The 57671-nt window shown below is 69.8% G+C and carries 46 protein-coding genes and 3 pseudogenes (1 of these 49 running past the window's edge); 31 read left to right on the plus strand and 18 right to left on the minus strand.

Translation table 11 applies throughout. The annotated features are described in order from the left end of the window. The 6 genes and pseudogenes from ACTWQR_RS41315 to ACTWQR_RS41340 form a co-directional block, all read left to right on the plus strand. Positions 1 to 692, plus strand: a 692-nt coding sequence (locus ACTWQR_RS41315; protein WP_443232407.1) for a 3-hydroxyacyl-CoA dehydrogenase family protein, incomplete at its 5' end; no start/stop codon positions are given. Next, positions 683 to 1528, plus strand: a complete 846-nt coding sequence (locus ACTWQR_RS41320; protein WP_443232408.1) for an enoyl-CoA hydratase/isomerase family protein — start codon at positions 683 to 685, stop codon at positions 1526 to 1528. The genes ACTWQR_RS41315 and ACTWQR_RS41320, both read left to right, overlap by 10 nt. A 117-nt stretch (positions 1529 to 1645) precedes the next feature. Beyond that, entirely contained in the window at positions 1646 to 2635 is a 990-nt protein-coding gene (paaA, locus tag ACTWQR_RS41325; protein ID WP_443232409.1) for a 1,2-phenylacetyl-CoA epoxidase subunit PaaA, read from the plus strand. After that, entirely contained in the window at positions 2632 to 2958 is a 327-nt protein-coding gene (paaB, locus tag ACTWQR_RS41330) for a 1,2-phenylacetyl-CoA epoxidase subunit PaaB (RefSeq protein ID WP_443232410.1), read from the plus strand. The genes paaA and paaB overlap by 4 nt, the downstream gene beginning before the upstream one ends. A gap of 9 nt (positions 2959 to 2967) precedes the next feature. Continuing rightward, positions 2968 to 3834: a 1,2-phenylacetyl-CoA epoxidase subunit PaaC gene (gene paaC / locus ACTWQR_RS41335; RefSeq protein ID WP_443232411.1), complete on the plus strand. Its 867-nt coding sequence runs from the start codon at positions 2968 to 2970 to the stop codon at positions 3832 to 3834. Further along, positions 3828 to 4178, plus strand: a pseudogene (locus ACTWQR_RS41340) (1,2-phenylacetyl-CoA epoxidase subunit PaaD); the annotation flags it as partial. The gene paaC and the pseudogene ACTWQR_RS41340, both read left to right, overlap by 7 nt. 40 nt (positions 4179 to 4218) lie before the next feature. Here the strand turns inward: ACTWQR_RS41340 and ACTWQR_RS41345 are convergent. Continuing rightward, a complete protein-coding gene (locus ACTWQR_RS41345; protein WP_443232412.1) occupies positions 4219 to 5118 on the minus strand; it encodes a LysR family transcriptional regulator in 900 nt (299 codons plus the stop codon). Between the two features lie 103 nt (positions 5119 to 5221). On the opposite strand from ACTWQR_RS41345, the gene ACTWQR_RS41350 reads away from it, so the two are divergent. Beyond that, positions 5222 to 6100 carry a PhzF family phenazine biosynthesis isomerase gene (locus tag ACTWQR_RS41350; protein ID WP_443232413.1) on the plus strand — a complete coding sequence of 293 codons (879 nt, stop codon included), beginning with the start codon at positions 5222 to 5224 and terminating at the stop codon, positions 6098 to 6100. Positions 6101 to 6217: 117 nt separating this feature from the next. Here the strand turns inward: ACTWQR_RS41350 and ACTWQR_RS41355 are convergent, their stop codons facing one another. Both ACTWQR_RS41355 and ACTWQR_RS41360 read right to left on the minus strand, forming a co-directional pair. After that, a complete protein-coding gene (locus tag ACTWQR_RS41355) occupies positions 6218 to 7654 on the minus strand; it encodes an NAD(P)/FAD-dependent oxidoreductase (RefSeq protein ID WP_443232414.1) in 1437 nt (478 codons plus the stop codon). Between the two features lie 2 nt (positions 7655 to 7656). Continuing rightward, a complete protein-coding gene (locus ACTWQR_RS41360; protein ID WP_443232415.1) occupies positions 7657 to 8400 on the minus strand; it encodes a hypothetical protein in 744 nt (247 codons plus the stop codon). 611 nt (positions 8401 to 9011) lie between these two features. On the opposite strand from ACTWQR_RS41360, the gene pqqA reads away from it, so the two are divergent. From pqqA to ACTWQR_RS41400, 8 genes are all read left to right on the plus strand, one after another. Continuing rightward, a complete protein-coding gene (gene pqqA / locus ACTWQR_RS41365; protein WP_443232457.1) occupies positions 9012 to 9143 on the plus strand; it encodes a pyrroloquinoline quinone precursor peptide PqqA in 132 nt (43 codons plus the stop codon). Between the two features lie 10 nt (positions 9144 to 9153). Next, positions 9154 to 10044 (plus strand): pyrroloquinoline quinone biosynthesis protein PqqB, encoded by an 891-nt coding sequence (gene pqqB / locus ACTWQR_RS41370; RefSeq protein ID WP_443232416.1) that lies wholly within the window; start codon positions 9154 to 9156, stop codon positions 10042 to 10044. Next, positions 10041 to 10769 (plus strand): pyrroloquinoline-quinone synthase PqqC, encoded by a 729-nt coding sequence (gene pqqC / locus ACTWQR_RS41375; RefSeq protein WP_443232417.1) that lies wholly within the window; start codon positions 10041 to 10043, stop codon positions 10767 to 10769. The genes pqqB and pqqC overlap by 4 nt, the downstream gene beginning before the upstream one ends. Further along, complete coding sequence (gene pqqD / locus ACTWQR_RS41380; protein WP_443232418.1) at positions 10766 to 11098, plus strand: pyrroloquinoline quinone biosynthesis peptide chaperone PqqD; 333 nt, start codon at positions 10766 to 10768, stop codon at positions 11096 to 11098. The genes pqqC and pqqD overlap by 4 nt, the downstream gene beginning before the upstream one ends. Further along, the gene (pqqE, locus tag ACTWQR_RS41385; protein WP_443232419.1) at positions 11095 to 12243 is read left to right on the plus strand and encodes a pyrroloquinoline quinone biosynthesis protein PqqE; all 1149 of its coding nucleotides are present in this window, start codon (positions 11095 to 11097) and stop codon (positions 12241 to 12243) included. Before pqqD ends, pqqE begins: the two co-directional genes overlap by 4 nt. After that, positions 12234 to 13364 carry a PQQ-dependent sugar dehydrogenase gene (locus ACTWQR_RS41390; RefSeq protein ID WP_443232420.1) on the plus strand — a complete coding sequence of 377 codons (1131 nt, stop codon included), beginning with the start codon at positions 12234 to 12236 and terminating at the stop codon, positions 13362 to 13364. The genes pqqE and ACTWQR_RS41390 overlap by 10 nt, the downstream gene beginning before the upstream one ends. 122 nt (positions 13365 to 13486) lie before the next feature. Further along, positions 13487 to 14710, plus strand: a complete 1224-nt coding sequence (locus ACTWQR_RS41395; protein WP_443232421.1) for a 4-hydroxybenzoate 3-monooxygenase — start codon at positions 13487 to 13489, stop codon at positions 14708 to 14710. Between the two features lie 234 nt (positions 14711 to 14944). Continuing rightward, entirely contained in the window at positions 14945 to 17323 is a 2379-nt protein-coding gene (locus ACTWQR_RS41400) for a SpoIIE family protein phosphatase (RefSeq protein ID WP_443232422.1), read from the plus strand. A 35-nt stretch (positions 17324 to 17358) separates the two neighbouring features. Here ACTWQR_RS41400 and ACTWQR_RS41405 read toward each other — a convergent pair whose 3' ends face one another. Continuing rightward, entirely contained in the window at positions 17359 to 18369 is a 1011-nt protein-coding gene (locus ACTWQR_RS41405) for an RNA polymerase sigma factor (RefSeq protein WP_443232423.1), read from the minus strand. 216 nt (positions 18370 to 18585) lie between these two features. Here ACTWQR_RS41405 and ACTWQR_RS41410 point away from each other — a divergent pair, with 216 nt between their 5' ends. The 5 genes from ACTWQR_RS41410 (at position 18586) to ACTWQR_RS41430 (ending at position 24326) form a co-directional block, all read left to right on the plus strand. Further along, positions 18586 to 18984, plus strand: a complete 399-nt coding sequence (locus ACTWQR_RS41410; RefSeq protein ID WP_443232424.1) for a hypothetical protein — start codon at positions 18586 to 18588, stop codon at positions 18982 to 18984. Positions 18985 to 19478: 494 nt separating this feature from the next. Continuing rightward, entirely contained in the window at positions 19479 to 20756 is a 1278-nt protein-coding gene (locus ACTWQR_RS41415) for an ABC transporter substrate-binding protein (protein WP_443232425.1), read from the plus strand. A 4-nt stretch (positions 20757 to 20760) separates the two neighbouring features. Beyond that, the gene (locus ACTWQR_RS41420; protein WP_443232426.1) at positions 20761 to 21744 is read left to right on the plus strand and encodes a carbohydrate ABC transporter permease; all 984 of its coding nucleotides are present in this window, start codon (positions 20761 to 20763) and stop codon (positions 21742 to 21744) included. 7 nt (positions 21745 to 21751) lie between these two features. Then, on the plus strand, positions 21752 to 22654 hold the full coding sequence (locus ACTWQR_RS41425) for a carbohydrate ABC transporter permease (protein WP_443232427.1): 903 nt from the start codon (positions 21752 to 21754) through the stop codon (positions 22652 to 22654). Positions 22655 to 22724: 70 nt separating this feature from the next. Continuing rightward, positions 22725 to 24326: a glycoside hydrolase family 43 protein gene (locus ACTWQR_RS41430; RefSeq protein WP_443232428.1), complete on the plus strand. Its 1602-nt coding sequence runs from the start codon at positions 22725 to 22727 to the stop codon at positions 24324 to 24326. A gap of 298 nt (positions 24327 to 24624) precedes the next feature. Here the strand turns inward: ACTWQR_RS41430 and ACTWQR_RS41435 are convergent, their stop codons facing one another. After that, positions 24625 to 25842 (minus strand): ROK family protein, encoded by a 1218-nt coding sequence (locus ACTWQR_RS41435; protein WP_443232429.1) that lies wholly within the window; start codon positions 25840 to 25842, stop codon positions 24625 to 24627. A gap of 174 nt (positions 25843 to 26016) precedes the next feature. On the opposite strand from ACTWQR_RS41435, the gene ACTWQR_RS41440 reads away from it, so the two are divergent. The 6 genes from ACTWQR_RS41440 to ACTWQR_RS41465 are packed head-to-tail and all read left to right on the plus strand — an operon-like array spanning position 26017 to position 35383. Continuing rightward, positions 26017 to 27366, plus strand: a complete 1350-nt coding sequence (locus ACTWQR_RS41440) for an extracellular solute-binding protein (protein ID WP_443232430.1) — start codon at positions 26017 to 26019, stop codon at positions 27364 to 27366. Next, positions 27363 to 28361, plus strand: coding sequence for a carbohydrate ABC transporter permease (locus ACTWQR_RS41445; protein ID WP_443232431.1), 999 nt, complete (start codon positions 27363 to 27365; stop codon positions 28359 to 28361). The genes ACTWQR_RS41440 and ACTWQR_RS41445 overlap by 4 nt, the downstream gene beginning before the upstream one ends. After that, positions 28358 to 29230, plus strand: coding sequence for a carbohydrate ABC transporter permease (locus ACTWQR_RS41450; protein WP_443232432.1), 873 nt, complete (start codon positions 28358 to 28360; stop codon positions 29228 to 29230). The genes ACTWQR_RS41445 and ACTWQR_RS41450 overlap by 4 nt, the downstream gene beginning before the upstream one ends. Positions 29231 to 29264: 34 nt before the next feature. Further along, entirely contained in the window at positions 29265 to 30797 is a 1533-nt protein-coding gene (locus tag ACTWQR_RS41455; RefSeq protein ID WP_443232433.1) for a glycosyl hydrolase family 28 protein, read from the plus strand. Further along, positions 30794 to 34126: an alginate lyase family protein gene (locus ACTWQR_RS41460; RefSeq protein ID WP_443232434.1), complete on the plus strand. Its 3333-nt coding sequence runs from the start codon at positions 30794 to 30796 to the stop codon at positions 34124 to 34126. Before ACTWQR_RS41455 ends, ACTWQR_RS41460 begins: the two co-directional genes overlap by 4 nt. Before the next feature lie 27 nt (positions 34127 to 34153). After that, complete coding sequence (locus ACTWQR_RS41465) at positions 34154 to 35383, plus strand: alginate lyase family protein (protein ID WP_443232435.1); 1230 nt, start codon at positions 34154 to 34156, stop codon at positions 35381 to 35383. Positions 35384 to 35464: 81 nt separating this feature from the next. On the opposite strand, the gene ACTWQR_RS41470 is transcribed toward ACTWQR_RS41465, so the two are convergent. From ACTWQR_RS41470 to ACTWQR_RS41505, 8 genes are all read right to left on the minus strand, one after another. Continuing rightward, positions 35465 to 37333, minus strand: coding sequence for a glycoside hydrolase family 127 protein (locus ACTWQR_RS41470; RefSeq protein ID WP_443232436.1), 1869 nt, complete (start codon positions 37331 to 37333; stop codon positions 35465 to 35467). Positions 37334 to 37442: 109 nt separating this feature from the next. Further along, positions 37443 to 38492, minus strand: coding sequence for a LacI family DNA-binding transcriptional regulator (locus tag ACTWQR_RS41475; protein WP_443232437.1), 1050 nt, complete (start codon positions 38490 to 38492; stop codon positions 37443 to 37445). A gap of 119 nt (positions 38493 to 38611) precedes the next feature. Continuing rightward, positions 38612 to 39538: a carbohydrate ABC transporter permease gene (locus tag ACTWQR_RS41480; protein ID WP_443232438.1), complete on the minus strand. Its 927-nt coding sequence runs from the start codon at positions 39536 to 39538 to the stop codon at positions 38612 to 38614. Then, positions 39538 to 40422, minus strand: coding sequence for a carbohydrate ABC transporter permease (locus tag ACTWQR_RS41485; RefSeq protein ID WP_443232439.1), 885 nt, complete (start codon positions 40420 to 40422; stop codon positions 39538 to 39540). Before ACTWQR_RS41485 ends, ACTWQR_RS41480 begins: the two co-directional genes overlap by 1 nt. 10 nt (positions 40423 to 40432) lie before the next feature. After that, positions 40433 to 41776: an ABC transporter substrate-binding protein gene (locus ACTWQR_RS41490; protein ID WP_443232440.1), complete on the minus strand. Its 1344-nt coding sequence runs from the start codon at positions 41774 to 41776 to the stop codon at positions 40433 to 40435. Between the two features lie 509 nt (positions 41777 to 42285). Further along, positions 42286 to 43371, minus strand: coding sequence for a LacI family DNA-binding transcriptional regulator (locus ACTWQR_RS41495; RefSeq protein ID WP_443232441.1), 1086 nt, complete (start codon positions 43369 to 43371; stop codon positions 42286 to 42288). 119 nt (positions 43372 to 43490) lie between these two features. After that, positions 43491 to 44504: a hydroxyacid dehydrogenase gene (locus tag ACTWQR_RS41500; RefSeq protein ID WP_443232442.1), complete on the minus strand. Its 1014-nt coding sequence runs from the start codon at positions 44502 to 44504 to the stop codon at positions 43491 to 43493. 895 nt (positions 44505 to 45399) lie between these two features. Next, complete coding sequence (locus tag ACTWQR_RS41505; protein WP_443232443.1) at positions 45400 to 46470, minus strand: LacI family DNA-binding transcriptional regulator; 1071 nt, start codon at positions 46468 to 46470, stop codon at positions 45400 to 45402. A 245-nt stretch (positions 46471 to 46715) separates the two neighbouring features. Here ACTWQR_RS41505 and ACTWQR_RS41510 point away from each other — a divergent pair, with 245 nt between their 5' ends. Together ACTWQR_RS41510 and ACTWQR_RS41515 are read left to right on the plus strand one after the other, a co-directional pair. Next, complete coding sequence (locus ACTWQR_RS41510) at positions 46716 to 49676, plus strand: twin-arginine translocation signal domain-containing protein (RefSeq protein ID WP_443232444.1); 2961 nt, start codon at positions 46716 to 46718, stop codon at positions 49674 to 49676. A 77-nt stretch (positions 49677 to 49753) separates the two neighbouring features. Then, positions 49754 to 50287: a MarR family winged helix-turn-helix transcriptional regulator gene (locus tag ACTWQR_RS41515; protein WP_443232445.1), complete on the plus strand. Its 534-nt coding sequence runs from the start codon at positions 49754 to 49756 to the stop codon at positions 50285 to 50287. 152 nt (positions 50288 to 50439) lie between these two features. Here ACTWQR_RS41515 and ACTWQR_RS41520 read toward each other — a convergent pair whose 3' ends face one another. From ACTWQR_RS41520 to ACTWQR_RS41540, 5 genes and pseudogenes are all read right to left on the minus strand, one after another. Then, positions 50440 to 51192 (minus strand): DUF4142 domain-containing protein, encoded by a 753-nt coding sequence (locus tag ACTWQR_RS41520; protein WP_443232446.1) that lies wholly within the window; start codon positions 51190 to 51192, stop codon positions 50440 to 50442. Between the two features lie 102 nt (positions 51193 to 51294). After that, on the minus strand, positions 51295 to 51945 hold the full coding sequence (locus ACTWQR_RS41525) for a sulfotransferase (RefSeq protein WP_443232447.1): 651 nt from the start codon (positions 51943 to 51945) through the stop codon (positions 51295 to 51297). 360 nt (positions 51946 to 52305) lie between these two features. Next, on the minus strand, positions 52306 to 52569 hold the full coding sequence (locus tag ACTWQR_RS41530) for a GlsB/YeaQ/YmgE family stress response membrane protein (RefSeq protein WP_443232448.1): 264 nt from the start codon (positions 52567 to 52569) through the stop codon (positions 52306 to 52308). A 145-nt stretch (positions 52570 to 52714) separates the two neighbouring features. Continuing rightward, positions 52715 to 52975: pseudogene (locus tag ACTWQR_RS41535) on the minus strand (hypothetical protein); the annotation flags it as partial. Beyond that, positions 52960 to 53885: pseudogene (locus tag ACTWQR_RS41540) on the minus strand (polysaccharide pyruvyl transferase family protein). The pseudogenes ACTWQR_RS41535 and ACTWQR_RS41540, both read right to left, overlap by 16 nt. Before the next feature lie 140 nt (positions 53886 to 54025). On the opposite strand from ACTWQR_RS41540, the gene ACTWQR_RS41545 reads away from it, so the two are divergent. From ACTWQR_RS41545 to ACTWQR_RS41555, 3 genes are all read left to right on the plus strand, one after another. Then, entirely contained in the window at positions 54026 to 54991 is a 966-nt protein-coding gene (locus ACTWQR_RS41545) for a UDP-glucuronic acid decarboxylase family protein (protein ID WP_443232449.1), read from the plus strand. A 136-nt stretch (positions 54992 to 55127) separates the two neighbouring features. Then, positions 55128 to 56765, plus strand: a complete 1638-nt coding sequence (locus ACTWQR_RS41550; RefSeq protein ID WP_443232450.1) for a carbamoyltransferase family protein — start codon at positions 55128 to 55130, stop codon at positions 56763 to 56765. Next, a protein-coding gene (locus ACTWQR_RS41555) for a glycosyltransferase family 2 protein (RefSeq protein WP_443232451.1) crosses the window boundary here: on the plus strand, positions 56762 to 57671 show its 5' portion. Its footprint extends 116 nt past the window's final position; only the first 910 of its 1026 coding nucleotides appear in the window; the start codon lies at positions 56762 to 56764; its stop codon lies off the right edge, out of view. Before ACTWQR_RS41550 ends, ACTWQR_RS41555 begins: the two co-directional genes overlap by 4 nt.

Below are 57671 nucleotides of genomic sequence, written 5' to 3' on the forward strand. Positions count from 1 at the left end.
AGCGCGGGGGGCCCGGCGGCACGCCGCAGCCCGGTGGCGTACCGGATCGGGTCACCACCGTGACCTCGATCGCCGAACTGCCCCACGACGCCGATCTGGTCGTCGAGGCGGTACCGGAGAACGTCGCGCTCAAGGCCCGGCTGCTCGCCGCCGCCGAACAGGCCGTGGGGGAGCGGTGCGTGCTCGCCACCAACACCAGCTCCCTGCCGGTCACCGAACTCGCGGCGGCCCTGAAACACCCCGGACGCTTCCTGGGCATGCACTTCTTCAACCCCGTGCCGGTCTCCGCGCTTGTCGAACTGGTCCTCGCTCCCGACACCACCGGGCAGACCCTCACAGCGGCGGTCGGCTGGACGCACGCCCTCGGCAAACAGGAGGTCGTGGTCCAGGACTCGCCAGGGTTCGCCAGCAGCCGCCTCGGCCTCGCCCTCGGCCTGGAGGCGATCCGCATGGTCGAGGAGGGCGTCGCCGACCCGGAGGCCATCGACACCGCCATGCGTCTGGGCTACCGGCACCCGATGGGACCGCTGCGCCTCACCGACGTGGTGGGTCTCGACGTGCGGCTGGCCATCGCCGAACACCTGCACGCGACGCTCGGGGAGCGGTTCGCGCCGCCCGACCTGCTGAGGGAGAAGGTCGCCCGCGGCGAGCTGGGCCGCAAGACCGGTCAGGGGTTCTTTCCGTGGCAGTGACCGACGGGGTGACCACCGAGACCGAGGCAGGCCGGTACGCCGCCCCGTACGGAGTGGCGTACGACGTCACCGACGCCGTGGCCGTCATCGAACTGCGCGGACCCGCGAGCGGCAACACCCTCGACACGCACATGCGCAGCGCACTCCTCATGGCGGCACGGCGCCTGACCACCGACACCGCACGCGGGGTGCGAGCGGCCCTGATCACCGCCCGCGGCAAGCACTTCTGCGTCGGCCAGGACCTCAGGGAGCACGCCCGGTTGCTGAAGACCGCGCCCGACACGGCCTTCGTGAACATCCCCAACGACTACAACCCGCTGGTCAAGGAGCTGCACGCGCTGCCGGTCCCGCTCGTCGTGGCCGTAGAGGGGGCCTGCGTCGGGGCCGGACTCGGCATCGCCCTCTGCGCCGACGTACGGGTCGCCGCCGCGGGCGCTCGCTTCGCGACCGCCTTCACCGGCATCGGCCTGACCTCCGATTCCGGCGTCGCCCGCGCCCTCGCCCGCCAGCTCGGCCCCTCACGGACCGCGGGACTCATGCTCCTGGGCGACCAGTTCTCCGCGCGGGACGCCGAGCACTGGGGCCTGGTCCACCGCGTCGTACCGGACGGCTCGGCCACGGCCGAAGGACTCACCCTCGCCCGCTCTCTGGCCGACGGACCCACCGCCGCCTACCGGGAGACCAAGGCACTGCTGCGGTCCGCGGCCATCACGCCCCTGCCGGCGGCGCTGGAGCGCGAGGCCGTGATCCAGCGGCGGCTCGGCGCCACCGGCGACCACCACGAGGCCGTCGCGGCCTTCCTCGAACGCCGTAGCCCCACCTTCCGCGGCCACTGACGCACTCATCCACCGACGCACTCATCCACCGACGCACTCATCCACCCACGCACTCATCCACCCACCCACTCATCCACCCACCCACTCATCCACCGAATACGACGGGACACGGACACCATGAACACACCCGCCGCCACGGCCGGAACCGGCGCACCCCCGGAGCCCGCGAGCCCCGAGTCCGCCTTCGAGGACACCATTGCCCGCGACCAGCGGGTCGAGCCCCGGGACTGGATGCCGGACGGCTACCGCAGGACGCTCATCCGGCAGATCGCCCAGCACGCGCACTCGGAGATCATCGGCATGCAGCCGGAAGGCGAGTGGATCACACGTGCGCCGTCGCTGCGCCGGAAGGCGATCCTCTTCGCGAAGGTGCAGGACGAGGCCGGGCACGGGCTGTATCTGTACTCGGCGGCCGAGACGCTGGGCGCGGACCGCTCGGACATGACCGAGCGGTTGATCGACGGCCGGCAGAAGTACTCGTCGATCTTCAACTACCCGACCCGTACCTTCGCCGACGTCGGGGTGATCGGCTGGTTCGTCGACGGGGCCGCGATCTGCAACCAGGTGCCGCTGTGCAGGAGTTCGTACGGGCCGTACGGACGCGCCATGGTGCGCGTCTGCAAGGAGGAGTCCTTCCACCAGCGGCAGGGATACGAACTGCTGCTGACCATGATGCGTGGCACCGACGAACAGCGGGCCATGGTGCAGGACGCCGTGAACCGCTGGTGGTGGCCGTCGCTGATGATGTTCGGCCCGCCCGACGACGACTCGCCCAACTCGGCCCGGTCCATGGCCTGGAAGATCAAGCGGCACACCAACGACGAGCTGCGGCAGCGGTTCGTGGACATGACCGTTCCGCAGGCCGAGAAGCTGGGTGTCACCCTGCCCGACACGGAGCTGCGCTGGAACGAGGAGCGTGGGCACCACGATTTCGGCACCCCCGACTGGGAGGAGCTGAAACGGGTGATCTCCGGCAACGGGCCGTGCAACGCCGAACGCATCGCGCGACGCCGGGCCGCGCACGAGGAGGGCGCCTGGGTACGCGAGGCGGCCACCGCGCACGCCGCCAAGCAGGCGGCCCGCGTGCGGGAAGGGGCGGCGGCATGAGCGGCACCGGCGGAGTTCCCGCGGAAATCGAGGGCCGTACGCAGGCGACGTGGCCCCTGTACGAGGTGTTCGTCCGCAGCAAGCGCGGCCTCAACCACGTCCACGTCGGCTCCCTGCGCGCGGCCGACGACCACATGGCACTCACCCACGCCCGGGACCTGTACACCCGGCGCAACGAGGGCGTCAGCATCTGGGCCGTGCGCTCCGACAGCATCGCCGCCTCCACTCCCGACGAGAAGGACCCCTTCTTCGCGCCCAGCGCCGACAAGGTCTACCGCCACCCCACCTTCTACGACATCCCCGACGACGTCCCCCACATCTAGGAGCAGCGCATGAGCGACGAGGACCTGTACGTCGACCACGACAACGCGCGGTGGGCGTTCGGCACCGGGTTCACCGACCCGCTGCACGGCGTGGACCAGGAGGTACCGGACGGCATCGACGTCGGCGGTCTGGCCGCCTGCTGTCTGGCGCTGGGCGACGACGCCATGGTGTCCGCCCAGCGGCTGGCCGAATGGTGCACCCGCGCGCCCGAGCTGGAGGAGGAGCTGGCGCTGGCCAACATCGGCCTGGACCTGCTCGGACAGGCGCGTCTGCTGTACGCCAGGACCGGCCGGGCCGACGGCACGGGGCGCGGCGAGGACGCGTACGCCTACTTCCGCGGCCCGGTGGACTTCCGCAACGTACGGCTCGCCGAACTGCCGGGCGGCGACTTCGCGTTCACCATCGCCCGGCTGCTGGTGCTGTCCACCTGGCGGCTCGCCCTGTTCGAGGAACTGACCGCCGCGCCCGACCCCGTGCTGGCCGGCATCGCCGCGAAGAGCGTCAAGGAGCTGGCCTATCACCGCCATTACGCCGCCGGGTGGACCGTACGCCTCGGCGACGGGACCGAGGAGTCCCGCGCCCGCCTGGAATCCGCCCTGCGCGGCATCGCCCCGTGGCTGAACGAGCTGCTGGCCGACCGGGCCGCGGAACACCTCGGCGCGGCCCCCGCCGCTGTCGCCGACCGGACCCTGCTGTGGCTCACCGACGTGTTCGTGACGGCGGGACTCGTCCCGGCCGAGGTCCTGCCGCTCGGTCCCGCGTCCATGTCCTCCGTCCCGGGCTCCGGCCGGGGCGGAGACCACACCGAGCACTTGGCGCCCCTCCTCGCCGAACTGCAGAGCGTTGCCCGCGCACACCCGGACGCGGCATGGTGACCGGGGCGAACCCCGCCGAGCGGCACAGGGAACAGGCAGAACGTGCCCGGCACATCGCCTCCCGGGTCCCCGGCCCCGGACCGCCGATGCTGACGCTCTCCGACGTCGGAGTGCTCAGCGGCATCGAGGTGGAACCGGACGGAACCCTGATCGCGCGGCTCACCCCGACCTGCTCGGGCTGCCCCGCCATGGCGGAGATGCGGGCCGAGGTCGCCACCCGGCTGCGCGCCGCCGGCTTTCCAGCCGTCCGGGTCGTCACGGTGCTGGACCCGCCCTGGACCACGGACCGGATCACCGGGACTTCGCCCGATGGCGGCGTGTCACTGGCGCACCGTCCGGCGCCAGTGGTCACCGGATCTTCCTGCACGCGGAAGCATCCGCACCTCAGGCAGCGGCGAAGTGCTGCTTGAGTTCCTCGGTGACGGCGCGTACGGCCGGCGAAAGCCAGCGCCTGCTCAGACGCACCAGATGAACCGGCACATCCGGGATGCGGGGCCCAGCCACCTCTGCCAGGCGCCCTTCGCGTAGAGCGCTCTTGACGGTGACACGCGGCATCACGGTCAGGCCCAGTCCGGCCGCCACACAGGAGCGGGCGGCCTCGATGCTGCCGAACCTGGTCAGCCGTGGCCGTACACCGGGCACTGCGAGCAGCTCCCGGGCGAGGTGGTCGCTGTAGGAGCAGCCCTGTTCGTGCAGGAAGAAGTGCTCCTGGGCCAGTTCCTTCCAGCCGGCCGGAGCACTGTCCTGTCCGGTCAGCGGGTGGTCGTGGGCGGCGACGAGGACCAGGGGTTCGGCGGCGATGCGTTCGGCGGTGAGGTCGGTGTAGTCGGCATGCTCCTCCAGCAGCAGCACGAGATCCAGTCGCCCGGAGCGCAGCCCGTCGACGGCCTCGGCGGTGCCCGTGGGATGGAGGTGGATGTCGATCCCGGGGTGGGAGCGGAGCAGCGCGGCGACAACTCCGGGCAGCCGGGCCGAGCAGAGCGTCTCGCCGGCACCGACCACCACCCGTCCGGAGACCGGCCCGCCCCCGCTTCCGGCGGCGGTGGCGCGCAGCCGCGCCTCCGCGTCCAGTACGGCTTCCGCGTCGGTGATCAGATGCCGCCCGGCGTCGGTGAGCTTCGCGCCGCGAGGGAGCCGGTCGAAGAGCCGTGCTCCCAGGTCCTTCTCCAGCGTCCGGATGTGCACGGTGACGGTGGACTGCGCGAGATGCAGTTCGGCGGCGGTGGCGGTGAAGTTCCCGGTGCGGGCGAGCGTGGTGAAGGTACGCAGCAGCCGGGTGTCCATGGCCCGACCCTATCCGGCCGCAGGCTGAGCAATCGGGAATCCCGATGGCGTTCTTCCGAAATCATCAATTCTCCGCATGGGTGCCACGTGAGAGCGTAGGCGCATGAGCCTTGGAAGCAGCCTGGACGTTCTGCGTTACTCCGCTTTCACCCCGGAAACCCCCTCCCCGGAAGGCGGCAACCCGGCCGGCATCGTCCTGGACGCTGCCGCGCTCGACGACGCGGGGATGCTCGCCGTCGCCGCCGACGTCGGATACTCCGAGACGGCGTTCGTCACCGTCCGCGACGATGCCCGGGGCCGGTTCCGGGTGCGCTACTTCAGCCCGCTCGCCGAGGTCCCGTTCTGCGGGCACGCCACCGTGGCCACCGCGGTGGCGCTCGCCGAGCGGATCGGGCCCGGTGCCTTCGTCTTCGACACACCCGCGGGGGAGATCCCGGTGGCGACGTCCGCCGATGCCGACGGGACGGTGCGGGCCACGCTCACCAGCGTGCCCACGCGCACCCGCCCGGCCACCCCGGACGAGCTGGACGCGGCGCTCGCCGCACTGGGTTGGGGGAGGGGCGACCTGGACCCGCAACTGCCGCCGCACGTCGCCTTCGGCGGTGTGGAGCACCTCGTCCTGGCCGCCGCCGCACGTGGCCGGTTGGCGGATCTCGCCTACGACTTCGACGCTCTCGCCGAGGTGATGCGGCGGCATGGCTGGACGACGCTTCAATTGGTGTGGCGCGAGGCCGCCGACCGGTTCCACGTCCGGGACCCGTTCCCGGTCGGCGGTGTGGTGGAGGACCCGGCAACAGGCGCGGCCGCGGCGGCCTTCGGCGGCTACCTGCGGGCCCTGGGCCTGGTGCGGGAGCCGACGAAGGTCATACTGCGGCAGGGCGAGGACATGGGCCGCCCCAGCGAGCTGGTGGTCGACATCGACCCGGCGGATGCCCGGGTACAGGTCACCGGGCGGGCGCGGGCCATGAGCGGTCAGCGATGAGGGGTGGCGGGCCGGGCCGGCGGTGATGTGGCCGGGGAGGTGGCGCAGGGGCGGGGACCGTGCGGCGGGCTGCCGGTGACCGGTCCGCCCCGGTGAGGGCGCGGGGACGCGGGGACATCACCGCACATGGGGCCACCCAGGCCGGCTACGGCGGTGGTGGTACCCGGGAGCCTTCTCGGCGTCCGCTCGGTCCGGCCGCGCGGAGCCGGTGGCCAGCGGCGGCCGGGGTACCGGGGCGGGCAGGCCGAGGAGGCGTCCCCGGGCGGCGGCGGCGAGCAGCGCCGGGTGGAACAGGTCTGCCGGCGAGCCGACGAGGTGGTAGACCCGGTCCAGGGCGCGCTGGGCCCGCACGTTGCCGTGTGCGGCGAGCCGGTCCACCTCTCCCGACCAGCGGCCGAACAGGGCGTCGACGCCGGGTGCCGGGTCGTCGCCGATGTGGCGCAGGTCCTCGCCGGTCGCGATGGCCCAGGGGAGGTCCGCGGCCCGGTGCAGGCGGCGCATCAGCCGCCGCTCCCATCCGGGCCGGACGCCCGCCGCCAGCGTCTGCCGCAGGAGCAGTGCCTGGGTCGCGGCGACGGTGATGCCCTGGCCGTAGACCGGGTTGAAGGCACACAGTGCGTCACCCACGACGAGGAGTCCGTCCGGCCAGTGCGCCGGACGGTCGTAGCTGCGACGCACGTTGTGGGTGCGGCGGTGGACGGTGATGTCGCCGAGTGGGCGTGCGCCGCGGGTGAAGTCGGCCAGCGCCGGGTCCCGCAGCCCGGCCAGGAAGGCGTCGAAACCGGCCGGGTCGCCCGGCGGCCGATGGTCTCCGGCGCCCACGGCCGCCACCAGCCAGCGCCCGCCCTCGACGGGCAGTGCTACTCCGCCGGCCGGTGCACCCGGAACCGGCAGCATGACGATGCCCGCCACCCGGCCGAGGTGATCGGGGGGCGCGGCGTAGACCCGTCCCGCGTAGCCGAATCCGGCGTCGACGGTGGTGGTGGGCGGCTCCTCGACTCCCAACTGCGCCAGCCAGCCAGGCAGTCGGGAGCTGCGCCCGGAGGCGTCGACCACCAGACCGGCACTGACGGGCGGGGCGTCGAAGCATTCGACGAGCCAGCCGCCGCCGGTCGCGATGCCGGCACGGCTCAGACCGCGCACCCGCGCGCCGCCGCGCAGCTTCACCCCGGGCAACTGCGCCACCCTGCGTCGGACCACGTGCTCGACCAACGGACGGGTGGCGGAGACCAGTTCGAACGCGGGTGTGCCGAACGGCGCCCATCCGCGTTCGCCCAGCCACGCCAGGTCGCCGGTGTCCAGCGGCACCCCGCCGGCGGCGATCAACTGCCCGCGCAGCCCGGGAAGAAGCTCTTCGATCGCGCACAGCCCACGGTGCAGCAGCACATGCGGCTGACGTCCCTGCGGGACACCGCCTCGTGGCTCGGGCGTCCCCCGGCTCTGTTCCTGGTCCTGTTCGAGGACGGTGACCGGGCGGCCGTTCGCCCCGATCACCGCTGCCGTCAGCAGCCCGGCCATGCCCGCTCCGATGACGACGGTGTGCTCGCTGCTCATCGCTACACCAGCCGGAAAAGGAGTCGTCGCACTTGCTTCAGCCACGGCAGCGGTACAAAACGCCACAGCGGGGCACCGGCGGACAACGGTATGTGCCCGCGGAGTACGGCCCCGTAATCGAGTGACGCGGCGTGCGGAAAATATCCTGGCTTGCAGGAGACGATATCCTTGAATCCCTTGCCGTGGTAATAGCGCAGCTGTGGGTCCCGCGGGAGACCGTGGCGTTTTTCATGCATGTACACGTCTGTCGGCGTGTCCGGGTTGGCGCGTTTCCAAGTCCGCAGACCGGGCATCGGGGACCCGAGATAGATATCACGCCAACCGTGCTTGAGAGCGTGCGGCCAGAAGAACTCGAATATGGCGGTCACCGCGTCCGCGTCGACACTGCTCAGACTGATTCCGAAAAGGGAACGGGTGACTGCCGAAGCAGGCGACTCCACCCGGGCGCAGGCGGCCCAGGTGGCCGCCGAACGCAACTGTGCGGCCGTGATCGGTTTCATGAACAACGAGGCCAGAGCCGCTCCGCCCGCCGCCTCGAACGCCCCGATGCTCAGCCGTGGATACGCCTGGATGCGGGCGGCCAGCTCCGCGCGGCCGGCTGCCTGGTCGTGCTCCCACTTCGCCCGCTCCAGGGTGATGAGCGCCTCGACGTCGCCCGGCCGCAGAAAGCGGACCTCGACGGGACCTGTGACGGAATCCGATTCCTCTCCGACACGGCTCTGCGCCATTCGGTGCGGACTGGACATGGGTATCCTCTGTTCTCCTCGGAAACCGGCTCGACGTGCACCGGAATACTCCCGACCGACCGTCCGTTCGGGCAAGTCATCTGGTGTTCTCGATGGAAAGTGAACATCGGGTGTTCATCTCGGGTTCGTATTTGAAATCTCGTATTCATTCGAGGTGGGGTGGGCATGTGATCTCGGTTACCTTCTCCGGCCGCGCGGGAGTATTCGGGTATTCTGCCGAAAGCGTTCATGCCGACCCGGATCAGATATCCGCGGGGCCCCTCACCACCCGCGCAAAAGCGAGACGGAATTCCGCGAGCTTGTGCTGCTGCACCGCGCCGGCCGGCGCCCTCATGACGACCCGCCCCGGACCGCTGCCGCCGACTCGCCGGCGGACTCGGCACTACGAACGGGGCTGCCCCGCCAGGGCGCAGCCTCCTCGTCGTCTCCTGGCCTGATTTCGGTTCGCGTGATTGACCCGCGTTCGGTCAGCTGGGGATCCTGAAGCAGAAGACTGAACACGGAGCGCTCTTGCGAACGTCGTGTCCAGTCCGTCCAAGCGAACCAGTAATGATCTGTTCGATCCTGAACCCCCACGCAGGAAGGCAGGAACAGACGTGCAGGAGATGGAGATTCGGGAGATCCAGGAGACGCCCGACCAGTCGGTGGTCACCGTCACCGGGGACACGAGCTGGCAGTCACCCGAGTACGAGGTCGTCGAGACCGCGCTCGAAGTGACGGCGTACGCGCTGGCCACGCGGTAACCCCGCAGCCGTGCTGCTGCAGGTGCTCGGCACCGCGGCCGGCGGCGGACTGCCCCAGTGGAACTGCGCGTGTCCCGGCTGTGCCGGGGCACGCGTCCATCCGGAGCGGCGCCGCCGCCACGCGTCCCTCGCCGTACGGGCGGACGCCGGCCGCTGGTACATCGTCAACGCCACCCCCGACATCGGCGACCAGATCGAGGACACCCCCACGCTGCACCCCGGCCCCGGCGCCCGGCAGACCCCACTCGCGGGTGTCGTCCTCACCGACGCCGAACTCGACCACACCCTCGGCGTGGCCCGGCTGCGCGAGGCGGACGCCCTGGAGCTGGTCGCCACCGCCCCGGTGCGCGAGGCGCTGCTCACCGGCCCGCGCCTCGGAGCCGTACTGGGGCCGTACACGGAGCTGTGCTGGCGGGAACTGGACACGGCCCCGCTGCCGCTCGGGCCGGAACTCGAAGCCGTCGCCATGCCCATCGCCGCCAAACGCCCCCGATACGCGGCGGGAACGGGCGACGACGATCCGCGCTGGGTGGTCGCCCTGGTGCTCCGCGAACCGGCCACGGGAAGGTCCGTCCTCTACGGCCCCGCCCTCGCCGCCTGGCCGGACGCCCTGCACGACGCCGCCGAGGCCGCCGACTGCGTCATCGTCGACGGCACCTTCTGGGACGAGGACGAGCCCGTGCGCACCGGGATCTCCATCAGGACGGCCAGCGGCATGGGACATCTGCCGATCGACGGGCCCGCCGGCACCGCGCGCCGCCTGACCGGGCTGCGCGCCCGCTGCCTGTACACGCATCTCAACAACACCAACCCCCTGACCGACCCGGACGACGACCGGCACAAGCAGCTGGCCGACCTGGGACTCGAGGTCGCCGCCGACGGAATGGTCATCGAGCTGTGACGACGACAACCCCCGTGCTGGGCAACCCCATTGACGATCCGTGGAGCCCAGCCGAATTCGAGGAGCGGCTGCGCGCCGTCGCCGCCACCCGCTACCACGACCGCCACCCCTTCAACGTACGGATGCATGAAGGCGACCTGTCCCCGGCCGAACTGCGTCGCTGGATCACCAACCGCTTCCACTACCAGCGGCACATCCCCGTCAAGGACGCCCTGATCCTCGCCAAGTTCGAGGACCCCGCACTGCGCCGCATGTGGCTGCGCAGGATCGTCGACCACGACGGCGTACAGGAGGGGGAGGGCGGCATCGAGCGCTGGCTGCGGCTCGGCGAGGCGGCCGGACTCGACCGGAAGCTGCTGTGGTCGGCCGAGGACGTGCTGCCCGGGGTGCGGCTCGCGGTCGACGGCTACGTCAACTTCTGCCGGCTCAGGTCCCCGCTGGAGGCAGTCGCCGCGTCCCTCACCGAGTTGTCCGCTCCGGGGCTGATGCGCACTCGTATCGCCGCCTTCGAGCACCACTACCCGTGGATCGAGGCCGAGGGGCTCGTCTACTTCCGTACCCGCGTCGGACAGGGCGGCCGGGACAGCGCCGAGGCACTGGACCTGGTCAAGCGGTGGACGCGCAGCCGCGAGGAGCAGGAACGGGCCGTCGCCGCGCTCACCTTCAAGTGCGAGGTGCTGTGGTCGCTGCTCGATGCCGTGGACGGAGCGGGGGAGCGGCCATGAAACCCATGAGGGAGGCGCCCCCCGGCGGCCGCGCCTTGACCGCGAACGACGGCGAGGGGACCGTGACCGACGCCGGGGACTGGAACCCGGTGTTGAGCCGTTCCGTCATGCTCCGCCACGACCGGGTGCGCGACACCGACCTGCTGGTCATGCCGGAACGCGTGGTCGTGCTGCACGGCAGCGCGGGCGCTGTCCTGAGGCTCTGCGACGGCGAACACGCGGTCGGGGTGATCGTCGCGGAGCTGGCCGAGCGCTTTCCCTGCGCGCCCGTCGCCACCGAGGTGCCGGAGTTCCTGGGGCGGTTGCGTCAGAAGGGCTGGGTTCGATGACCGCGGCGCGTCCCGCCGAGAGCGCCGCGCCCGCCGGGCCCGTCGCCCCTCCCTGGGCACTGCTCGCGGAACTCACCCACGGCTGCCCGTTGCACTGCGCCTACTGCTCCAATCCCGTGGAACTGGTCCGCAGATCCGCCGAGCTCCGCACCGACGAGTGGGCCGACGTCATGCGCCAGGCGGGGGAGCTGGGCGTCGTCCAGACCCACATCTCCGGCGGTGAACCGCTGCTGAGGCGCGACCTGCCCGAGATCGTCGACGCCGCCGACTCGGCGGGCATCCACACCCAGCTCGTCACGAGCGGGGTGGGCCTGACCCGGGAGCGGCTGACCGCCCTCACCGACCGTGGGCTGCGCAGCGTACAACTGTCCGTGCAGCACGCCGAATCCGCCGCTTCCGACCGGATCGCCGGGCACCGCTCCTTCGCCGCCAAACGGAAGGCGGCGGCCCTGGTCCGGGAGGCGGGACTGCCGTTCGGCCTGAACGTCGTACTCCACCGGGAGAATCTGGACGCGCTCGCCGCCCTCATCGACCTGGGTCTGGAGTGGGGAGCCGAGCGGATCGAGCTGGCGAACACCCAGTTCTACGGCTGGGCGCTGGTCAACCGGGACCGGCTGCTGCCCGGCCGGGAACAGATCGACCGCGCGCGTGCCGTCGTAGAGGCCCGGCGGGAGCGGCTGGCCGGGCGCATGGACGTGGTGTGGGTGGTGCCCGACTACGTCGACGGGACCGCCAAGCCCTGCATGGGCGGCTGGGGCGCCGTCTCGCTGACCGTGGCCCCCGACGGCACGGTGCTGCCCTGCCCGGCCGCCGCCACACTGCCGGGGCTCGACGCCCCGAACATCAGGGACCGCTCCCTGGAGTGGGCCTGGCACCACTCGCCCGCGTTCCACCGTTACCGGGGCACCGACTGGATGGCCGACCCCTGCCGCTCCTGCCCCCAGCGGGAGACCGATCTCGGCGGCTGCCGCTGCCAGGCGTACGCGCTCACCGGTGACGCCGCCCGCACCGATCCCGTGTGCCGACTGGCCCCCGACCACGGTCTGGTACGGGCGCTCGTCGATGCCCCCGCTCCACGCCCCGGACTCCCGACGACCCCCCGTTCATTTCCCCCAACCCCCCACTTGGAGGACCGATGCGACTGACCAGCAAGCGCAGGACCCGTAGAACGCTGACGGCGGGCACGGCCCTGTCCACGGCCGGGCTGCTGCTCGCCGGCCTCACGGGACCCGGGTCCGCCCAGGCCGACACCGCGGCCCCTGCCGCGATCCCCGCCGCGGCCGACGGCGTACCGACATCCGTCACCACCCGCACCACCGGGCTGACCATCCCGTGGGGCGTCGACTGGCTGCCCGACGGCTCTCACACCCTGGTCACCGAGCGCGACGACTTCCGAGTCTGGAAGGTCGCCCCCGACGGCGCCAAGACCCAGGTGGGGACCGTCCCCGACAGCCAGACCACCAACGGCGAGGGCGGACTCATGGGCGTCGCCGTCGACCCCAAGTGGGCCACCAACCACTACGTGTACTTCATGCACACCGCCGCCGAAGGCAACCGGATCGCCCGCATGACGTACGACGGCACCTCGCTCAGCGGCTACAAGGTGATCCTCCAGGGCATCAGCAAGGCCCGGTACCACAACGGCGGACGGCTCGCCTTCGGCCCCGACGGCTATCTGTACGCCACGACCGGCGACGCCCAGAACACCGCCCTCGCCCAGGACCGGGACTCCCTCAACGGCAAGATCCTGCGCCTGACCACCTCCGGGGAGCCGGCCCCCGGCAACCCCTTCGGCAACCACGTCTACAGCCTCGGCCACCGCAATCCGCAGGGGTTGGCCTTCGACCGCAACGGGCGGCTGTGGGAGGCCGAGTTCGGCAACACCCGGTTCGACGAACTGAACCTGATCAAGCCCGGTGCCAACTACGGTTGGCCCACGTGCGAGGGCACCTGTTCGGTCGCCGGGATGACCAACCCGAAGAAGACCTGGACCACCGGCGAGGCCTCGCCCAGCGCCATCGCCATCGCCGACAACGTCGTCTACATGGCCGCGCTGCGCGGCGAGCGCCTCTGGCGCATCCCCATCGAGGGCGACACGGAGAACGTGGGCACGGCGGCGGCGTACTACGTCGGTACGTACGGACGGCTCCGTACGGTGGTCACAGTGCCCGGCCGCGAGCAGCTGTGGCTGACGACCACCAACGCCGACGCCAACGGAGGCCAGCCGGACGGTGCGGACCGCGTCCTCGAGGTAACCCTCGGCTAGCGGTGTTCTGTCACTCTTTCCAGGGTCGAGCGGACGAGATCACTCCCGCGTCCGCTCGACTCGCTTCAGCCCAACTGGGCTGAAGAGGAACCTTTTTGACGGATCGTCGCCATAATATTCGGATGACTGCCGCCTCCTCCCTTTCCTCCAGTGCGCCGGTGCGGCACGCCCGCGTCGTCATCGTGGGTGCGGGACCCGCCGGTCTCACCCTCGCCAACATCCTGCGCGCCGCTTCCGTCGACTGCGTGGTCCTGGAGACGGAGAGCAGAGAGTTCATCGAGCAGCGGCCGCGCGCGGGCTTCCTGGAGGAGTGGGCGGTACGCGCTCTGGAACGGCACGGGCTGGCCGACCGGCTGCTGGAAAATGCCGAGGTGCACGGTGAGTGCGAATTCCGATTCGCCGGTCAGCGCCGCAGGTTCCGGTACGGCGAAGTGTCGGGGCACCATCACTTCGCCTATCCGCAGCAGCTGTTGGTGACCGATCTCCTGCGCACGTACGCGGACCACAGGAGTGGCGACGTCCGCTTCGGCGTACGCGGCGTGGAACTCCACGCCATCGACACCGACCGGCCCGCGGTGTCCTATACGGATCCGGATACGGGCGAGCGCGTACGTATCGACTGCGAGATCATCGCGGGCTGCGACGGCGGGCGCGGCGTGACACGCGACTACCTACCGCCGGAACACGCCACCCTCGCCCGCCACGACTACGGCATCGGCTGGCTGGCGCTGCTCGCCGAGGCACCGCCGTCCTCCGACTGCGTCTTCTTCGGCCTCCATCCGCGCGGGTTCGCCGGCCACATGGCCCGGGGCCCGCGGGTCACCCGGTACTACCTCGAATGCCCGCCCGGCGACGACCCGGAGAACTGGCCGTACGAGCGCGTGTGGGCCGAGCTCCGCGCACGGCTGGCGGCGGACGGGGCCCGGCCGCTCAACGAGGGGCGGCTGATCGAGAAACGCGTGCTGGACATGCACAGCTACATCGTGGAGCCGATGGCGTACGGGCGGCTGTATCTGGCGGGCGATGCCGCCCACCTCGCCTCACCGATCGCCGCGAAGGGCATGAACCTCGCGATCCACGACGCCCTGCTGCTCGCCGACGCGCTTGTCGCGTACAGCGGCAAGGGCGACGACAGCGGTCTGCGCGGCTACTCGGCGGCCTGCCTGCGACGGGTGTGGCAGTACCAGGAGTTCTCGCAGTGGTTCTCGGAGCTGTTGCACGGGCCGTCGTCGGGCGACCCCTTCCAGGCGGGCGCCGCCGCTGCCCGGCTGCGGCGGATCCTCGGCTCACCCACCGCCGCGGCGGCCTTCGTCGAGTTGTACCTGGGTGTGAACGCCGATCACTGAGTGCTCGATCAAGGATCGGCGAGTGCGCCTCACTCGCCGTGAGACAGCGCGGTTGAGACAGCGCGGCGACGAAGGACCCCGGGTCGCGGACCCCGGGACGTGGTGCGGCTGCGAGGGCAACAATTCAGGAGCAACAGAGCGCACCGGTCACGTGGGTGTCTCTCGGCTGCCCGCGGATCGCTCGGGCCATCACTTGGCTTGTTACGGGTGTCCAATGGGACCATTCTTGTACGCATGGTGACATTGCCGCGCGATGAAGGGCGAGCGGCCACGGCCGGTGACGCCATGGCGGTGGTCGATGCGCAGGGCATTGTCACGGGCTGGAGCGAGGGAGCGCGACTGCTGACCGGGTACGCCGCGGAGGAGGTCACCGGACGGCCGGCGGCGGAGCTGGTGGACGGCGATCCGGCCGGGCCCTGGCAGGACCTGCGGGCGGGCCGCGACGTGGTCGTGGCCGTACGCCATCGCGACGGGCACCGCACGGCGCTGGCCCTCCGGGCGTGCCCGATGCAGGGGAAGCAGCCGTCGTACGTGATCACCGCGGGGCCGGACGAGCGGGAGCGGATGCTGGGTGACCTGGCGTTCCAGCAGGCATCCATGTCGATGTCCATCTTCGACACCGGGCAGCGCTATCTGCGGATGAACGAGGTGGGGTGCCAGGTCATGGGGCAGCCCTGGGAGGTGTTCCGGCACCGGTATTTCCCGGACACCGTGGAGGACGCCGAGCACAGCCGCGGTTTCCTCCGCCATCTGGAGATCGTGGTGGAGACCGGGAAGCCGGTCCGTTACGAGAGCTGGACCCGCTCGCCGTCCGGTCGGCGTATGCACGCCTGGAACATCGAGATGTGGCCGGTGCGGGACGACTCCGGAGAGCTGCTCGGCACCGCCCTCGCCGCGTTCGACAGCAGTGAGCAGCACTGGGCTCGTCAGCGCCTGGCCATGCTGAACGAGGCCGCCGGGACCATCGGCACGAAGCTGGACGTCGTGCACACCGCCCAGCAACTGGCCGAGCTGGTCGTTCCCCGGCTCGCGGATTTCGCCAGCGTGGACCTGCTGGACCGGGTGCTCGCGGGCGAGGAGCCCGTCGAGGGCATGGCGGACGCCGATCTGGAGCTGCGCCGGGTCGCGCACCACTCCCTCACCCCCGGAGTGCCGGAGGCCGCGATCGGCCTGGGCACGGTGGACGTGTATCCGCTGTCCTCGCCGCCCGCCCGTGCGCTGGCCTCGGGCGGCGTGGTGCTCAGCCGGACCGGCTCGCCGGACCTCGACGCATGGTTCTCGCACCACGACGCCCGGTCCGCCAAGCTGCGCGACGCGGAGGACCACAACCTCTCGCTGATGGCCGTGCCACTGGTCGCGCGCGGTACGACGCTGGGCGTGGCGGTCTTCGTACGGCTGCTGACCCCCGAGTCCCCCGACCCCTTCGACAGCGACGACGTGTCGCTGGCGCAGGAGCTGGCCAGCCGCGCGGCCGTCTGTGTGGACAACGCCCACCGCTACACCCGGGAGCGCACGACCGCGCTGGCCCTGGAGCGCAGCCTGCTGCCCCAGGTGATGGCGGGGCAGGCGGCGGTCGAATTCGCCTCCCGCTACCTTCCCGCGCTGTCGCAGGCGGGAGTGGGCGGCGACTGGTTCGACGTGATCCCGCTGTCCGGGACGAGGGTGGCGCTGGTCGTCGGGGACGTCGTCGGACACGGCATCCATGCCTCCGTCACCATGGGACGGCTCCGTACGGCCGTATGGACCCTGGCCGATGTCGACCTGCCGCCGGACGAGCTGCTCACCCACCTGGACGACCTGGTCGGACACCTGGGGGCCGACGAGAGCGCGACCGGGGAGATCGGCGCCACCTGCCTGTACGCGGTGTACGACCCGGTGTCCCGGCACTGCACCATCGCCTCGGCCGGACACCCGCCGCCCGTGGTCCTGTACCCGGACGGAACCGTCGAGGTCGTCGAGGTGTCCGCGGGACCGATGCTCGGTGTCGGCGGGCTTCCGTTCGAGGCCACCGAGCTGGACGTGCCCGAAGGCGCCGTGCTGGCCCTCTACACGGACGGCCTCGTGGAGGCCCGCGATCTCGACGTGGACGCGGGCACCGCGGCGCTGTGCACCGCCCTGGCGGCCCCGGCCGGGACCCTGGAAGACTCCTGCGACAACCTGCTCAAGGCCCTGCTCCCGGAGCGCCCCGCCGACGACGTGGCCCTGCTGCTGGCCCGTACCCGCGCCCTGGACACCGAGCAGGTGGCCGTCTGGGACCTGCCCGCCGATCCCGCGATGGTCGCCTCCGCCCGGCAGCACGCCACCGAGCAGCTGACCCGCTGGGGGCTCGACGAGGCCGCCTTCGTCACCGAACTCGTGGTGAGCGAACTGGTCACCAACGCCATTCGCTACGGCGGCTCCCCGATCCAGCTCAGGCTCATCCGCGACCGCGCGCTCATCTGCGAGGTCTCCGACGCCAGCAGCACCTCGCCCCATATGCGGCGGGCCCGCACCTTCGACGAGGGCGGCCGCGGCCTCCTGCTCGTCGCCCAGCTCACGGACCGCTGGGGCACCCGGCCGAGCGGCACCGGAAAGACCATCTGGGCCGAGCAGACACTGCCGCTGGTCCAGTGACGGGGCTGGGGACGGGGGACTGGGGCGAGCCCCGTTCAGTCGAGGCCGACGTAGTCGCGCAGTGCCTCTGAGCGGGACGGGTGGCGCAGCTTCGACATCGTCTTGGACTCGATCTGGCGGATGCGCTCGCGCGTGACTCCGTACACCTGGCCGATCTCCTCAAGCGTCTTCGCCTGGCCGTCGTGGAGCCCGTACCGCAGGGCGATGATGCCGGCCTCGCGCGCGGTCATGGTGGAGAGGACCGACTGGATGGTCTCCTTGAGCAGGCGGAACGTCACCATGTCGAAGGGGGAGACGGTCTCGCTGTCCTCGATCACGTCGCCGAGCTCGGTGCCGCCGTCCTCGCCCAGGGGCATGTGCAGCGAGACGGGCTCCTTGATGTACCCGTCGAGCTCGATGATCTTGGCGACGGGCAGTTCCATCTTCTCCGCCACCTCCTCCAGCGTGGGCTCGACGCCCAGTTCGTGGAGCAGTTCCCGACGCAGCCTGGCCACTCTGTTGATGATCTCGACCGCGTGGACCGGAATACGGATCGTCCGGCCCTGGTCGGCCAGGGCCCGGGTCACCGCCTGCCGGATCCACCAGGTGGCGTAGGTCGAGAACTTGAATCCCTTGACGTAGTCGAACTTCTCGACGGCCCGCATCAGGCCCGTGTTGCCCTCCTGGATCAGATCCAGAAAGGTGAGTCCCCGTCGCGTATAGCGCTTGGCGATGGAGACGACCAGGCGGAGGTTCGCCTCTATGAGATGGGATTTCGCCCGGTGCCCGTCCTCGGCGAGGATTTCCAGCTCACGCCGGAACAGCGAATCCAGCGCCGGTTCCTCCTTGAGCTTCTGCTCGGCGAACAGACCGGCCTCGATCCGCTTCGCGAGGTCCACCTCCTGCTCGGCGCTGAGGAGCCGGACGCGGCCGATCACCTTCAGGTAGTCCCGCACCGGATCGGCCGTGGCGCCGTCGGAGGTGAGCCGGGGTTCGGGGGCGTCGGTCTCGTCCTCCGGAGACAGCAGAAGCAACTCCTGCCCCGGCACTTGGATGTCCGTGTCCATCGTGCTCAACTTCTCTTCCCGTGCCTCTGCTCAGGAATGCCGAATTCTCGTAGTCCCCCCAAGGATTGCTCAATTACCGTACACCCGACGGGCCCTTGATCGGCCGCAACGTATTGCCGTAAATTTCAGGTGAGATGAATCACGCGCCATGCGCTGTTGATTTTCTCGGCGGATTATGAACCCATCTTCAATGGCGTTTTGTGGGCGACGGCATAAGTGACAGCAGCAAGGTCGATTCCCGTCGACGTCCCCGACGAGTTCAGCGCGTCGTACCGTGCCGACAACGCGTCCGGCCGCTCCTGGATCGCCGGACTGCCCGAACTGGCCGCGAGTTTCCTGGATCGCTGGGCCCTTCGGCCGGACGGGCCGACGGGGCACGGTGTGGCCTCACTCGGTCCGCCGGTGACCCGCGTGGACGGTACGCCCGCGCCGGAAGGCCTGCGGCGGCCGGCGGACATCGCCGCGGCGATGCTCGGCCAGGCACTCCACGCCCTACCGTGCCACCAGCCTCCGCTTTCGGCCTGGACGGCCTTGTCCTCAATCGCCGGACGGGCTGAAGACGCCGGCCCGGGCGGCGAAAATTTCAGCCCCTCTGGGGGCACCTCCCAGCGGTAGCTGGGGGAGTTTGAGGAGCGGGGGTCTGGGGGGCTGGCCCCCTGGCGGGGTCTGGGGGGCCGGCCCCCTGGCGGGGTCTGGGGCGGAGCCCCAGGGATGGGACGGGTAGGGGCGGCGGGGGCGACTTACTGACCCAGTACCCACCGAGACGCTCGGCCCGGACCGACAGCGGGCCGTCGGCTGTACACATGGCCGCAACTCCGTTGGCACCGCAGCGGCTTGACGCGTCGACGAACTCCATGGACACGCCCCCCGAACAGCCGTTCCGACGCGACAGCAGCCCACCCACCCCTCACCCGAGACCCAGCGAAAGTTTCGAATAGCGCTGCTCACGTGACGGAAACATTGACCCCGTAGCAACCGGTTCCTACATTGAGCGCGCTTCAACAAGGCGCGAAGGAGCAGGGATTTCTCCAGTTTCTCCGCGTCGAAAATTATCGAAATACCGAACATGCAGGACGACGCGCCGGACGCGTAAACAGAGGGGTGACGGCATGAAATACCACGCCAGCCAAGGGATTCGGGTGGCCGCCGGCGCCGCGGTCATCGCCCTCACGGCGTCGGCCTGCGGCGGAGGTTCCTCCGACAGTGCCGACGGCACGGTCACGCTGACCGTCACGACCCAGGTCGACTACGGCTACCGGGACCTCTACAAGGAGTACGAGAAGAGCCACCCCGGCGTAAAGATCAAGGAAGTCCTCATCGAGGACCTGCCGAAGAAGCTCGTCACCCAGCTCGCCGCGAACCGCGGAGCGAGCGACGTGGTGGGCCTCGGTGACGACACCATCGGCAAGTTCAAGCCCAGCCACCAGCGCTTTCTCAACCTCGCCGACCACGGCGTCAACAACACCGACGACCCGTGGGTGAAGTGGGCGTACGACTACGGCACGGTCGAGAACGGCAAGTACGTCATGGGGATGCGCACCGACATCGGCGGTCTCGGCATCTGCTACCGCACCGACCTGTTCAAGGAGGCCGGACTGCCCACCGACCCCGAGCAGGTCGGCAAGCTCTGGCCCACCTGGGACGAGTTCACCGAGACCGGTGAGAAGTTCCGGTCCAAGGTGAAGAACGCCTCCTTCACGGCCAATACCGGTGATGTCTGGGTGGGCATGGGCAACCAGCACAAGGAGACCTTCTTCGCCGAGTCCGACGACTCCTTCATCGCGGACGAGAACACCACGCTCAAGCAGGACTTCCTGACCGCCGCGAACATGTCCGTGGAGAAAGTCAGCGGCGGATACCCGCCCTTCACGCCGGAAATGGCGAACGCCCTGAAGACCGGCAAGGCGGCAACCGCTGTCTGCCCCGCCTGGAAGCTCGACCGCACCAAGGAGGCCTCAGGACCGGACAACACCGGCAAGTGGTCCGTGGCCGCGGCCCCGCAGGGCGGCAACTGGGGCGGCTCCTACCTCCTGGTGCCCAAGCAGTCCAAGCACCCGAAGGAAGCCGTCGAGCTGGCCCGCTGGCTGACCTCCTCCGAGGTCCAGAAGAAGCTGTTCCTCTCCAAGGGCTACCTCTCCAGCCACCCCGCGGTCTACAACGACCCCGAGGTACAGGCGAAGAAGGACCCGTACTTCTCCGACGCCCCCACCGGCAAGATCTTCGCCGAGGCCGTCGACAAGATGGAACCCATCTACCGCGGCACCAAGGACAGCGATGTCGCGTCCTCCTTCATGAACGCGCTGCTCCGCGTCGAACAGGGCAAGCAGAAGCCGGAGGCCGCCTGGGACCAGGCGATCGACGATGCCGAGAAGGTCGCGGGGGAATGACCCGATGACGGTCACCGAGACCCGCCCCGGGACGGAGGCTCCCATCGCCTCCGGCCCGGGGCGGCACCACCGCCGCCGGGCCTGGCGCTCCCGCCTCACCCGCTTCGACCTGCGCTGCACGCCGTACCTGTTCATCCTGCCGTTCTTCGTGATCTTCGGTGTCTTCGCGCTCTGGCCGCTGCTCTACACGGGCTGGATGTCGTTCCACGACTGGGCGATCATCGAAGGCGACCAGGGCTGGGCGGGCCTCGGCAACTACCAGGACCTGTTCGCCGACGAGTACTTCTGGAACGCCCTGCTCAACACCGGGCTCCTGCTGGTGCTCGGCACCGGCGGCGAACTGGCGGTGGCACTGTGGCTGGCGGCCCTCCTCAACCGGAAGCTCAGCGGCAGCGCGATCTGGCGGGCGGGCGTCGTGCTCCCGCACATCGTCTCCGTGGTCGCCGTCAGCCTCGTCTTCGCCCAGCTCTTCGGCTTCCAGACCGGCATCTTCAACGATGTGCTGGGTCTGGTGGGCATCGACCGGATCAACTGGCAGGCGAACCGCTGGTCCGCCATCATCGCCGTCTCGACGATCATCATCTGGCGCTGGGCCGGCTACTTCGGGCTGATCTTCCTCGCCGCGATGCAGGGTGTCCCGCGCGAGCTCCACGAGGCCGCGATGATCGACGGAGCCTCGCAGCGGCGCGTCTTCTGGTCGATCACCGTGCCCTCGATCCGCCCCACGATCATCTTCAGCGTCGTCATGTCGACCATCATCGGCATGCAGACCTTCGCCGAACCCCAACTCTTCGACGTCCAGGGCACGGAGGGGACGGGCGGCAGCGACCGGCAGTTCCAGACGCTGATGATGTACCTCTACGAGAAGGGCTTCCGCGAGTTCAACGCGGGCTACGCCGCCACGCTCGCGTGGGTGATGTTCCTGCTCATCGCCATCGTCTCCGGCATCAACTACGCGCTGTCGCGGCGCATCGCATCGAAGGACTGATGCCGTCATGGCCCTCGCCCTGCGCACCGCACCCAAATCCGGCGCATCCAAATCCGGCGCACCCAAGTTCCGCCCGGGCCCCGACCAGACGGGCCGCCGGCCCGGCTACCTCATCTACGCCGCCCTGGTCGGCGCCCTGGCCGCCTCGCTCTTCCCCCTCTACTACTCCTTCATCCTGCCCACCCGCGACAACTCGGCGATCGGCGACTCGCTGCTCACCCTCACGCCGGGCGGCAACCTGTTCCACAACATCCAGCGGGTCTACGACACCGTCGACTTCTGGCTGGCGCTGCGCAACTCGATGATCATCTCGACGACGGTCACGGTGTGCTGCGTACTGCTCGCCTCGCTCGCCGGATTCGCCTTCGCCAAGCTGCCGTTCCGCGGCCGCAACGCGCTGTTCGTGGCGGTCGTGATCACCGCGATGCTGCCGACCCAGCTCGGCATGATCCCGCTGTACATGCTGATGGGTGACCTGGGCTGGATCGCCACGCTCCAGGCCGTCATCGTCCCGGCACTCGTCAACGCCTTCGCCGTCTTCTGGATGCGGCAGGCCTGCGACGAGTCCGTGCCGTACGAACTCGTCGAGGCCGCACGCGTCGACGGCTGCTCCACGCTCGGCATCTTCTGGCACGTGGCGCTGCCCGCGATCCGCCCGCAGGCCGCAGTGCTGGCCATGTTCACCTTCATGGCCAGCTGGAACGACTTCATGTGGCCGCTGATCGTGCTCGACCCGTCGGTGACGCCGACCGTGCAGACCGCGCTGTCCTCACTGGCCAGCGGCTACGCCCTCGACTACACGCTGATCCTCTCCGGCGCCGCCATCGGCGTGCTGCCGCTGCTCGTCGTCTTCCTCCTGCTCTCCCGGCAGATCGTCGCCGGTGTGATGCAGGGCGCCGTCAAGGGCTGACCCCACGACACCCCAGGGCCGTCGAGGTCCGTCCCCGCTACCCCCACCTACCCTGTGTGAAAGGACCTGCATGACCGCGGGCCACATCCGCAACCCCGTGCTGCCCGGATTCCACCCGGATCCCAGCATCGTGCGCGTCGGCGCGGAGTACTTCCTCGCCACCTCCACCTTCGAATGGTTTCCGGGCGTGCCCGTGCACCGCTCGACGGATCTCGCCAACTGGGAGCCGGCCGGCCACATCCTGGACCGCCCCGACCTCCTCGACCTGCGCGGAGTCGCCGACTCGGCAGGCGTGTGGGCGCCCTCACTCTCGTACCACGAGGGGCAGTTCTGGCTGGTCTACAGCATCGTGCGGACCATCGGGCAGCCGTACAAGGATCTCGACAACTACCTGATCACGTCCCCGTCGATCGACGGCCCGTGGTCGGAGCCGGTGTTCCTGAACTCCTCGGGCTTCGACCCGTCCTTCTTCCACGACGAGGACGGCCGCAGCTGGCTGCTCAACATCCAGTGGGACCCGCGCGAGGGTAAGCCCTCCTTCGCCGGGATCGTGCTCCAGGAGTACGACGCCGACAAGCGGGCCCTGATCGGGCAGCCGCGCACGATCCTCACGAACGAGGAGCTGATCGAGGGGCCCAACGTCTACCGGCGGGGCGGCTGGTACTACCTGATGCTCGCCGAGGGCGGCACCGGCTGGAACCACGGCATCCTGATGGCCCGCTCGCGCGAACTGACCGGGCCGTACGAACTCGACCCGCACGGCTCGCTGTTGACGACCCGTGATGTTCCGGACTGGCCCTTGCAGAAGGCGGGCCACGGAGAACTGGTCGAGACGCCGGAGGGGGAGTGGTACCTCGCCCACCTGGCCTCCCGGCCCGTACAGACGCCCGACGGACCGCGCTGCGTCCTGGGCCGGGAGACCTGCCTGCAACGCGTGACGTGGACGGACGACGGCTGGCTGCGGCTGGCCGACGGAGGGCGGCGGCCGAGCGTGGAGGTCCCGGCACCCACGGGGGTGGAGCCGGGACCGGCCGTCGTGCCTGTGGCGCACGACGACTTCAACTCGCCTGTCCTGGGCGGACATTGGAGTACGCTCCGGGTGCCCGCGACCGCCGACTGGCTGACCCTCGGCGAACGTCCCGGGCATCTGCGGCTGCGCGGCCGGCAGAGCACGCACTCGCGGTTCGACCAGAGCCTGGTCGCGCGCCGGCTCACCTCGCTGCGGTCCGAGGTGACGACGGTCGTCGACTTCAGACCCTCCCATTTCAGCCAACTCGCGGGACTCATCTGCTGGTACGACACCTCGACGCACTACTACCTGCGCCTCACGCACGTCGAGGGCAGGGGCCGCGTCCTGGGTGTGGTCCTCACCGACAACGGTGTCTACGGGGAGCTGTCCGACAGCGAACTCACCACGGACGACTGGCCGTTGGTGCACCTCCGAGCCCGCTTCGACGGTGCGGAACTCCGTTTCTCCGCGTCGCCGGACGGCACGGACTGGCATCCCGTGGGCCCGCCCCTGGACGCGAGCAAGCTCTCCGACGACTACGGGGACCTGTTGCGGTTCACGGGCACGTTCGTCGGGGTCTGCGCTCAGGACCTGGGCGGGACCCGTGCCCCGGCCGACTTCGACTGGTTCGAGGTGCGGGATCTGGAGGGCGGCCAGGAGTAACGGTCGGGAGTAGGGGCGCGAACGGTAGGAGCGGGCAGTTCGGCGGTCGGCGGCAGTGGTACGTCGCTGACCGCCGCGTTGCGTTTCCACGTGCCCGAGGGTCCGCGGACCCTTCCGAGAGGGCCTTCCTGGCCTTCCGAGGCGCCTTTGGACGGGCGGGCATCGCGTCCGGCGACCTTTGCCGTCGAAGCGCGTCACGCGGGCGCCGCGGTGGGTGTCGGAGTGGATACCGGAGTGGGTGTCGGGGCCGGTGCCAAGGCCCCCGGGTGAGGCCCCGTGCCGGCGGCCGTGTGACACGTCATGCGGTGACTCCGTTCATGTCGACGCGGTTGAGCGCGGCGGCCAGGTCCGGCGTTTCGCTGAGGACGAGCGCGGCGCCGCCCAGCGCGCCGATTCGCGCCCCGAGCCCCAACTCGGCAGGAACGAGGTCCACTTCGCGCACGAGGGGCAGGGCGTGGCGGCGTACCGCGGTGCGCATCGGGGTGAGGAGTACCTCCCCGGCCCGGGAGAGTTCGCCGCCCACCACGATGCGCTCGGGGTCGAGCAGATTGCACAGGTTGGCGAGGACCTGGCCGACGACGCTGCCGATCTCGGCGAACACGGTCTCGCCCGCGCGGTCCCCGGCCGCGGTGCGGGCCAGTATCTCGTCGAGCCCGGTGTCGGCGCCGAACACCGGCCGCAGCGCGGCGAGTACGGCGGGGAGCCCGGCGTGCAGCACCAGGCAGCCGCGGTTGCCGCAGCGGCAGGCCGGCCCGTCGACGCGCACGGAGACGTGGCCCAGTTCGCCCGCGGCGCCGACCGCCCCGCGGTGGAGCCGGCCGTCCAGGATCAGGGCCGAGCCGATGCCGCTGGACAGGCCGAAGTAGAGCAGGTTCGCCACTCCGCGTCCGGCGCCCCAGCGGGCCTCGGCAACACCTTCGAGCCGGGTGTTGTTCGCCACGGTGACCGGCAGGCCGAGCGCCCGCTCGAACTCCTCGACGGCGGGCACATGCGACCAGGGCTGTCCCGGCAGCGACACCCCGACGACTCCGGTCTCGCGGTGGACGGGCCCGGGGACGCCCACACCGACACCGATGACCCGCTCCCTGCCCAACTCCTGCTCATCCAGCAGCCGTTGAAGGATCGCCGCACCGGCCGCGATCCGCTCGGCCGGCCCGGTACCGGGATCCACGGCCGTACCGGCGCTCGCGAACTCCCCGGCGGCCAGATCGCAGAGATGGACCCAGACGCCGTCGAAGGTGTGGTTCATTCCGGCCACGACGGCGGCGCGCGGATTGACGGACAGCAGGTCACCGGCCCGGCCGTCCAGATCGACAACCGGTTTCTCCCCGGTCTTGACGACCAGCCCGCGCGTCATCAGCTCGTCGGCGATCGTCGACACCGTGGTGCGGGAGACGCCTGCCTGCCGTGCCAGTGCGGCCCGGTGTAATGGGCCCTGGGCCAGAAGCAGCGCCAGGAGCTGCTCTTGGTTCGTCCGTCGCAGGCTCCGCAGTGACCCTCCGGACCTCTGGTTCATGACGTCGAGGTTACCCATTCTTTTCGAAAGTTCGTCAAGACTCTTGACGCAGTTTCCGGACAGGAAGAAGCTCTGCCCACCCGCTTATGACAACCGGTTGCCGTGCAGGCTCCACCAGCCGCACTTGCCGAACTCTCCGTTCCCACACGATCCGAAGCAGGAGGTGAGCCGTTGATGGGCTCCCACCCCGGTCCTCCCCTGGGCCGACGCCGGTTCCTCGCTCTGTCGGCGGGTGGCGCCGCGGCCGGAGCGGCAACGCTGAGCGGCTGCGCTCTGAAGGTGGCCGGCGCCGCGACCGGCGGCGGCGAGAGCATCACGATGATGGTCAAGCTCGACGACATCTCCGCGGAGCTGATCCAGCAGGCTCAGAAGGAACTCGGCATCAGGATCACCGTGGTGCAGGACGACATCACCCGGCTGATCGCGATGCTCACCAACGGCAAGCCGCCGGACCTGGTCCGCGGCCTGGGTGCCCTGGACGCTCCGTACTTCGCCGCCCGGGGCGTGGCCGAGGACCTGGACCCGTACTTCGCCAAGTCGACCATCCTCAAGACCGACGACCTGGACCCGGCCAACGACGTGTGGCGGTTCGACGGCACGACCCAGGGCAAGGGCCCCCGCTACGGCATGGCGAAGGACTTCTCCCAGGACGCGATGTTCTGGTACAACACCGCGCTCTTCGACAAGGCGGGCGTCGACTACCCCTCCGAGACCGAGCCGATCACGTACGAGGAGTGGCTGGAGAACGCCAAGCGCCTGGTCCAGCGCAAGAACGGCCAGACCACCGTGTACGGCGGCAGCTACAACGGCGTCAACCTCACCGTCCTCCTGACGAACCTGACCGCCGCCGCCGGAGGCAGCCTCTTCTCCGAGGACTTCACCCGGGTCGACTTCACCACCCCCGAGGCCCGCAAGGCCCTGACCTGGTACGTGGACTACGCCAAGACCAGGGTCGGGCCGAGCCTCATCCAGCCCAACCCCGACACCTGGGACGGTCCCACCTACGTCGCGAACCGCATGGCCATGTCCGGCAACGGCTACTGGCTCGGGGGCATGATCAACGGAGACCCGAAGGTGGCGGAGGTGTCTCGCCTCGCCCCCGCTCCCGTCTTCGAGGGTGGCCCGCGGCTCAGCTCCTGCCAGGCCGGCACCGGCATGTGGATGCCCAAGAAGGCGCGGAACAAGGACGCCGCCTGGCGGGTCTTCGAGTGGTTCTTCGGCGAAGGGCCGGCCAAGGCGCGCGCGGAGGGCGGCTGGGGGATACCGACGCTCAAGTCGCTGCGCCCGCTGATGCCGCGGAAGGAGGACTACCAGAAGCGTGTCCTCGAGGTGCAGGAGGCCGAGCTGGAGCACTTCTCGGTGACGCCTTTCACCCCCTACGTCAAGACCGAAGCCATCGACGCCCTCATCAACCAGATCATTCCGGCCGCGATGAACGGCCAGATCTCCGTCGACACCCTCGCGGGACGCCTCAACTCGTCCGTCAACGACCAGATGAAGCGCGGTAAGGAGCAGGTGGGATGACAGTCGACCAGATCCCCTCCGTCACGGAGCAGCCCCGGGCCGCCGCGCGCACCGGCGCCCCGCGCTCCGGCGACCTGCCCCGGACCTCCATGACCGCACGCCGGCACCGGGCGTTCTACCTGTTCACCTCGCCCTGGATCATCGGTTTCCTGCTGCTGACCGTCGGCCCGATGCTGTACGCGCTGTGGCTGAGCTTCACCACCTTCGACGGCATCTCCCCCAACTGGAGCTACGTCGGGTTCGGCAACTACCGTGAGCTGCTTTCCGACTCGGTGACCTGGGACTCCCTGGGGCGCACCGGCCTGTTCGCCATCACCTCGGTACCGCTGTCGATCATCGCGGGTCTCGGCCTCGCGGTCCTGGTCAACCGCCCGCTCAAGGCGCGCGGACTGTGGCGCACCCTGCTCTATCTGCCGGCCGTCGTACCGCCGGTGGGCGCGGGTCTCATCTTCAAGCAGCTCTTCAACCGGGACTCCGGCGCCACCAACGGCATCCTGAGCTTCGTCGGCATCGACGCCATCGCCTGGCTCGACGACCCCTACGCCCGCTACGTGATCCTGATGGCGGTGCTGTGGGGCGCCGGCAACGTCATGATCATCTCGCTGGCCGGGCTCCAGGACGTGCCCCGCGAGCTCCATGAGGCGGCCCGGATCGACGGCGCGAGCGCCTGGCGGACCTTCCGCAGCATCACCGTGCCGCTGCTGTCGCCGGTACTGCTCTTCCAGACCGTGACCGGGATGATCGCCTCGGTGCAGACCATCATGCCGATGCTGCTCGCCGCGGACGCCAGCCCCAAGGGCATCACCTCGATCCCGCAGTCCAACTACATGTACATGATGCACGTGTTCGCGGAGTACTTCGCGCTCGGCCGCTACGGCTACGCCTCCGCGCTCTTGTGGGTGCTCTTCGTCCTGATCCTCATCGCGACCGGCCTGATCTTCAAGTTCACGTCCGGTGTGGTGTTCTACAACGTCGACCCGGAGGCGAAGAAGTGACCGCCACCACCGTGACCCCCAAGGTGCCCAAGTCCGACACCCGTGTCCGGGTGCGCGCGTCCCGCCTCGTCCTCTACACCGTCCTCGTCGTGATCACCGGACTGATGCTCGGGCCCTTCGGCTGGCTGATCATCACGGGTCTGAAGACCACGCCGGAACTGGCGGCCTCCCCGGTGCACTGGCTGCCCGACCAGGTGCAGTGGCACAACTTCGCCGATGCCTTCACCAACATCGAATTCCTCGGCTACGCCCGCAACTCCCTCATCATCGCCTTCATCTACGCCACGCTGGTCACCCTGAGTTCCGCCTGGGTCGGCTTCGGGTTCGCCCGCCTGAACGCTCCTGGCAAGAAGGTCCTGTTCGGCGTGCTGCTCGGCTCGATGATGCTGCCGCAGATGATCACGCTCTTCCCGACATACCTCATCTTCGCGAAGCTCGGCATGGTCGACACCTACTGGCCGTGGGTGCTGTGGGGGCTGGCGGCCGCTCCGTATCTGGTCTTCCTGTTCCGGCAGTTCTTCGCCGGGATGCCCCGGGAGCTGGAGGAGGCCGCGATCATCGACGGCTGTAGCTACCCCACGATCTTCTGGCGGATCTTCCTGCCGCAGTCCTGGCCGGTCCTGGCCGCGAGCTTCGTGATCGCCTTCACCTGGACCTGGGGCGACTTCATCGCCCCCATGCTGCTCCTGTCCAGCGACCGCACCACGCTCTCGGTGGCCATCATGACCTCCTATGTGACGGAGGGCGGGATGCCCGTCAACAACCTCCTGGCCGCCGGCTCCGTCATGTACGTCGTCCCCATCCTGCTGATCTTCCTCGTCGCCCAGCGCGGTTTCGTCGCCGGGATGTCCACGACCGGACTGAAGTAGTCCCTCTTACCGAACCTTTTGCAAGGAGTTACGCATGAACGCGCCCCTGTCACGCCGAACCACCCTCCAGGCCGCCGGTGTCATCGCTGCCGCCGGCTTGGCCGGCAGCATCGCCGGCACCGCACAGGCCGCCACGGCGGATGAGACCGGCACCACCGGCGACAGTGTGGTCATCCACCCGACGCTTCCGAAGGTGCCTGTCAACAACTCCTTCACCGTCAAGGTCCGGCCGCTCGGCGGCACCTGGCAGAAGCTCGGCGTCTACCTCGCCAAGCTCGCACTGATCGACCCGAACACCGGCAGCAACAAGGCCCAGAACTCCTCCTGGGCCGCCTTCGACTTCTCCGGCACCGTCGAGGTCGAGGTCACGTACAACCCGGGCGGCGGCGAGAAGGTCCGCATCCGCCCGGACTCGTACGGCATCAAGCCCGAGGTGCTCGGCAGCACCGCGCGCTTCACCCTGGACCAGCCCCGCAACCTGGTCGTCCAGATCGACGACAAGACCTTTGACTGCCTGCACCTGTTCGCGAACCCGCTCGAGAAGGACGTGCCCGCCGAGGGCGACAAGAAGGTCATGTACTTCGGGCCCGGTTTCCACACTCCCACCGACAAGTTTTTGAAGGTGCCCAGCAACACCACTGTCTACCTGGCCCCCGGTGCGGTCCTCAACGCACACGTGAACATCGAGGGGGTGGAGAACTCCCGGGTGATCGGCCGCGGCGTGCTCTACGACTCCCCCGTCGGCGCGATGTTCATCCGCAAGTGCGAGAACATCACGATCGACGGCATCACGATCCTCAACCCCCGGTACGAGAACGTCAGGGTCGCCGAGTCCCAGAACATCACCATCGAGAACCTGCGCGCCTTCAGCCACCAGGGCTGGGGCGACGGCATCCAGCTCTACTGCTCCGAGAACATCACGGTCGACGGCTGCTTCCTGCGCACCTCGGACGACTGCGTCGCCCTCTACACCCACCGCTGGGACTTCTTCGGCGACACCCGCAACATCACGGTCAAGAACTGCTCCCTCTGGGCCGACGTCGCGCACCCGATCAACATCGGCGTACACGGCAACTCCGACAACCCCGAGATGCTGGAGAACCTGACCTACGAGAACATCGACATCCTCGACCACCGCGAGCCGCAGGTGACCTACCAGGGCGCCATCGCCTTCATGGTCGGCGACAGCAACATCGTCCGGGACGTCAAGTTCGACAACATCCGCGTGGAGGACTTCCGCTGGGGCCAGCTCGTCCACATGCGAGTCGAGTACAACCCGAAGTACAACACCTCGGCCGGCCGCGCCATCGAGAACGTCTACATCAAGGACCTCAGCTACAACGGCAAGAACGCCGACCTCTCGATCATCGCCGGCCTCGACGCGGACCACGCGATCAAGGACGTCACCTTCGAGAACCTCCGCGTCAACGGCAGGGTGATCGCCGACAGCACGGGCAAGCCGAGGTGGTACCTGGCCTCGGACGGCGTGCCCATGTTCGTCAACGAGCACGTGACGAACCTCAAGTTCCTCACCACCGCCGAGGCCGAGGCGGCCGCCGCGTCATGATCACTTCTGCTCCGAGTCGCCGGAACTTCCTCGGCGGCACGGCGGCCCTGCTGCTGGTGGCGGGCGCGAGCGGACTGCTCGCGCCCGGCACCGCCCGGGCGGCCGGCCACCAGACCAGTCGCACTCAGTTCACACACCCCGGCCTACTGCATACAGCCGACGACATAGCGCGTATGAAGGCCGCCGTCGCCGCCAAGGAATCCCCGGTCCACGACGGCTACCTCGCGCTCGCCGCCCACGCGCGCTCGAAGGCCACCTACGCCATCCAGAACACCGGCCAGATCACCTCCTGGGGCCGCGGCCCCACCAACTTCCAGAACCAGGCGGTCGCCGACTCGGCCGCCGCCTACCAGACCGCGCTCATGTGGTGCATCACCGGTGAGCGTGCCTACGCCGACAAGTCCCGCGACATCCTCAACGCCTGGTCGGCATCCCTGACGACCGTCACCGGTGCCGACGGGCCGCTCGGCGCGGGCCTCCAGGTCTTCAAGTTCGTCAACGCCGCCGAACTGCTGCGGCACAGCGGCTACGACGGCTGGGCGAAGGAGGACATCGCGCGCTGCGAGGAGTCCTTCCTGCGCGTCTGGTATCCGGCGATCTCCGGCTACATGCTCTACGCCAACGGCAACTGGGACCTGACGTCCGTCCAGTCGATCCTGGCCATCGGCGTGTTCTGCGAGGAGCCCACCCTCTTCGAGGACGCGTTGCGCTTCGCCGCCGCCGGCGCGGGCAACGGCAGCGTCCAGGGCCGCATCGTCACCGACGCAGGCCAGGGCCAGGAGAGCGGCCGCGACCAGGGCCACGAACAGCTCGCGGTCGGCCTGCACGCCGACGCTGCACAGGTCGCCTGGAACCAGGGCGTCGACCTGTGGGGCTTCGACGACAACCGCCTCCTCGCGAACGCCGAGTACGCCGCCCGCTACAACCTCGGCGGCGACGTCCCCTTCACCCCCGACCTGGACCGCACGGGCAAGTACATCAAGACGTCCGTCTCGGAGAAGGTGCGCGGCAACATCCCGCCGATCTACGAGATGGCGTACGCGCACTACGCCGGTGTACGCGGCCTCGACGCCCCGTACACGAAGAACGTCCTCTTCCGTGGCGCGGGCGGCACCCGCGTGGTGGAGGGCAGCAACGACGACCTGCCGAGCTGGGGCACCCTCACCTACGCGGGCGCGAAGGCCTCGCCCGCCGCGCCCAAGGCCCCGGCGGGAGTCACCGCGGTGGGGCAGGACGACGGCGTCACGGTGTCCTGGGTGCCCTCCGCGTGGGCGAGCAGCTACACCGTCGAGCGGTCGACCAAGCCGGAAGGGCCGTACGAGCCCCTCGCGTCCGGTATCGACAAGGCGACCCACAAGGACCGCGACGTGCGCGCGGGTCGCACCTACTACTACTCGGTCATCGCCGCCAACTCGCAAGGAAAGAGCGGCAGTTCGAGCCGGACGGCGGCAACCGCGGGACTCCCGGAGCCCTGGTCCACGCGGGATGTGGGTGACGTACGCATCCCGGGCTCCGCCTACTTCGACGGCGAGCGCTTCCTGCTGGAGGCGAGCGGCACAGCGGACACGTACCGCCTGGCCCATCTGCCGCTGCGCGGCGACGGCACCATCACCGCGCGGATCGTGTGGCCGCTCAGCTCGCAGTACTCCAAGATCGGCGTCACCCTGCGCAGCTCTCCCTCGGAGGGTGACGCCCCGCACGCCTCGATGCTCATCCAGGGGCTTCCGCTGCACACCTGGAGCGGCGTGTGGACCGTACGCCCGAAGTCGGGAGCGTCCGTCTCCGCGACCGGCAGCACTCCCGTGCCGCCCACCCAGCAGCAGGCGATCACCAGCAAGGCGTCGTTCCCGATCTCCGACCTCGGGAAGCTTCCGGAGTCGGCGACACCCATCGAAGCCCCCTACGTGGAGGGCGCGGGCGACGGCTACCGAATGCGCATGCCGTACTGGGTGCGTGTCACCCGCAAGGGCCGCCGCTGCACCGGGGCCATCTCCCCGGACGGCAAGAGCTGGACCGAAGTCGGCTCCACCGAGGTCGAGTTGGGGCAGACAGCGTACGCGGGCCTCGCCCTCACCTCCTGCCTCGGCGTCGACGAGTCGTACGCCGAGACCGGCACCGGCGCCTTCGACAACGTCAGCGTGACCTCCACGTCCGGTGAGGTCTGGACCGTGCCGCGTCCCACCCGCACCGCCGGCGACCTGCGGGCGACCGCGGGCGCCGACGCGGTGGAACTGGCCTGGACCGACCCCGACCTCTCCGCCCGGTACAAGGTGCTGCGGGCGACCGACGCAGACGGCCCCTATGTGACCGTCGGGACCGACGTCGGCCCGGTCGGGTTCGGCACCCGCATCCGGTACGTGGACGCCACCGGGCGGCCCGGCACGACGTACCACTACGCCGTCGCCAAGACCAACCGCGGCGGACGCGGCCCGCTGTCCGAACCCGCCACCGCCAAGATGCCGAGCCCTTCGGCGCCACAACTCACCTCCGCGACCACCGTGTTCGCGAACAAGGGCGTCACCTTCCGGCACCTGCTGCGGGCCTCGCACGAGCCCGTACGGTTCACCGCGGCCGGCCTGCCCGACGGACTGCGCCTCGACAAGCGCACAGGCTGGGTCTCCGGAACACCCACCGAGACCGGCGAGTTCACCGTCACCACCACCGCGGGCAACGCCGCAGGTGACGGAACCGGCACGCTCAAGCTCACGGTCGGCACACCGCCGCCCGACCCCTGGAGGTACGGCGACCTCGGTGACGTGGTCCTCGACGACCGGGAGTTCGGGACGTTCGGCGTGGTGGCTGTGCGAACCCCCGGCAGCACGGCGTACGAGGACGGGACCCTCGTCGTCCGCGGTGCCGGGACCGACCTGACCGTCAACAACCAAGGAATGACAGGGCAGTTCGTACGTCGCTCGATCACCGGCGACAGCGAGATCACCGCCCGGCTCGTCTCCCGCGAAGGCGCGAGCGGCGACCGGGCCGGGCTGCTGATGGCCAAGTCGCTGTCACCGTTCGACCAGGCGGCCGGAGCGATCGTCACGGGCGGGACCGCCGCCCAGCTGATGCTCCGTACGACCGTGGCCGGACGGTCGGCGTTCACGGGCAACGGCACGGTCACCGCCCCCTGTCTGCTGCGGCTGAAGCGCACTGGGACCGCCTTCACCGCGGCCGTCTCCACCGATGACGGCGCCACCTGGACGACTCTCGCCACAGGCGAGATCCCCGGCTTCGGTGACGCCCCCTACTACGTGGGCCTCGTGGTCTGCTCCCGCAACCCCCTGGCCCACAGCACCGCGCGATTCAGCGAGGTGAGCATCACCCCCATGTAGATCCCCACGGGATTGGAGATGCACCACATGAGCCGCACTTCCCCCCACCAGCCGGAGTTGAGCCGCCGCGGTCTTCTGAAGACCGCCGGCGGTCTCACCGCCGCCCTCGCCGTCGGCGCCTCGGCCACCGCCCTCACGGGCACGGCCGAGGCCGCCCCGGCGACCTTCACCCACCCGGGCATGCTGCACGCCTACGGTGAACTCAACCGCGCCAAAGTACGGGTGAACGACGGCGCCCAGCCGTGGCTGTCCGGCTGGCAGCGCCTGACCGCCAACGGCCACTCCGCGAGCACCTGGCAGCCCAATCCGCAGGCCACGATCATCCGCGGCGGCGACGGCCAGAACTACGGGATCCTGTACAACGACATCCACGCCGCCTACCAGAACGCCCTGCGCTGGCACATCGGCGGGACCAGGGCGAACGCCGACGCGGCCGTCAGGATCCTCAACGCCTGGTCGTCCACCCTCACCACCGTCACGGGCAACGCGGACCGCTTCCTGGCCGCCGGGATCTACGGTTACCAGTTCGCGAACGCCGCCGAACTCATGCGCGGCTACAGCGGGTTCGACCTCGAGCGGTTCAAGACGATGATGCTCAACGTCTTCTACCCGCTCAACAACCAGTTCCTGAACAACCACAACGACGCCTGCATCACCAACTACTGGGCGAACTGGGACCTGTGCAACATGAACTCGATCCTCGCGATCGGGATCCTGTGCGACGACGGGGTCAAGTACGACCAGGCCGTGAACTACTTCAAGAACGGCGCCGGCAATGGCTCCATCCGGAACGCCGTGCCGTTCCTGCACCCGGACAACCTCGGCCAGTGGCAGGAGTCGGGCCGCGACCAGGGGCACACCATGATGGGCATGGGCCAGATGGGCGCCTTCTGCGAGATGGCCTGGTCCCAGGGCGAGGACCTGTACGGCTACGACAACAACCGGTTCATGAAGGCCGCCCAGTACGTCGCCAAGTACAACCTCGGCCAGAACGTCCCCTTCACCACCTACACCTGGGGCACCGGCCAGAACTGCGCCCAGCAGTCGCAGACCGTCATCTCCTCGGCGGGCCGCGGGCAGGCCAGGCCGGTGTGGGACATCCTGCACTACCACTACGCCCGCCGACGCGGGCTGTCCGTCCCGTACATCACCGCCATGGCCGAGAGCGTGCGGCCCGAGGGCGGCGGAGGTGACTACGGTCCCGACAGCGGCGGTTTCGACCAGCTCGGGTTCGGGACGCTGATGTACGCCAAGTAGGCGCCGAGGCGCCGAGTCGGGGCCGGTCTCCCTGGAGGGGGACCGGCCCCATTCGTCACTTCACAGCCGGTGCAACCGGCGTCACGGCTGACGCACCGGAATCCACACCCGCATCGCCCCGTCCGCCCGGTTGGCCCACAAGTGGTACGGCACAGCCGTCAGCGTCACCGGCGAACCGTCGGGCCGGTGACGGCCGCGTGCGGTCACCACGGTCGTGCCACCGAGCAGTTCCGGACGCGGCTCGGCCGTGAGTGAGGGATCGGCCGCGTCCAGCTCCAAGTCGTCGAAGCGACCGGGCAGTTCGGGGTGGTCCGGCTCCTCCAGGCAGTACACCAGCGGGCCGTACTCGATCGCCGCGCACCCGCGCACCGCGTCCACCCGGGAATCGGGGTGGGTGATCCGGGGCTCGACCGGCAGGTCGAGGACGACCGTGTCACCCGCGCTCCAGCGCCGGGACAGCCGCAGCCAGCCGTCGTCGGGGCGCGTCAAGGGCCTGCCGTCGAGGGCGTACGTCCCCGCCCAGCCCGGAATCCGCAGCGCCAGCCACCACTGCTCGTCGGCCGGCGCCTCCGCCACGGTGACCGTGATCCGGCCGTCGTACGGGTACGCCGTCTCGACCCGGACCGCACCTCCGCCCGCGCGATACAACCCCGTCGCGTACTGGTGCAGTTGGAGCCCCGCCCCGTCACCGCTCGCCACATAGTGGGGGAGCGAGGCGAGCAGCCGCATCACGTTGGGCGGGCAGCAGGCGCAGCGGAACCACGGCGTGCGGCGCGCTGTCTGGTCGCCGCCCCGGTCGGCGTACTCCTCGCGGACCTGGAGCGGATTGACGTACAGCCAGCTGTCGCCGTCGAGGCCGATACCGGAGAGGAAGCCGTTGAACAGCGTCCGCTCCACGAGGTCCGAGTACTTCGCCTCGCCCGTGAGCAGCGCCATCCGCCACGACCACTGGACGGACGCGATCGCCGCGCAGGTCTCGGCGTAGGCGCGGTCCGGCGGCAGCTCGTACGGATCGCCGAACGCCTCGCCGTCGTGGCGCGAGCCGACTCCGCCGGTCAGGTAGGTCTTGGTGGACACCATGGCTTCCCAGAGGCGTTCCATCGCGGCCCGCAGCTCGGGCTCGCCGGTCTCCACCGCCAGGTCGGTGGCGCCCGCGAGGAGATACAGCTGACGGACGGCGTGGCCCACGACCGTACCGGCCTCCCGGACCGGGAGGTGGTCCTGCCAGTAGGCCTGGCCCATGTCACGGTCGTGGCCGCGGTCGACGCCCGCGCTCAGCACGCCGTGGCCGCGCCGGTCGACGAAGTACGAGGCAAGCTTCAGCCAGCGGCGCTCGCCGGTCTCGCGGTACAGCTCGACGAGGGCCGTCTCGATCTCGGGGTGTCCGCACACGCCGTCGATGGACTTGCCAGGGCCGAAGGTCGCGTCGAGGTGGACCGCGAACCGCTCGGCGACATCGAGGAGTTGGCGTCGCCCCGTGGCCCGGTGGTGGGCCACGGCCGCCTGGATCAGGTGGCCGGCGCAGTACAGCTCGTGGCCCCAGCCCAGTTCCTGCCAGCGCAGTTCGGGGTGGGCGACCTGGTAGAAGGTCTGGAGGTAGCCGTCCTCCGTCTGGGCGGCCGCCAGCAGGGACGCCAACTCGTCGATGCGCGCGGCAAGTTCGGTGTCGCCGGGCTCGTCGGCCAGTTGCCAGGACGCGGCCTCCAGCCACTTGTGCACATCCGAGTCCTGGAACTGGAAGTCCCCGGTGAAGCCGTCCTTGCCGTCGGCCGCGGCCCGTAGATTGGCGAGGTTCCCGGCCTCCTCGAGCTTCGACGGGCCCTGGGGGACGCTCACTGCGGCGTTCGTACGCCGCCGCGCCGCCCAGAAGCCGCCCGTGATCCGCGCGTCCGAGGCCGGGCGCAGCGCGGTGTGCGAGCCGTCGGAGAGGCGGATCGGACCGGAAGTCATTGCCATTGGATTCCTTTCGAGGAGACCACAGGCTTCAGCCGATGGGAGGGTCCGCCGTGTCACGACATCAATCTAGAAACCGGTTGCTATGCGGGTCAACAGCTCGCGGTCACCCGCGTTCCCCGCGCGGCGGCGCCGTACTCGCACGCCGCACCAGCCGCGTCGACAGCTCCGTGCGGGTGCTGTCCGGCTGCTCTCCCGCCATCAGCCGCACCAGGAGGCGCACCGCCGTGGCGGCCATCTCGGAGAGGGGCTGGCGCACCGTCGTCACGGCGGGGGTGGCCCAGCGCGCTTCAGGAAGGTCGTCGAAACCGACCACGCTGATGTCGTCCGGCACCCGCAGGCCGCGCAGGGCCAAGGCCTCGTAGACGCCGAGAGCCATCTTGTCCGAGCAGACGAAGACGGCGGTCGGCGGTTCGGGCAGGTCGAGGAGTTCGAGCATCCGGCGGTGCGCGACGGCCTCGTCGAAGTCGCCGAGGCGAAGGTACTCCGGGCGGTGGAGCACGCCCGCCGCGGTGAGCGCGGAGCGGTAGCCGGCGACGCGGGCACCGCTGCAGATCGTGCGCCGGTGGCCGCCGATGACGGCGATGCGTTCATGACCGAGGGACAGGAGGTGTTCCGTGGCGGTGACGCCGCCCTGCCAGTTCGCCGCGCCCACCGACACCACGCCCGGTGGCGGCTCGAGGACCGGGTCGATCATCACGAACGGAATGCGGTGCTGGTCGAGAGCGACGTACTGGGCCGGGGTCAACTGGGCCAGGTTGAAGAGCACTCCGGACGAGCCGCGGGCGGTGAGCTTGTCCAGCCAGCCGTGCTCCGGGCGCCCGCTCCGGGTCCGGGTCAGGCCCGCCGAGACCACCACCTCCAGGCCCGCGTCGTGTGCCGCCTCCTCCACTCCGTGCAGGATGGCGCCCGACCAGGAACTCCGCAGCGAGTGCACGACGAGGTCGACCAGGCGGGGCGCCGCCATCGTCGCGTCGGCCCGGTGTCTGCGCACATAGCCGAGCCGGTCCAGTGCCTCGTTGACCCGGCGGCGCGTCTCCGGCGACACGTCCTGCCGGCCGTTGACCACCTTCGACGCGGTCGGCACGGACACCCCGGCCTCGCGGGCCACGGTCGCCAGCGTGGGACCTGTCGTCGTGCTTGCGTCACGCACCATCGCGGCGATACCTCTCAGGCCCGTCCCGAGGGAGAGCCGAAGCGCGGCCGGCACTGACAGGGCGCCGGTCGCGCCATTGGAATGAGCTGGTGGCTACGTACTACCCGTCGTCCTGACGGTCACTTGAGGGCGCCCAGGGTGACGCCCGACCGCCAGTAGCGGCGCATCGCGACCATCATGATCGCCATCGGCACGATGGACAGCAGCGCTCCGGTCAGCACGAGGCTGGTCAGGTCGACGCCGGACTCCAGCCGCTTGCCGGACCAGTTGTACAGGCCCAGGTTGAGGGTCCAGTTCTCCTCGCCGCGCAGCACGGTCAGCGGGAGGAAGAACGCGTTCCAGGTGTTGACGAACGCGAGCAGGAACACCGTGGCGCCGCCCGTCGTCATCATCCGCAGCACGATGCTGAAGAAGATCCGCAGCTCGCCGGCGCCGTCGATGCGGGCCGCCTCCAGGAGCTCGAAGGGGATCGTGGCCTCGGTGTAGACCTTGGCCAGGTACACGCTGAACGGGTTGATCAGACACGGGATGAGCATCGCCCACGGGGTGTCGACCATCCCGATTTTCGAGAACAGCAGGTACAGCGGCAGGGTCAGCAGGGCGATCGGGATCAGGAACGAGCCCACGACGCACGCGAACACGGCACTGCGGCCCGGAAAGTCGAAGCGGGCCAGGCCATACCCCGTGGCGAGGGCGATGAGGGTGCCGCCGAGCGAGCCGACTCCCGCGTACAGGAACGAGTTGGCGGTCCAGCGCAGGAAGATGCCGTCGTCGTACGTGAACACCTGGTGCAGGTTGTCCCACAGGTGCATGTCGGAGAACCACAGCCCGTTGCTCTGGTACAGCCCCACCCGGTCCTTGGTCGCGGCGATGATCAGCCAGTACACCGGGAACAGGCTGTAGGCGCTGGCCAGGGTCAGACCGACGAGGAGGAAGCGCTGGCCGCCCCGGGAGCGTGCGGCCGGGTCCGGGCGGGTGAGCCGTCGCACGGTGCGCCCGCGGGGTGGCTCGGTGCCCGTCTCCGTGCGGTTTTCCGTCAGTGCCATCAGTCCGCCTCCCTCGAGGTCAGCCGGTAGAAGAGGAAGGACGCGACGCCGAGGAACAGGGCGAGCAGCACCGACAGGGCCGCGGCGTAGTTGTAGTTGCCGGCGTTGAACGCCTGGTTGTAGATGATCATGATTGGGGCGAAGTCGTCGCTGACCGTCTGCGGGGTCACGTTCCGGAACAGTGCGGGCTCGTTGAAGATCTGCAGCATCTGGATGATCGACAGCAGCGCGGTCAGGACGAGCGCGCCGCGCACGAACGGGACCTTGATGCTCCGTGCGATCCGCAGCTCGGACGCGCCGTCCAGCCGGGCGGCTTCGAACAGCTCGCGGGGCACGGACTGGAGCGCCGAGTAGATGATCACCATGTTGTAGCCGATGCCGTGCCAGGTCAGCAGGTTGCCGATGGACGGCCACACCATCGAGGGGGAGAAGAAGTTCCAGTCGAACCCGAACAACTCGCCGAGCGGCGTCAGGGGGCCCACCTCGGGGCTGTACAGGTTGATCCACACGATGGCCGCGACCACCCCGGGGATCATGTACGGGACCAGCAGCAGGATCCGGAACCGGCCGGCCACCTTCGAGGTGACCGCGTCCAGCAGGAGCGCCAGCGCCAGGCTGACGAGCAGCATGAACGGGATCTGGACACAGGCGAACAGGACCACGCGCAGGATGGAGGTCATGAACGTCGAGTCGGTCAGGCCCTGCTGGTAGTTCTCCAGGCCGACGAACTCAGTGGTCCCGCCGCCCAGGCCCAGCCCGGACTGCTTCTTCAGGAACAGCGACTGGTGGATCGCGTAGCCGATCGGAAGCAGGTAGAGGAATACGAAGCCGAGCTGGAAGGGCACCGTGAAGGCGGCACCCTTCCAGCGTTGGGAGCGAATCATCGAGTCTGCCTCAGCCCTTGACGCTGATGCCGCGCTGCTTCAGGTCGTTGACCGTCCACTCCTGCATGTGCGCCAGGAGGTCGGTGACCTTCTGCTTCTTGCTGACGACCTGGGCCCACTCGTCCTGCATCTCCGTGAACATCGCGGTCCAGTTCGGGCCGAAGGTCCAGTCGTCGGTGATGGTGCTCATGCTGTCCGTGACGACCTTCTGGGCCGGCTCGTAGTTCTTGCCGAGCAGCTTCTCGGGGATCGCCTCGCCGACGAACGAGCTGTTGTCGGCCACCGCCGGCATCAGACCGCTGCCGGTCTCCGGGCTCGCCATGGTCTTGACCGCACCTGCGTCCGTGGACATCCACAGCGCCGCCTCAGCGGCCTGCTCCTTGTTCGCGCACTGCTCGGACACCAGGGTCAGCCCGCCGCTCTGGTTGGTCCCGGCCGGCGTCTTGGCGGCCTCGCCCTTGAACGTCGGCCAGGGGGTCAGCGCCCACTTGCCGAAGGAGTCGGTGAAGTTCTGCACCATGCCGGACATCTGCCAGGTGGAGATCTGCCGGGTCACGGTGCCGGCCTTGTCGTAGTTGCGCTGCACGGCCGCGTAGTCCGCGAACGAGAGCTTGGAGTTCAGGTCGTTGTCGATGATCTCCTGGATCACCTCGGCTGCCTTCAGGGTGCCCTCGTCCTGGAAGTCCACCTTCCAGGAGTTGCCGTCGATGCTGTACCAGTGCGCCCCGGCCTGCATGGCGAGCACCTCCAGGGTGCTCGGGTCCTCACCGGCGTAGTTGGTGATCTTGATGTCCTGCTTCTTCAGCACCTTGCCCGCGGCGATGAAGTCGTCCCAGGTCGCGGGCGGCTTCAGGCCGTACTTCTTGAAGACGTCGGTGCGGTAGATGGTGAAGGCCGGCGCCGAGCTGGTGGGGATGCCGTAGACCTTGCCCTGGACCTGGCCGACGGCCCACGCCCCGGTGTTGAACTTGTCCTTGCTGGACTCGACGTACTTGGTGATGTCGGCGAGGGCGCCCTGCGAGACCCAGCTCGTGACGTACTCGCCGGTGTTCTGCAGCAGGCAGGGCGCGTTGTCGGCCTTGACGGCGTTGGTCAGCTGCTTCTGCATGGTCAGCTGGTCGGTGACCTTGGTGTACTTGAGCTGGACGTCCTTGTGGCTGGCGTTGAACGCCTTGACGACGGCCTCGTGGCCGTTGGACCAGCCCCAGAAGTCGAGGGTGACCGGACCGGAGGACTTGGGCTCGGAGTCGGAGTCCCCGGAGCCGGATCCGCCGCAAGCGGAGAGCAGACCTGTCAGCGCGATACCCGCTATGGCGGTGCGGGCGACTCTTCTGCGGGTGCTGGTGGTGTTCATCTGACCGTGATCCTTCGGGAGGGAGGACGTTCTCGGATCGGGGGGCGGCGGTTTGGTGATGGCCAGGAACGGCGGCCGGAACGTCGGCTCGCGGTTGCGGGGGATGGCCAAGCAGAAGTTGTAGAAACCGGTTGCCGGGGACAGTAGGCGGACTGTCCGGCGTGTATCAAGAGGGCGAGTCGAAATTGTTGCGCCGAGTTGTCCCCGAGGTGCGCGCGGGACGCCTCGGAGCGTGCCGAGGTGCGAGGTTATCTGCGCAGGTCAGAACGTCATTCGCGATGCTCGCGCCGGTTGTGGTGAGCGTCGCGCACGTTGACGGCAGATTTCGGATCGGCTGAGAAACCGCTTACGTAACGATGTTTCCCAGGACTCACGCCAGTCGCACATCAGAAGCCCCTGAGCGGCCTTGGTCGGGTTCCGTGCTTACCGCGCCTCGTAAGGGGCGCGGGGAGCTGAGTGACCAGCTCCCACCGGCCCGCGGGTTCGTCACCGTTCTTCCCGCGGAGCGCTCAGCGCTGGGCGGGCGGCCGGACGGACTGCCGTACGACGACGTGCGTGCCCAGCACGAGGTGCTCGCCGTCGGGGCCCTTGCGGCGGCCGCTGCTGCCCTCACGCCGGTCGGCGACCGCGCGCAGTGCGGCGCGGCCCATCTCCTCGTAGGGGACGTGCACGGTAGTCAGCTGCGGGGCGAGCTGCGAGGCCAGGGGGATGTCGTCGTAGCCGACGATCGAGACGTCCTCGGGCACCCCGAGCCCGGCCGCGCGCAGGGCCTGCATGGCGCCGGCCGCGACCACGTCGGTGCCCGCGAGCACCGCCGTGAAGTCCAGCCCGCGGCGCCGGGCCTCGTTGACCGCGTCGTACCCGTGCTCGTAGTCATAGGGGCCGTGCAGCACCAGGCCCGGGTCGAAGGGCAGGCCGTACGCCTCGAAGGCCCGCCGGGCCGCACTCAGCCGGCCCTGGGCCGTGGTGAGCTCGGCATGGCCCGGCAGCACCAGGACGCGGCGGTGACCGGCGGACAGTAGATGGCTGGCCATGGCGTAGGCGCCGCCCTCGTTGTCGTAGTCGACCGTCGTGGCCGGTACGTTGCCCTCCAGCGGAGGTCTGCCCACCAGGACGAGGTGCGACCCGGCCGCGTCCAGGGAGCGGGCGAACCGGGCCATTCGCAGCTGGTACTCGTCGTAGTCGTACGCGCCGCCGAGCAGGACCACCGCGGCGACGCCCTGCTGGCGCATGAGGTTGACCAGCGCGAGTTCCCGCTCCGGGTCGTCCCCCGTGGTGCCGACCAGCGAGAGCCAGCCGCGCATCGAGGCGGCGCTCTCGACTCCCTTGGCCACATGCGCGAAGGCGGCGCCGATGATGTTGTTGATGAGGATGGCCACCGTCGGCGTACCGCCGCCGGCGAGCGACCGGGCGTGGGCGTTGGTGACGTAGTCGAGGTCCTGGACCACCTTCATCACCCGGCGGCGCAGTGTCTCCGACACCGGGTAGTTGCCGGACAGGACGCGCGAGACGCTGGCGACCGAGACGCCCGCCCGCTCCGCCACATCCCGGATGGTGGCCCGGCCGGCGTCACCCGATGCCTTGTGCTGACTCACCGTAGTGGCTCCTTCACCATAGCGACTCCCCACCGGGCGAGTCGGGCCGCTGCCCCCGCCGGGTCAGGAACCGTATCCCATTGTTTCTCCGAGGGGGCCCCAGGTGCTCGCGGCCGCGTTCAGGCGACACGGGCCAGATCCGCGTGACGCACCTCGTGGGCCGGTGGCAGGCCCGCGGCAAGGCGTTCCAGCTCTTCGACGACGATGCGGCCGAGACGTTCCAGCTCGTTGCCGAGTGAGCCGGCGATGTGCGGCGTGAGGAAGACGTTGGGGAGCTTGTACAGCGGGGATCCGGCGGGCAGCGGTTCGGGTTCGGTGACGTCCAGTACCGCGCTCAGACGGCCGCCGACCAGCTCGTCGGTCAGCGCGACGTGGTCGACCAGGGCTCCGCGGGAGGTGTTGATCACTACTCCGCCGTCCCTGATCAGGGCGAGCTTGTCGCGGTCGAGCATGTGGTGGGTCTCGGGGATGTCGGGGGCGTGCAGGCTGACGATGTCGCTGCGGCGCAACAACTCCTCCAGCGAGAGCGGTTCGGCGCCCAGCGAAGCGGCTTCGTCGGCGCTCACGTAGGGGTCGTACAACGCGACGGCGAGGTCGAAGGGTTGCAGCAGTTCCAGGAGCCGGCGGCCCACGCGTGAGGCGCCGATGACTCCCACCCGGCGGCCGAGATTGCCCGTGTCCGCGGTCTCCGCGCTGGACGGGTACGTGTGGGTGTCCCGGAAGGTCTCGCGGTGCGCGAAGGCGTCCTTCCCGGCGAGCAGGATCATGGCGAGCGTGTACTCCGCGACCGGCAGCGCGTTGCCGGTCACCGCGCTGGAGACGGTGAGACCGCTTTCCCACAGGGCCTCGCCGACCAGCGAGCGGACCGAGCCCGCGGCGTGCAGGACGGCCCGCAGCCGGGGTGCCGCGGTGAGGGTGTCCGCATCGAGGTGGGGGCAGCCCCAGCCGGTGATGAGCACCTCGGCCCGGGCCAACGCCGCGGCGGTGCCGGGTTCCGTGAAGTCCTGTACGACGAGCGTGGTGTCGATCTCGGCGACCTGCTGGAGCCGTGTCATGAGCGGCGGAGGAAAGAGCAGGGGGAGGTGCACCGGATCCATGGCGAACACGGCCCTCGGCAGCTGGGCGCTGGTCATGATTCTCCTGAGGCCTGGGAAACGTTTTCAGAAAGCGTCTTCTACCGTAAATCTGTCGCGACAGGCGGGTCAATCGCGTGGTGATCGCCGAGTAGGGCGACTCTCGATGCGCTCGGGCGCATGCGCCGACGTCGCGGCAGGGGTGGAGCAGCAAGTTCGGTGGCTTTGCCGCGATAGAAGCGGTTCGAAGGGGGTCGTCGACTGCGGTCTGGGTGACCCTACATTCCATCGTAACCGGTTACCTGCTGTTTCCGAGCGACTCGTGCACGCCGGAGCGACGCTGATCTTTCCGGGCCGCGACAAGTGAGCCGTCACGGAAGACGGCCGGGTCGACCAAGTGGCCGAGCGGGCCGTCGGCGAGCGCCGTCGAGCCCGGCGTCTGCGTACGTGCCGCCTGAGCCGCTCAAGCGGAAAGTCAGCAGCGCCGCCGGTCAGCTGTCCGTCGGGCGAGCGCACAGACTGCTGATGTAGCGCACGGGCTGCTGATGTACGTGGCGCCCGCCTCGTCCCGTAACCCTGTCGAAGCCGTGCACAGCGGGCCCACGCCCTGGCCCGGGGGCGTCACTCTTCCAGGACCGCGACGACCACTGCCGAACCCGCCAGGCCGGGCTGGACCGGGTGCGACTGTTCGGTGCGGATGGCCAGCGGCGGCGCAGGAAGTCGTTGACCGCCCAGGAGGTCGTTATGGAACGACTGGACCTGGAACACCGCGATGGCGATGGCGGCCGGCTTGACGAGCGGCCGGCCTCATCAACCTTGCCCGGATGACGAACTCCGACAGCCTGTCGCTACGGGCGGCCGCGCCCGCGAGCTCGCCCGGCAGAGGGCACGCCCCGTTGAGGGGCCATGCCCCTTCGAGGGAGCTGCCTTCTTGCTCCGTCTCCCACTGACCCAGTCACCGAGCCGCGTCTCCCGGCGGCGCCACCGAGTCCCGTACCACCACGTGTGTGCCCAGGAGGAGGTGTTCGTCCGGGGCGTCCGGGGCCCGGCTGAGGGCTGTGCGGACGGCCAGGCGGCCCAGTTCCTCGTAGGGGACATGGACGGTGGTCAGTGGGGGATGGAGGTCGCGGGCGAAGGGGATGTCGTCGTAACCGGCCAGGGAGACGTCGCCGGGGACGGTCAGGCCTGCCTCGTGCAGTGCCGTCAACGCGCCCGACGCCACCATGTCGGTCGAGGCCATCACCGCTGTGAACTCCAGGCCCTGGGAAAGGGCTTGGCGCATCAGGCGGTGGCCGGAGTCGCGCGTGAAGTCGCCGGAGAGGCGGAGGGCCGGGTCCGGCTCGATGCCCCGCGCGCGATGGGCGGCCAGGTAGCCCAGTTCGCGGCCCTGGGCCGTCGTGTTGGACGGCTTGCCGCCGAGGAACAGCACGCGTCGGTGGCCCTGGGCCAGGATGTGGGCGCAGAGTGCGTACGCCCCGCTCTCGTTGTCGTACTCGATGACCGTGACGGGCGCCCCCGGGTCCAGCGGCGGTCGGCCGCACAGCACGAGCCGCGATCCCGCGGATGCCAGGGAGTCGGCGATACGGGCCATGCGGTCACGGTACTCGGGCGTGTCCGCCGTGCCGCCGACCAGGATCACGGCGGCGGCACGCTGGGCCCGCATCATCTCGATGAACCCCAGCTGCTGTTCGGCGTCGCCCTCCGTGCTGCACACCAGGCAGAGATGACCCAGCCGGGTCGCCTCGCGTTCCACGCCGTGCGCCATGTGCGCGAACGACGGGCCGGTGATGTCGTCGAGGACGAACGCGAGCGTCGGCGTACCGACGCCGGCGATCGCCTTGGCGCGGGCGTCGGCGACGTAGTCCAACTCCTGGACCGCCCGCATCACCCGGGTGCGGGTGGACGTGCTCACGGGGTACTCACCACCGAGGACGCGCGACACCGTGGAAGCCGACACCCCCGCGCGCGCCGCCACGTCCCGAATCGTGCGCCGTCCCTCGACGTCACCGCTGATCTTCCTCGTCATACTCGCCCCTCTCCTCCCGCCCCGGAAGTGACTCGTCCGCCCATCCGAGGCGCCCACCCCTGGGAAGTGCGGCAACGCTTCCGGCAACCGGTTCCCGAGCCGGAGGCTAGCAGGGGGAGAGGCGGACGACGAGAGGTCGGAATTCGAAACTTTCTCTCCCGCACCGAGGGATGTGCCTGCCGCCTCCCAGCACCTAGCATCCGGCAGCGGCTTCACAACCGGTTGTCAAAGAGAGGCACCGAACCATGCCCGACACCACGCCCGACTCATCCAGCAGACGCGACGTACTGAGAACCACGGCGGTGGGCGTCGGCGCGGCAGCCGTCGGTGGCTGGATCTGGGAGGCGGGGGCGACTACCGCCCACGCCTCCGGGACGGCCGGCAGCCATGTGCGTGCAGAGACCTATGCGGGTGCGGCGGCTGTGCACGGGCCGCTCGACACCGTCGTCTTCGGGGACCCCGAGTCCGAGCAGGCTCACGGCCTGACGGCCGTCCTCTCCGACACCGTCAGCGGTGGCCTCGGCCAGCCCGCCCGGGTCCTCAACCAGGCGGAGCCGGTGGGCTATTGGGGTGGTGCGGTGAAGTTCACGGTTGCCTGCGCTCCTCGCGGCACCACCTACGTCACCGTGAAACTGTGGGGCGACGACCAAGCCGCCTCCGAGAACGAGACCTGGCGCCTTCAGCTCTTCTGTGACGGGCTGCAGATCGGTCACCAGGACCAGGGCGCCGTCGACAACCTCGACATCCTCGGTATCGAACCGCGCACCCCCGGCCGGTTCTTCTTCCACACGCTGCCGCTCCCCGAAAAGCTCACCCGCGGCAAGAAGCGGGTCGAGCTGGAGATCCGGTCCATGGGCCGCATCTGGTCGTACGGTCAGAACCAGGCCCAGCTGTACCGTGCGCAGACCACGCCGTCCCGCGGCCTCTACCGCCTCTACACGCACGCGGAGCCGTACGTCATTCCACCGCGCGGCGATGTCCAGGGCCCACCGCCGGTGCCCGGCACCCGCACCGACCCCGTCGAGGAGATCCTCGGCAAGATCCGCGTCCGGGTCGCCAAGGACCAGAAGAACTACCTCACCACGGCCAACCCCTGGACCATGGACGCCTGGGCGTTCCAGTCCCTGGCAGAGGGCTATCTCTGGGAGGGCAGCCCGGCCCACCGGGACCCCGTCGCGGTCGACCGCGTCTGCCAGGCGATCGACGGCCGGTACGCGGCCTGGCTCGCCGACCCCGCCGTGCTCACCGGATCCGACCAGCAGCGGCAGGGCTTCGGCCGGGTCGGCCTGATCCTCGCGCTCCTCTGGGAGGATCTCGGCGAGCGGCTCGACGAACGCGTCACCGGACTGCCGTGGTCCATCGCCAACTCCGGCTTCGACACCGGCGGTTCGACTCCGACCGGCTGGACCGTGCCCGGCTGGGCGGCGGGCGGCACGATGACCCGCGACACGTCGCTCGCCCGGACGGGCCTCGCGTCCATGAAGCTGGCCGTCACGCCCGGCAAGCTGCTCGTCGCCCACCCGGGCAGGAAGACCGCCGTCGACGCGGGCGGGACGTACGAGTACGGCGCCTGGATCCGCACGGAAGGCGTGAGCGGCGAAGGGGCGTACATCGACCCGCTGTTCTTCGACGCGAACGGCAAGCTGGTCGGCACCGACACCAAGGTGTACGCGGCCAAGGGCACCCACGACTGGGAGTACGTGTCGGTCAAGCTGACAACTCCCGCCGGGGCCACGCAGATTGAACTGCATCTGCGGCTCGCGGGGGAGGGCACCGCCTGGTTCGACGACGTGGCCTTCGTGCCGCCCGCCGACGCCTCGAAGCCGGTCCCGACCCGGCGTGAGGCGTACACGAAGATGCTCGTCGAGAGTCGAGACCACTGGCGTCGGCACTTCCCGCACTATTCCAACCAGGCCCAGATCTGCGCCATCGGCCTCTACCAGGCGAACCGTGGACTCCGCCTGCTCGCACCGGAGTTGGCGTACGAGGAGAAGAAGGCTCGCGGCTACCTCTACCAGTCCATCGGCATCGAACCGTGGCTCGGCCGCGAATCGGAGGACGGCACCCCCGACCACGCGCTCGGCACCTCACACCACCAGGTGTCGGCGAAGGGCCTGACCAAGGAACTCGGCTACGTCGGCAACTACGGGGAGGTGACGGACTGGCTGATCATGATGTACGAGTCCGTCACGCGCGGATACGACGGGCAGGACGCGCCCGAACTCCGCGACCACATGCTGAAGATCATCAAGGCGCGTGGGTACTTCCGCACGATCGACGTGGACGGCGACGGCAACCGCATCGCCCGCATCGAGACCGTCGTCGGGTGGCGCAACGAGATCTATCCCGGCGAGACCGCGTACGCCTCACGCACCGCCTGGGACACGCACCCCGTGATGTCCGCCGCCGTCTTCCGGGATCCCGAACTGGTCGGCTGGACTCAGGAGATGATGGCCGACGGACAGTTCACGTCCCAGCTCGCCCTGCTCCACACGCACACCTGGACCCGGGTCGGCCTGGCCGCGCTCCGGCTGCTCCAGCGCGACTGGCCGGAGTTCCAGAAGCTGCCGGCCCGTCCCGGGCGCCTGCCCACGGACTGGGACGAGCCGGACTTCACCTTCACCGACGAGGAGTGCGGGGTCGTCGCCGTCAAGCACGGCAAGGAGCTGCTTTACGCCTCCCTGTACTGGCGGGCCCGGCAGGGCGTCAACGACTACGCGCGCGTGCATCACGTCACGCCGAGCGTCCAGCGGTCCGCCACCGTGCGCTCGTACACCGAGGTGCCGGGGTCGACGGAGACGTACACCGTGAACGACTGGGTCTGCTGGGACTACGCGATCAACGACCCGGGCGCCATGCACATCCCCCCGGGCGGATTCCCGCCGCCCGGACCCGAGTTGCGCCAGTCCCTCGCGGGCGACGTCTACCAGCTGGCGCCCCCGCCCGCCGACGTTCCCGACCCGGCGCTCGGCGTGGACCGGCCCGGCGTGGAGAAGCTGTTCGTCGGACGGGCCCCGTTCTACCGCTGCGCCTACGGCCCGTACGTGCTCGCCATGAACACCACCAAGGATCGCACCTTCCGCCTGGACACCTCGGACATCGAGGGCTTCGGCCCGTCCGTGGACCTGGTGACGGGCAGGCGGGTGGGTCCGGGCGAGGTGCTGATGCTGAAGCCGCTGACGACGGTGGTGCTGAGGCGGCTCTAGGGGGATGAGACGGTTCTGGGGAGAATCGGTGCCGATCAGCCGAGTGTTCAGGCGCTTCGGCGCGATAGAAAGGACGCATGCCGGAGCGCGAGAACCCCGTCGGGGACATGGACGATGTCGATGCGGTGACCCAAGCGGTGCTCACGGCCTCGCGCCTGCTGGTCGCGGTATCCGCCCGCTCCCTCGCCGTGCTCGAGGAACGGGTGACGTTGCCGCAGGTCCGGATGCTGGTGGTGCTGTCCACGCGCGGCACCACCAAGTTGGTCACGCTCGCCGACCTGCTCCAGGTGGCGCCGTCCACCGCCATGCGCATGGTCGACCGGCTGATCGCGGCCGGGCTCGCCGACCGGCAGACCAACCCGGACAACCGGCGGGAGACCTTGCTGCGGGTGACGGAGGAGGGGCGGCGCACCGTCGAGGACGTCACCGCCCGGCGGCGCGCCGAGATCACCGGGATCGTCGAACGGCTGACCCCGAAGCAGCGGGCGGGGCTCGTCGAGGCGCTGACCGCGTTCAACGAGGCGGGCGGAGAACCCCTGGCTCCGGCGACGGACGATCCGGAGCCGCATCCCCTGGGCTGGGTGGACGCGGTGGCGGCACGCGACGCCTGAGTCGCGGTTCCCTGCTGTCCCTGTTCCCTGCTGTCCGTGCTCCCTGTCGTCCTTCCTTCCGGATCAGTCCAGCGCTGTCGTGCTTGATGGACTGGCTTGATGGACCTGGCTTGACGGACTTGAGGGAGGGGCGTGGTCGAGGCCGGCTCTTGTCACCTGCTCGTCGGAGCGGGTGTCGGGGTGGGCGTCGGGGAGCTCGTGTTCACGTCCAGGCCCTTGGGCTCGTTGAGAGCGAGGACCGGGGCTCCCGGCTGGGGCGGGGGCGGGGTGGTGTCGTCCTTGGGGGGCTTCGGCGCCGAGGTCTGCTGGAAGTTGTTCTGGTCGAAGTTGACCAGTTCGGTCTTCTCCAGCACGGTCATGTGGTCCAGAACGGTGTCGTTGGCCTGGTCGGCGAGCTGGCGGATCAGGCTGTTCTTGGTGGTGGCGCGGATCTTGGCGATGGTCGGGAAGATCTGGCCGTGGGTCACGCGCATGATGCTGACCGCGTTGGTGTCGAACTGCTTGCCGGTGCTCCCGTCCACGGTCGCCACGAACTGCTGCTGTTGCGGGGAGGCCTGGTTGGGCAGGGTGATGCCCAGCTCGGGGGCGATCTTGCGGCAGGTGGCGTCGAGGCGGGCATGCCCGACGACCAAGTGTTCGCCGGCCTCCTTCATGGCCGGGGTCGTGCCCCGCTCCATGGACATCAGGCCGAGTGGATGCTCCCAGAGGCCGGCCGCGCGGACCTTGACGACGAAGTCGCGGTCGGCCTCCGTCAGGGGCCCGTACCGTGTGTTGGCGATGACACGTTCCTGATTGGTGGCGGTCTTCTCTACTCCGAGCAGAGCTGGGTAGGCCAGCGCGGTGAGTGTCAGGACCAGGGAGCCGATGACGAATACAGTTCCTGCCGCGCGTTGCGTGATGCGCATGGTGCCTCCTGGGTGAACGGCTCGGACGCCAAGGAGTACGGACGGAACGCGCGCGATAATCATTGCGCTGGGTAAATTTTGCACTCTGACGCGTGTTTCACGTCACGCGTCGGCGTTCGTGCGCTCCGCGGCCGGCGCTCGTGCGGTGTCTCCGTACCGGGGGAGTCGCCCTTTCCCCGCGCTGTCGCTGTCGCTGTCGCTGTCGCTGTTGCCGTCGCCGCCGACGTCGACGCGCTGGGCCGGGAAGACCAGGGCCTTCCCTTGTTCTTGAGGTCGTCGAGGTGCCGCCCGGCACACAGCCTTGTCTCGCGACCCTTGGTGCCGGTGGTGCCGGTGGTGCCGGTGGTGCCGGTGGTGCCGGTGGTGCCGGTGGTGCCGGTGGTGCCGGTGGTGGTGCGGCACGTTCATGGACCGCTCCGCGAGCCGAGTGCTACATCGCACTTCCAGGCGGCGGACATGCAGTTCGTGCGGCGCGTGCAGTCGCCGGTGCGCGCCCAGCAGCAGCCGAAGCAGCGTGGAGCCGGAGCGGACCGGACACATGATGAAGACCGGGCGCTCCAGCACCCGGTCGACGGCCGGGTTCTCCGGCGGGCGGAACGCGCCCCGCGACGACTTGGAGCTGCCCGTCGCCTCCTGGTCCTTCGCCGCCACGGGAGTTCCGGAGGCGATGGGTGGGCCGGAGCGGCCCACCCTGTGTACCTCGTATCCGACAGCGGCGCCCATGCGCTTGTTCAACTTCCGGAGGAGATCCATGCACCGACGCCAAAAGCGAAATAGTCCGGATCGCAACGGAAGTCCATCAGAGATTCGGTGGTTCCTTGGCTTACGAATACCAAATGGTTGGGACAGGCCGACGCGGCGGGCGGCGACCGGGAACATGGTCCGACCACGAGGGGAGCGCGGTGGGCGCCTGGGGGAACGGTGTCCTTGCTCGCGGTCTGGACGGCCTCCCTTCTCGCGGCCCGGCTGCTTCGACTGCCGGGGCTGCGACGGGGGTTGTGAGGTTGTCGATGGTCAACGATCGGTGGCCAGCGACTGTTGGTCAACGATTGTTGGCCAGTGACCGTTGGTCAACGGCTGTTGGCCAACCGTCGTTTGGCCAACGACCGGTGGTCAGCGGCGGAGCTTCACCTTGCTGACCGCGGCGACGCCGAACGCGGCGAGTGCGATCTGGATGATCCACTCGACCCAGTCGACGCCCTCGGTGTCGGCGACGTCGAGCCCGGCCGCGATGCCGGTGCCGACGAATGCCGCGATGATGCCGATGGCGATCGTCCAGAGGATGCCGATGCGCTGCCTGCCTGGGACGACGAGCCGGCCCAGAACGCCGATGACAATGCCGATGACGATTGCGCTGATGACGCCTGAGATCTCCATGAGCGGCCTCTTGTCCTTCTGCTGTAGTGACTACGAGTGCCCACCGGAGGCGGATACAGTCACTCCGCACCGTGGTATCGCGCTCCAGTCCTCACTCGGCGCAGGCGTCCATCACTGGTTCCGGGAGGCGCTTCGGTATCCGGGGCTAGCGTGACGCCGGTCGGTCGGGTGGGCGTGCCGAACGGCGGCTGTCGACCGGGCAAGTACGAGTCGAAGCTCCACAGCACCACTGCTGCCGGCGCACCATATCGGTGATCCAGGTGGGCGCGAACGGAGACGTGCAGCCCGGGGAAGTCGGGTAGTCCTCGAGCACCTCCAGGCGCTCACCGATGCCGACTGCACGGGCGCGGTGCTCCGCGTGCTCGGTCCCGATCTGAGCCAGGCAGTGGTTCATCGCCCACTGGACGGACCGGACGCCTGAGCCGACAGCGTCGCGACGAGTCGGTGCGCCCCGTCCCGAACCGGGGTGGCGAGCAAGCCGTCCCGGCTTTGTCGTGCCATCCCCTGTCCGGAAGAGAGACACCAGGTCCACCAGCGGTCCAGTCGGTCCGCGTCGAGCCGCTCGGCGGGCAGCAGCGCGGGCCAGCCGAAGACGCGGGCCTGGGCCGTCACCTTCGCGCCGCCGACGACCGGATCGACGGCCAGCGGCGGCGTTCCGGCGCGCAGCGCGAGCACCAGTCCGTGCAGTCGATCGGTGACGACGAGGTCCAACCGCGCGAGAATGGACTGGAGTTGACCGGGGGTCTCGCTGAGACGCCAGTCGTGGGAGTCGAGCCGGGTTTCCAGTTCGATGCGCGCGCAGTCCTTGCCGCCGAGCCATCGCGTGACGGTGTCCGCGACCTCGGCGTGCCGTCGGCGGTCGCCGTATTCGTGCTGGCCATGGGTGAGCACCACGCCGACGACGGGAGTGGACGGCACGGCGGGTGCGCGGGTGGAGAGGTCCTCCACCGGATCCATGCCGGGAGCGTCCCGGGCCAGGACGTCGTGGAACCCCGTGACGGCCGGATCGGAGTCGTCGAGGACCGAGGTGCCGACGGCGATGCGGTGGCAGTGTCCGAAGCGCCGGTGCAGCCCCCCTCCACCTGGGGACCGTGCAGAGGCCCGCACACGAACACCAGGTGGGTGTAGGTGCGCGGATCCAGCCCCTCCAGGTTCGGTTCCCCCGGCCGGAAGCCGGGGCTCCACGCCGTGTCGTACGGCATCCCCGCACTGGCCAGCACGTCCTCGACCCGGTGCAGGGCGAGCACGTCACCGGCCGTCGCCTCACCGTCCCGGAAGCTGAACCAGCCGGCGAGCAGAATCCGCCCCGTGCTCATGAAGCCCGTCGTGAAGCTCGTCGCTGACACACACGCTGAGTACCCAGGCGTAACGGTCGAAACGAGGCGTTTGTGTACGTATGGGCAACTGGGTACTCGTCGAAGCCTGAACCGAACCGCCCGTTAAAGGAGGCAGTCTTGTGCAAACGAGAGAGTGGCCGCGCGCACTGGTGACCGGCGGCGCGGGGTTCGTGGGCTCCCACCTGTGTGAACGGCTCGTGGACAGCGGCACGGAAGTCGTGTGCCTCGACAATGTCGTGACCGGCTCGCATCGCAACGTGGCCCATCTGGAGCACCGCGCGAATTTCCGCTTCGTACACGCGGACGCGACAGACGACACAGCCGTCTCGGCCCTGCCGGGGCGGTTCGATCTGGTGCTGCACTTCGCCTGCCCGGCTTCTCCGGAGGACTACCTCCAGCTGCCGCTGGAGACCCTGGAGGTGGGCAGCACCGGCACCCGCAACGTGCTGGAGCGGGCGCGCCGGGACAGCGCCCGGTTCGTCCTCGCCTCCACCTCGGAGGTGTACGGCGATCCGCTGGAGCATCCACAGCGCGAGGACTACTGGGGCAACGTCAACCCGATCGGCCCGCGCAGCGTGTACGACGAGTCCAAACGGTTCGCGGAGGCGCTGGTCACCGCACACCGGGCGGTGTCGGGCACGGACGCGGCGATCGTCCGCATCTTCAATACGTACGGCCCCCGTATGCGGGCAGGGGACGGGCGGGCCGTGCCGAACTTCATCTCCCAGGCGCTGCGGGGCGAGCCGCTCACGGTCGCCGGCGACGGGAGCCAGACCCGGTCGCTCTGCTATGTGGGCGACACCGTCGACGGAGTCCTCTCCCTGGCCCGCTCGGAGCTGCACACGCCGACGAACATCGGCGGCTCGGACGAGGTGACGATGCTCGAGCTGGCCCGGCGTGTCATCGAGGCGACGGAATCCCGGTCGCGGATCCGCTTCGTGGAACGGCCCGTGGACGACCCCGCCAAACGGCGCCCCGACACGACGCGCGCCCGGGAGTGCCTGGGATGGACACCCCGGGTGAGCTGGGCGGAAGGACTCCGGCGGACGGTCGACTGGTTCGTCGACGGCGCCCTGGCGGCCTGAGGACGGGTACCACCGGGCGCGGTTGCGTTGAAGTGTTTAACCGTGCCGCGGACGGTTACCGCAAATACTCCCAGTGTTCGCGAAAGCATCAGGAACCCCATTCATCGCATCCGGTGTGAGAGGGAGGTGGACAGCTGTGCGCGTACTCGGCATCAACGCGGTCTTCCACGACCCCGCCGCGGCCCTCGTGGTCGACGGCGAGACCGTGGCGGCGGCCGAGGAGGAGCGATTCAGCCGCAGGAAGCACGGAAAGCGGCCGGTTCCGTTCTCCGCCTGGGAGCTGCCGGAGAAGTCGGCGGCCTGGTGCCTGGAGCACGGGGGAGTGGCGGCGGGTGACCTGGACGCCGTCGCGTACTCCTTCGACCCCGGGCTCGCCCTGCCGGCCCATGAGATGGGGCTGAACGACCCCTGGGACCCGCTGCGGCTGGAGTACGCCAGGCAGGCACCCGGGTTCCTGGCCGAGGCGCTGCCCGGTCTCGATCCGGAGGCGGTCCGTTTCGTGCCCCACCACGTGGCTCACGCGGCGTCCGCGGGCCCGGCCTCCCCGCACCCTGACAGCGCGGTTCTCGTGCTCGACGGGCGCGGCGAATCCGCCTCCCACCTGGCCGGACGCTACGAAGGAGACCGCCTGGAGGTGCTGGCCACCCAGGCGCTGCCGGAGTCGCTCGGCCTCGTCTACGAGGAACTCACCGCCCACCTGGGCTTCCTGCGCAGCAGCGACGAGTACAAGGTCATGGCTCTCGCCTCGTACGGCAAGCCGCGTTTCCTGTCCTTCCTGCGGCAGCAGGTGCATGCCACCGGCAAGGGCGGCTTCGAGGCGCACGGCGTGGACTGGGAAGCGCTGGCCCCGGCGCGCGCTCCCGGCGAGCCGTGGACACAGGACCACGCCGACCTCGCGGCGAGCACGCAGGCCTGTCTGGAGGAGGTGCTGCTCGAGCTGACGCACTGGCTGCACGGGGAAGCGGCCGGCCGGGCGCTGACCATGGCGGGCGGTGTCGCGCTCAACTGCGTGGCCAACTCCCGTATCGCGGCCGAGGGCCCGTTCGAGGACGTCTGGGTGCAGCCGGCCTCCGGCGACGCGGGCACCGCTCTCGGCGGCGCCCTGCACCTGGCCGCCGGACTCGGCGAGCGCACCAGCCCCATGCCCGGCGCCGACCTCGGCCGCGGCTGGACCGACGAAGAGCTGCGGCAGTGGCTGGACCGGGCGGCCGTGCCCTACGAGCGACCGCACGACATCGCCGAGACCGTCGCCGAGGAACTCGCCCGGGACGGGATCGTCGCCTGGTTCCAGGGGCGCAGCGAATACGGACCCAGGGCGCTCGGACACCGCTCGCTGCTCGCCCACCCCGGACGCGCCGACAACCTGGAACGGCTCAACCGGGTCAAGGGACGCGAGGAGTTCAGGCCGGTCGCGCCCATGGTCCTCGCCGAGCGCGCGGGCAAGGTGTTCGACGGACCGCTGCCCAGCCCGTACATGCTCTTCGTGCACGACGTCGCCAAGTCGTGGCGGGACCGGATACCCGCCGTCGTGCACGTCGACGGCACCGCCCGCATCCAGTCCGTCGACGCGCGCCAGGAGCCCGCGGTCGCCCGCATGCTGAGCGCCTTCGAGCAGCGCACGGGCCTGCCCGTGGTCGTCAACACCAGCCTCAACACCGCGGGACGCCCCATGGTCGACGACCCGCGCGACGCACTGGAGTGCTTCGGCTCGGCCCCCGTCGACCTGCTGGCGATCGGGCCGTACGCGGTGCGCAGGGGGAGGGCGTACACATGAGCACGGCGGAGAAAGCACGCGTCGCCGACTACGCGGTGGTGATCCCCACCATCGCCCGGGACACCCTGACCGACTGCCTGGGAGCCCTCGCGGCCGCGACCGGACCCCAGCCGCGCGAGATCGTCGTCGTCGACGACCGGCCGTCGCACGCGGCCACGCCGGAACGGCTGGAGCATCCCCTGGCCGTCCTCGGCGAACTGCGCGACCGTACCCGGGTGCTCCGCAGCGGCGGGCGCGGGCCCGCCGCCGCACGCAACACCGGACTGCGCGGGGTCACCAGCGAATGGGTGGTCTTCCTCGACGACGACGTCCAGGTCGGGCCGCACTGGTGCGAGCAACTCGTCCACGATCTCGCCGAGGCCTCGCCCGACACGGGCGGTGTGCAGGGCGTGGTCGAGGTGCCGTTGCCGAAGGACCGCCGGCCCACCGACTGGGAGCGCAACACCGCGGGGCTCGCCGGCGCGATGTGGATCACCGCCGACATGGCCTACCGCGCCGAGGCCCTGAAGCGGACAGGCGGTTTCGACGAACGCTTCCGCCGCGCCTACCGCGAGGACGCCGACCTGGCGCTGCGGGTGCTCGACGACGGGTGGCGCATCCACCGCGGCAGCCGCACCACGCGCCATCCCGTACGCCCGGCCGACCGCTGGGTCTCCGTGCGGGCACAGCGCGGCAACGCCGACGACGGCCTGATGGCACGGCTGCACGGACCGGACTGGTGGCAGCGGGCGGCCGCCCCGAGGGGCCGCATCCGGGCCCACCTCGTCACGACGGCCGCAGGCATCGCGGCCCTGGCGCTCGCCGCCGCCGGACGGAAACGGGGTGCCGCGGCCGCCGCGACCGCGTGGACCGTCGCGACCGCCGAGTTCGCCTGGGCGAGGATCGCGCCCGGACCCCGTACCCGCG

It is taken from the genome of Streptomyces sp. 2A115 (genome assembly GCF_052245575.1).
Lineage (GTDB): Bacteria > Actinomycetota > Actinomycetes > Streptomycetales > Streptomycetaceae > Streptomyces.

What these genes read in the sequence shown, in the direction of transcription:
- paaA (WP_443232409.1), top strand. Translation starts at nt 1,646, where the DNA reads ATGAACACACCCGCCGCCACGGCCGGAACCGGCGCACCCCCGGAGCCC.
- paaB (WP_443232410.1), top strand. Translation starts at nt 2,632, where the DNA reads ATGAGCGGCACCGGCGGAGTTCCCGCGGAAATCGAGGGCCGTACGCAG.
- paaC (WP_443232411.1), top strand. Translation starts at nt 2,968, where the DNA reads ATGAGCGACGAGGACCTGTACGTCGACCACGACAACGCGCGGTGGGCG.
- ACTWQR_RS41345 (WP_443232412.1), bottom strand. Translation starts at nt 5,118, where the DNA reads ATGGACACCCGGCTGCTGCGTACCTTCACCACGCTCGCCCGCACCGGG.
- ACTWQR_RS41350 (WP_443232413.1), top strand. Translation starts at nt 5,222, where the DNA reads ATGAGCCTTGGAAGCAGCCTGGACGTTCTGCGTTACTCCGCTTTCACC.
- ACTWQR_RS41355 (WP_443232414.1), bottom strand. Translation starts at nt 7,654, where the DNA reads ATGAGCAGCGAGCACACCGTCGTCATCGGAGCGGGCATGGCCGGGCTG.
- ACTWQR_RS41360 (WP_443232415.1), bottom strand. Translation starts at nt 8,400, where the DNA reads ATGTCCAGTCCGCACCGAATGGCGCAGAGCCGTGTCGGAGAGGAATCG.
- pqqD (WP_443232418.1), top strand. Translation starts at nt 10,766, where the DNA reads ATGAAACCCATGAGGGAGGCGCCCCCCGGCGGCCGCGCCTTGACCGCG.
- pqqE (WP_443232419.1), top strand. Translation starts at nt 11,095, where the DNA reads ATGACCGCGGCGCGTCCCGCCGAGAGCGCCGCGCCCGCCGGGCCCGTC.
- ACTWQR_RS41390 (WP_443232420.1), top strand. Translation starts at nt 12,234, where the DNA reads ATGCGACTGACCAGCAAGCGCAGGACCCGTAGAACGCTGACGGCGGGC.
- ACTWQR_RS41395 (WP_443232421.1), top strand. Translation starts at nt 13,487, where the DNA reads ATGACTGCCGCCTCCTCCCTTTCCTCCAGTGCGCCGGTGCGGCACGCC.
- ACTWQR_RS41400 (WP_443232422.1), top strand. Translation starts at nt 14,945, where the DNA reads ATGGTGACATTGCCGCGCGATGAAGGGCGAGCGGCCACGGCCGGTGAC.
- ACTWQR_RS41405 (WP_443232423.1), bottom strand. Translation starts at nt 18,369, where the DNA reads ATGGACACGGACATCCAAGTGCCGGGGCAGGAGTTGCTTCTGCTGTCT.
- ACTWQR_RS41415 (WP_443232425.1), top strand. Translation starts at nt 19,479, where the DNA reads ATGAAATACCACGCCAGCCAAGGGATTCGGGTGGCCGCCGGCGCCGCG.
- ACTWQR_RS41420 (WP_443232426.1), top strand. Translation starts at nt 20,761, where the DNA reads ATGACGGTCACCGAGACCCGCCCCGGGACGGAGGCTCCCATCGCCTCC.
- ACTWQR_RS41425 (WP_443232427.1), top strand. Translation starts at nt 21,752, where the DNA reads ATGGCCCTCGCCCTGCGCACCGCACCCAAATCCGGCGCATCCAAATCC.
- ACTWQR_RS41430 (WP_443232428.1), top strand. Translation starts at nt 22,725, where the DNA reads ATGACCGCGGGCCACATCCGCAACCCCGTGCTGCCCGGATTCCACCCG.
- ACTWQR_RS41435 (WP_443232429.1), bottom strand. Translation starts at nt 25,842, where the DNA reads ATGAACCAGAGGTCCGGAGGGTCACTGCGGAGCCTGCGACGGACGAAC.
- ACTWQR_RS41440 (WP_443232430.1), top strand. Translation starts at nt 26,017, where the DNA reads ATGGGCTCCCACCCCGGTCCTCCCCTGGGCCGACGCCGGTTCCTCGCT.
- ACTWQR_RS41445 (WP_443232431.1), top strand. Translation starts at nt 27,363, where the DNA reads ATGACAGTCGACCAGATCCCCTCCGTCACGGAGCAGCCCCGGGCCGCC.
- ACTWQR_RS41455 (WP_443232433.1), top strand. Translation starts at nt 29,265, where the DNA reads ATGAACGCGCCCCTGTCACGCCGAACCACCCTCCAGGCCGCCGGTGTC.
- ACTWQR_RS41460 (WP_443232434.1), top strand. Translation starts at nt 30,794, where the DNA reads ATGATCACTTCTGCTCCGAGTCGCCGGAACTTCCTCGGCGGCACGGCG.
- ACTWQR_RS41465 (WP_443232435.1), top strand. Translation starts at nt 34,154, where the DNA reads ATGAGCCGCACTTCCCCCCACCAGCCGGAGTTGAGCCGCCGCGGTCTT.
- ACTWQR_RS41470 (WP_443232436.1), bottom strand. Translation starts at nt 37,333, where the DNA reads ATGACTTCCGGTCCGATCCGCCTCTCCGACGGCTCGCACACCGCGCTG.
- ACTWQR_RS41475 (WP_443232437.1), bottom strand. Translation starts at nt 38,492, where the DNA reads ATGGTGCGTGACGCAAGCACGACGACAGGTCCCACGCTGGCGACCGTG.
- ACTWQR_RS41480 (WP_443232438.1), bottom strand. Translation starts at nt 39,538, where the DNA reads ATGGCACTGACGGAAAACCGCACGGAGACGGGCACCGAGCCACCCCGC.
- ACTWQR_RS41485 (WP_443232439.1), bottom strand. Translation starts at nt 40,422, where the DNA reads ATGATTCGCTCCCAACGCTGGAAGGGTGCCGCCTTCACGGTGCCCTTC.
- ACTWQR_RS41490 (WP_443232440.1), bottom strand. Translation starts at nt 41,776, where the DNA reads ATGAACACCACCAGCACCCGCAGAAGAGTCGCCCGCACCGCCATAGCG.
- ACTWQR_RS41500 (WP_443232442.1), bottom strand. Translation starts at nt 44,504, where the DNA reads ATGACCAGCGCCCAGCTGCCGAGGGCCGTGTTCGCCATGGATCCGGTG.
- ACTWQR_RS41505 (WP_443232443.1), bottom strand. Translation starts at nt 46,470, where the DNA reads ATGACGAGGAAGATCAGCGGTGACGTCGAGGGACGGCGCACGATTCGG.
- ACTWQR_RS41510 (WP_443232444.1), top strand. Translation starts at nt 46,716, where the DNA reads ATGCCCGACACCACGCCCGACTCATCCAGCAGACGCGACGTACTGAGA.
- ACTWQR_RS41515 (WP_443232445.1), top strand. Translation starts at nt 49,754, where the DNA reads ATGCCGGAGCGCGAGAACCCCGTCGGGGACATGGACGATGTCGATGCG.
- ACTWQR_RS41520 (WP_443232446.1), bottom strand. Translation starts at nt 51,192, where the DNA reads ATGCGCATCACGCAACGCGCGGCAGGAACTGTATTCGTCATCGGCTCC.
- ACTWQR_RS41525 (WP_443232447.1), bottom strand. Translation starts at nt 51,945, where the DNA reads ATGGATCTCCTCCGGAAGTTGAACAAGCGCATGGGCGCCGCTGTCGGA.
- ACTWQR_RS41530 (WP_443232448.1), bottom strand. Translation starts at nt 52,569, where the DNA reads ATGGAGATCTCAGGCGTCATCAGCGCAATCGTCATCGGCATTGTCATC.